Below are 56,906 nucleotides of genomic sequence, written 5' to 3' on the forward strand. Positions count from 1 at the left end.
GTACCGGGTGCGCGTGCGCGCCCCGCGCCCGTGGGCCGCCAACAGCACCTGGAGCTGGGCCGAGCGCGAGGCTCCGGCCGGTGCGCGGGCGGACGGCGGGCCGGACGGGGAGGCGGCGGCCGTTCCCGTCGTCGTACCCGTGCTGGCGCTGTCCGGGCGATGGGCGGCCGTGCTGCTCCGGCTGGTGTCCGGTGCCGAGTCCGAGTGGCTGGATCTCGCCGCCGTGCAGGCGCGGGAGTGGAAAAGCAGGCCCGACGCGGCGCGTGCCCTGCCGTGGGCGCAGGACGTGCCCGATCCGCACAGCCCGGTGCCGGCCGCCGAACGGGTCTCCGACTTCCGGGCCGCGGCCAGCCCCACTGCGTTCACGCTGGCCACCCGGCTGGCGGCCGCGCCGCTGAGCCTGCCCGTCATCCGGGCGCTGGTCGCCGCCACTCCGCAGGCGGGCCCGGTGCACGTCTCCGAGCTGCTGATGAGCGGTCTGGTACGGCCCGTACCGGCGCACGGCGACGGCCCGACGGACGTGGTGTTCGACTTCGCGCCCGACGTCCGCGAGGAACTGCTGGCGCTGGGCCGCCGCAGCGCGACCGCGCGGGTGCTGTACGACGTCCGGGGGTTATTGGCCGGGGACGAGTCGACCCGTTCCCCGCTGCCCGCTCCCGACGAACCGCTGGACACGCTGGCGATGCCCAGCGTCAACAGCCGCAACATCACCTTCTTCCGGGTGGAGCTGACCGCGCTGCGCGCCCTGTCGGGGCGTTACGACCAGCGTGCCGCGATGCTGGCCAAGGTGCTGAGCTGGCACGATCGGCGCTACGCGGTCAGCCTGGAGAAGTTCACCCTGGAAAAGACGCGCCGCACATCCACGGGATCCGCGCCGACCGCCCCGGCCTCCGGTGCGGACGCATCCGCCGCCGGACCGGAATCCCGGACCGTTTCCGAAGGAGCCTCATCGATGCCGACACCGCCTCAGGAAGCCGTGGAGGGCGAGCGCACCGCACAGCCGCGCGTCTGGGGGAACCTGCCGCCGCGCAACCCCAACTTCACCGGGCGCGACGAGTTGCTCGAGCTGCTCGACCAGCGGCTGCGGGAGGGCACCACCACGGTGCTGCCGGAGGCGATCCACGGGATGGGCGGCGTCGGCAAGACCCAGCTCGCGATCGAGTACGCCTACCGGCACCAGTCCGAGTACGACATCGTGTGGTGGATCCCCTCCGAGCGGCCCGGACAGATCGGCCAGGCCCTGGTGGAACTGGCCCAGCGGCTGGGCCTGGTGACCACCACCGAGGCCAACATCGCGGGCCCGGCCGTGCGGGAGGCGCTGCGCGAGGGCCGGCCGTACTCGCGCTGGCTGCTCATCTTCGACAACGCCGACAACCCCGAACAGGTGCGCCACTACTTCCCGCAGGGCGGCCACGGCACCATTCTCGTCACCTCCCGCAACCGGCGCTGGGGGCAGGTGGGCGGCGCCCTCGAAGTGGACGTGTTCACCCGTGAGGAGAGCAAGGAGCTGCTGCGCCGTTCGGGGCCGCCGCTGCGGGACGAGGAGGCCGACGCGCTGGCCGAGGCGCTCGGCGACCTGCCGCTGGCCCTGGAACAGGCCGCGGCCTGGCGGGCCGAGACCGGGATGCCGGCGTCGGAGTACCTGCGGCTGTTCGAGAACAAGCGCATGGAGCTGCTGGAGGTGGCCCCGCCGCCGGACTACCAGCTCCCTGTCGCCGCCGCCTGGAACGTGTCCCTGGACCACCTGGAGACCCGCAGCCCCGCGGCCCTGCGCCTGCTCCAGCTGTGCTCCTACTTCGCGCCCGACCCGATCTCCCGCTCGATCTTCTCCGGCCTCGGCAACAGCAGCATCTTCCCGGAGCTGGACGCCGCGCTGAACGACCCGATGCGGCTGGCCCGCGCCATAAGGGAGGTCAACCGGTACTCGCTGGCGCGGATCGACCACCGGACGAACTCCATCGAGATGCACCGCCTGGTGCAGCTGGTCCTCAACAACCGCATGTCGCCCGAGGAACAGGTCCGGATGCGGCACGGCGCGCACACGCTGCTGGCCGCCGCCGACCCCAAGGCGCCGATGGAAGCGGCGAGTTGGCCCCGGTACGCGGAGCTGTACAGCCATGTCATCGCCGCCGGCGCGATCAAGTCCGACCAGCCCTGGGTCCGTCAGCTGGTGCGCAACATCGCCGAGTACCTGTACTGGTGGGGCGACCATGAGGTGTCGCTGGACTTCTCCGAGCAGGCGTGGACGTCCTGGCTGGAGATCTTCGGCGAGGAGGACCAGCAGACCCTGCTGATGGGGCAGTGGCTCTGCTTCATGTACTGGGTGGTGGGCCGGTTCGACGACTCGGCCCGGCTGGTGAGCCACCTTCGGGAGGTGTACGAGCGCACCGCACCGGCGGACGGCGAGGACAACCGGGAGGACGCGCTCGACGCGCTCCAGCTGGAGGCGGCGGTACGGCGCGTGGAGGGCAGGTTCGCCACCGGCGCCGAGCTGGACCGGATCGCGTACGACCGGGCGCACCGGGCCTTCGGCGAGGACGACCCGACCACCCTGAACATCGCGCACAACCTCTGTGTGAGTCTGCGTCTGGTCGGTGACTTCCAGGGGGCGATGGAACTCGACCGGCGCACCCTGAGCCTGAAGATGCGCCTGTACGGCCGTGAGGACCGGCGGACCCTGCACTCCGAGAACCACGTCGCCATCGACACCCGCGAGACGGGGGACTACATCGGGGCGCGCGCCCTTCAGGAGTCCGTGCTCAGCGCCTGCGAGGACGTGTTCGGCCGCGGCAACCCGACCACGGTCGAGGCCAAGCGCCAGCTCAGCGAGGCGTACCGCAAGGCGGGCGACCACGCGCGGTCGCTGGAGCTGGCCACCGAGGCGCACGCCCAGTTCACCCGCCGCTACGGCGAGACGCACCCGCAGTCGCTGGCCTCCGCGCTGGCCCTGTCGATCGCGCTGCGGCAGAACGGCGACCTCCAGGCGGCCCGGACACGGGGCGTGAAGGCCTGCGAGGGGTACCGGCAGATCTACGACCCGCACCACCCGCACGTCCTGTCCGCGGACATCGACCTCGCCGTCACCCTGCGGCTGCTGGGCCGACCCGAGGAGGCGCGGCGGCTGGACGAGGCGGCGCTCGCCTCGCTCACCGACCGGCTCGGCGCGGGCCACCCGCTGGCCCTCGTCTGCGCCATCAACCTGGCCAGCGACCTGGCCGCCGTGGGTCGGCACGAGGACGCGCGGCGGCGCGGCGAGGACACGCTGGCGTTGTGCCGGGAGTCGTTCGGCGAGGACCACCCGACCACGCTGGCCTGCGCGGCCAACCTGTCCCTGGACCTGCTCGCGACCGGTGCCGACGCCGAGTGCAGGGTGCTGCGCGAGGACACCCTGGCCCGCATGGAACGGGTCCTGGACGCCCCGCGCCTCCAGTCGGACTCGGGGACGCGGCACCCGGCGACCGTGCAGTTCAGGGAGCGCGGGCGGGCCAACTGCGACATCGATCCGCTGCCGTTGTGACGCGGGGCGGGGGCCCGCCGGTCGGCCCGGTCCCCGCATTGCCGTCCACCGGGCCGTGCCGGGTCACGCCCCCAGCCAGGCCGCCAGGCGTACCGGGTCCGCGCGGCGGCCGGTCCTGGCCTCCAGCGCGTCTTGGACGGCGCGGGCGCGCTCGGGGTGGTGGCCGAGGAGAGCGGCGGCGGCCCGGTGACCGGGGTCGGCCGCGAGGGCGCGGCCGAGTCCGGGCCAGGCGGACGCCGGTGCCCCCTTGGCCGACAGCCGGCCGGTGAACGCGGCGCGGGCCGCGGCGTGTTCACCGTGGAGCAGCAGAAGTTCGGCCGGGTCGGCGCCGTCGACGCCGCCGGGGCGCCGCCAGGTTCCGCCGGGGTCGCCGAGGTGGTGCCGGGCCAGGACCGCCGTGCTGTCCAGGAAGCGGACCTCGGGGTCGGGAACCAGGAGGGGCTGGGCGGCCAGCGCCGGCGGCGGTTCCGGGGCGCCCCGCTGCCAGGCGCGGACGGCTTCCTCGACGGCCCCCGCCGGCGGGCGCAGGTGGTGGGCGCGCCAGCGGGCGCGGTGGTCGGCGGCGGCCTCCCCGGCCAGGCGCAGCGGTGCCTCGGGAACCTCGTCGGCCATCCAGGCGGCGCAGCGCTCGGTGAGGCGCTCGACCACGTACCGGCCGAGCGGGGTGAGCCGTTCGTGTCCGCCCACCGTGTTCAGCGCGGCCCACACCTGGGTGCGCCACAGCGCGAACTCGAAGTGCGCGAGGGGGGCGTAGGCCGGGTCGGCGGTGTGCCGGTGGGCGCGCCAGAAGCGGGTCACGCCGAAGAAGGCGTAGATGCCCTGGAGCAGTCCGCCGAGCGGGCGCGGGTCGTCGCGCCAGGGGGCGTAGAGCAGGGCTTCGGGCGGCTCGGGGTCCGCCGGTGCCTCGGTCAGCGGCTCCAGGTGCATCAGCCCGCCGAGCTTGGTGTGCTGGAACTCGTGCACGAGGGTCGCGGCGAGCTGGGGGACGTCGTCCGGGCGGGACGCGGTGACGCCGCCGAAGGCGTCCCCGGCCGTGCTGCTATGCGGCCGAAACCTTTCTCTCCGGGGGGTCGGCGCCACCGACAGCAGGCCCTGCCGCATGGCGTCGGCGCTCCCCGGATCGTCGCGCAGCAGCACGTCCCAGGCCGCGGCGAGCGAGGACTTCCAGTACGCCGCCTCCGCCGGGGGCAGCAGGCTGGGCTCGCTCGGGTGCGGGAAGGTGCGGTACGGGTCCAGTTCCTCCAGCACCAGGTGCTTCGCCCGTCCCCCGGTCCCCAGCGTCGTCCGGCGCACCGGTATCCAGTCCCGTGTGCGCCGGTCCGGGTCGGCGGGGACCTCCACGGCAGCTTCCGCGCCGGTGACGCGCACCCGGCCGGCGCGCCCCGTGACCTGTGCGGTGCCCCACGGTCCGGGGGTGGCGAGGACCGCGCAGCCCAGCGTGGGCAGCGGGACCAGGCCGCGGCGCACGGGCACGGTGATGTCGAAGTCCAGCCCGGCCCGTGCCGCGGCGGCGGCCGCGAGGGCGGCGAGATGGCCCATGACCACCCAGTGCGGCGCGTCCTCGTAGACCCGGCCCCTGATCCGGCGCACGGCGAGCGAGACCCACATGCCGGTGTTCGGGGACATCAGCAGGTCCTCGCACACCTCAGGGGCGTGTCGCTGGGCGCGTTCCAGCAGGTCCCAGCCCTGCGCGAAGGCGTCCGTGCCGTCCGGGCCGGTGTCGCCGGGGCGGGCCGCGTTGCGCAGCGCGCGCAGCAGCAGGAGCCGGCGGCTGCGTTCCGCGCGCAGCAGTTCCGCGATGACGGCGCCGTCGCCCTCGCCGGCCGCGAGCGCCCGCAGACCGGTTGCCGAGAGCCGGTGGTACGGCAGTTGTTCCCCCGTCGGCGTGGCGTCAGCGGCCACGTGTCCCCCACAGCACCCTGCTGATCACCTCGCCGGTCAGTCGAAGCGGGACGGGCTGTACGACAGCGTGATGGCCTGCGGCCCGTCGATGTGGTGCAGCAGCTGCTCCAGGGACTCGGTGAACGTCCCGCCGTCCATGGAGCGCAGTGCTTCGAGGGAGATGCCCGAGAGATCGACGAGACCGGACTCGACGGCAGGCATCGGATGCTCCACGGCTGCCAAGTCCCCTCCCGTACCTACCAGTTGTGCACTATCAGTGCCTTGACCAGCATGACCCAGCACCGCACCGCCCGCAACCCTGCGGCCTTTCGGCGCCGCGAGATCGAGTCAGCCGCGAAACCGGGCGAGCCGGGCCGCCGCGCCGTCCACCCGGTCCACTTCGGGCGAGGGGCCCTCCAGTAGCCGTACCGCTTCGAGGAGTTGATCGAGGGTGCCCGGATAGCGCAGACAGGTGCGCACGATGCCGTAGACATCCATGCGCAGCCGGGGGTCGCGGGGGCTGTTAGCCGCCACCCGGTCGCTGATGCTGTCCAGCACGAGCCCCATGCCGTTGCCGCCGCGCAGCGCCGGTACGGCGGTCAACGCGTCGACGAGTTCCGCGAGTTCGCGCAGCGGTAGGTCGGCGGGGAGTCCGGCGAGACCGACGGCCGGGCGGCGCCCCTCGACGCCGTCGGCAAGGCCGAGCGCGGGGCGCGGGGGGAGGCCGGCGTACCGCTGGAGGCGGTCCGACTCGGCGGCGGTGAGCGACTCGTACCACCGCTCCACCCGCCTTGCCGCGAGCCTGCCGATTCCGTCGGCCCGGTGGTGGGCGCTCACCACGCCGATCACCGCGCCGCCGCACCATACGGGCGCGCCGGACATGCCCTCCCAGGGGGAGCGGTGCGGCTCGGGGTCGGCGGGCGGGGCGGCGACGGCCAGTTCCAGGGTGCCCTCGCGGAGGTTGGACAGGACCGAGACGGTGCCGGTGACATGGCAGGAGTCCCGGTACCGGCTGGCCGCGCCCGCGCCTTCCCGGAGTTTGAACCGGGGGAAGCCCATGGCGCTGAAGGGCAGCACCACGTCCGCGTCGGGTACGGCGGCGTAGCGGGGCGGTGCGGCACCGGCGCGGTCCGCCGGTACGTCCTCGATCTCCAGCAACGCGACATCGGCGGCCCCGGCCGAGAGCACGACGCGGGCGGGGGCGCTCCACTCCCCGGGCCGGTCGGCGTCGAACCGTACCCGTACGGCTGCAGCGCCCGCGACGACATGGGCGGCCGTCAGCACATGCCCGTCCCCGACCCGGTAGCCGGACCCCCGCCGCCCCGGCGTCCCCGCCACCAGCACCTCGGCGACCCGCGCCGCGTCCAGCCCCTCTTCCCCCGGTCCCCTCACGTCCGTCCTCTACCCCTCGGGCACCGGGGGTACGCGAGGCCCGGCGTCCGGGGAACCGGCCGACGACGGGGTGGTGGACGGTGGGGGGCGCGCGGGACGGTGACGGAGTCGGCGGTGGCCTTCGGCCATGGGGCCGGGGGCCGGCACGTCGAAGGCGCGGCGCCCTGGGGCAGGCCGCCGCGAGGCCGAGCGGCTACGTCCGCTCGACGACGTCCAGCCGCCGGACGCGGGCGAGCGAGGCGAGGACCTGTGATGAGAGGTTCTCGTCCCGGCCACGCAACAGGCGCAGCGCCGGCGGTGCGGCGGCGGTACTCGCCGTAGCGGATGCCGAGAAGTCATCCCGGCGTATCTTGCCCGGTCGCGGTCCCACGACCGGGCGCGCGGGCTCTACGCTGCTCGCACGGCCGGCTGCCGGGGGGAAGCCGGACTCCGCCTCCCCTGCGGCACGCGGCTCGTGACCCGCACGACGAACTCGCCCGCCCACTCAAGGCGTTGAAGGCCCGTTCGGGGTGCCGCCTCGTGCCGGCCCCCTCTCCCCGCCGCCCGGCCCGTCGTCTTTCCCGCCGCCCGCCGAAGGAGCCCCGGCCGTGTCCGAAGACCCGCCGCTCGTCCTCGACCCCACCACCACGCCGAGCACCGGACGCTGCACGCCCGCGGGGCGGCCACCCCCGTGGACATCCTCGGGGTGACCGCGTGGTCCGTCTGCGAACCTGGCCTCCTCAAGCAGCTCCTGACCAGCCCGGCCGTCTCCAAGGACGGGCGAGCGCACTGGCCGGCCTTCGCCGCCGCCGTCCCCACCTGGCCGCTCGCTCTCTGGGTGGCGGTCGAGAACATGTTCACCGCCTACGGCAGCGACCACCGCCGGCTGCGCCGACTGGTCGCCCCGGCGTTCTCGGCCCGCCGCATCGCCGCCCTGACGCCCGTCGTCGAGGACCTCGTCACCGGCATCCTCGACGACCTGGAAGCCCTCCCTCCCGGCGAAGTGGTCGACCTGCGCGAGCGGTTGGCGTACCCCCTGCCGATCGCGGTCATCGGCCGCATGCTCGGCCTTTCCCCCGCCCGGTCGAGCGGGCTGCGTACGGTGGTGGACCGGGTGTTCGCCACCACCCTGTCCGCCGAGGAGGCCACGGCGAACACGGCCGTCCTCTACCGGCAGCTCGACGAACTGATCGCGGCGAAGCGTGCCGCGCCCGGCGACGACATGACCTCACTGCTGATCGCCGCGCGCGACGAAGAGGGCGACGGCGGCTCCCTCACGGCCGCCGAACTGCGGGGCACCCTGGTGCTGATGATCAGTGCCGGATACGAGACGACCGCCAACGTCATCGACCACGCCGTCACCTCCCTGCTGACCGACCCCGCGCAGCTGGAACACGTCCGGGCAGGGCGGTGCGGCTGGGACGACGTCGTGGAGGAGACCCTGCGCCACGAGTCGGCCGTCAAGCACTTGCCGCTGCGCTTCGCGGTCGAGGACATCCCGCTGCCCGACGGGAGGACGATCCGGGCCGGGGAGGCCATCCTCGCCTCCTACGCCGCCGCCAACCGCCACCCGGACTGGCACGGCGAGGACGCCGACCGCTTCGACGCCACCCGGACCAGCAAGGACCACCTGGCGTTCGGGCACGGCGTCCACTTCTGCCTCGGCGCCCCGCTCGCCCGCCTCGAAGTCGCCACCGCCCTGCGACAGTTGTTCGCGCGCTTCCCCGAGGTGCGGCTCGCGGTGCCCGCGGGGGAACTGCGGCCCCTGCCGACCTTGATCAGCAACGGGCACGTGGCCCTGCCCGTCCGCCTGCGCCCGGCCGGGGGGCCGGTCCCGGTCCGAGGGGGTCAGCGGGTGGTGTAGCCGCCGTTGAGGAAGATCGTCTGGCCGTTGGCCCACCATCCCTCGGTCAGCAGGTGACGGATCCACGGCACGATGTCGTCGATCTTGGTCAGCTCGCCGTTCATCGCGGACGACTTGTGATAGGCGACGGAATCGTCGTCCTCGGCGGGGTAGAAGAACGACGTGTCCATCGGGCCCGGAGCGACGTTGTTGACCGAGATGTTCCGGCCGAACAGCTCCTTCGACAGCGCGCGGGTGAAGTGCTCGACCGGCGCCTTGCTGCCCGCGTACACGGAGTACAGGCCGGTGTACGCGGCGAGCAGCGAGGTGACGATCGTGATGATCTTCCCGCCGTCCTCGATCCGGCGCGCCGCCTCGCGCATCACGAAGAACGCGGCCTTGGAGTTGACCGCGAACATACGGTCGTACTCTTCCTCGGTGATCTCGGTGAGCGGCTTCTTCAGCACCATGCCGGCGGTGTTGATGCTGTAGTCGAGCTTGCCGAACCGGTTCAGCACCTCGTCGAAGACCCGCTCCACCTCGGCGACCTCCGTCAGGTCGGCCTGGATGGCGAACGCCTCGCCCGGACCCTTGTTGATCTGCGCGACGACGTCCTCGGCCTTGGCACGGGAGGATTCGCTGTTGTAGTGCACCGCGACCAGGGCGCCTTCGGCACCGAGGGTCGTGCTGATCAGCCCGCCCAGATTGCGGGACGCGCCGCCGACGAAGGCGACCTTGCCGTTGAGAGTCGTGTCCGGGGTGCCGGCCATGACAGCCCTCCTGCGGTCTTCCGAACGGGCACGGCGTAGCTCCGGCGAACGCCTGGACCCACGTCATGACCATGAACTCACCTGGAGCAGGGACCCGCATCTCGAACGATCCGAGAGCGGCGCCCGCCTCTTGGACGCCGCCCGCTCCCAGATGCTGCGCGCCAGGGTCGGGATGCCGTGCGGGCCGACCGGGACATCGCCGCACACACGCCTGGCCATCAACCCCCCGGAGATCATTCACCGTCGGCGCTGTCAGCGCACGGGGCTACGCCCCGGCCGGATCACGGGACTGATCGCCTCAGCCCCCGCTCTTGCGCCTGAACGACCGCTGGCTCGCAGCCGGGCCGCGCGTCGCACGCACCTTCGGCCCATCGGGGCTGGCGGCAACGTCAGCGGCGTCCGCCTGCGCACCGCGCTTGCGCGCCAGCGCTTCGCGGAACTTGCGCTTGAGGTCGTAGTTGCCCTCGCTGTCCGGCGCCAGAGGATGCGTCTCGAGGTCAGCCGGCTCCGAGCCTTCCGTGGACACGGGCTCTGCGGTCATGGTCACTCCCTGGGTTCGGGGTGGGGCGGGTAAGCACACCTTGCCACGCCGGGCCCGGTCCGGGGCACCGGCAACATCATCCTGCTCCGTTTCGGCTGGTATACCTCTCCCTGCCGAGACCGCCCGCTTGGCGCCGGCGGAGCGCGCGGCCGGCGGGGCGATGCGTGCCAAGGCAGGTGTCCGCGGCGGCGTCTTGCGCCACCTCCCAAAGAGCCCTTCGCCCCAGGGGGCCGTGCCCGTGAACACCGGTCCGGACCGCACGAGGCGACGGGATACAGTGCGCGAGACGGCCACCCGGTCAGGAGGGGAAGCGTGACCGACACCAGTGACACCCGGCCCGCCGAGGGTGAAGCGCAAGCGCCGCGGCAGAGCCGACTGCATCGCCTGATGCGCTACCTCCCCCTGGTCGGCCCTGTCCTGCTGTGGGCCGTGCCCTGCTGGGTGCTCCTGTACACCGGCCAGCACTGGCCGCTGCCCGGCACGCTGGCCGGCACCGTCCTGTGCGCCCTCGGCCTCGTAGGTATGCCGCTCGCCATGGTGCGCGGCCACGGCCGGCGCCAGCGGGACCGGGCGGCGATCATCGGTGACACCCTGCTGGGCATCAGCTGGGTCCTGTTCACCTGGTCCGTCCTGCTCGGCGTCCTCTTGCGGCTCGCCCTGACCGTGGCCGGCGTCGGCGAGAGTCAGGACCGGGCCAGGTTCGTCACCTGGGCCGTCCTCGCCGTCAGCGCCGTACTGCTCGGCTGGGGGTACGCCGAGGCTCGCCGCGTGCCACGCGTCCGCCGGCTCGACGTGCGACTCCCACGGCTGGGTGCGGGGTTGGACGGCTTCCGGGTCGTCCTCATCACCGACACCCACTACGGCCCGCTCGATCGCGCTCGCTGGTCGGCGCGGGTGTGCGAGACGGTGAACACCCTGGAAGCCGACCTGGTCTGCCACACCGGCGACATCGCGGACGGCACGGCGGAACGCCGCCGCGCCCAGGCCACCCCGCTCGGAACCGTGCGGGCGACCCGAGCCCGTGTATACGTCACCGGCAACCACGAGTACTACAGCGAGGCCCAGGGCTGGGTCGACCTGATGGACGAACTGGGCTGGGAGCCGCTGCGCAACCGTCATCTGCTCCTCGAACGCGGCGGCGACACCCTCGTGGTCGCCGGCGTGGACGACGTCACCGCCGAGTCCTCCGGCCTGGCGGGCCACCGCGCCCACCTCGCGGGAGCCCTGAGCGGCGCCGACCCCGACCTGCCCGTCCTGCTCCTGGCACACCAGCCCAAGTTCATCGAGCGGGCGGCAGCCGACGGCGTCGACCTCCAGCTCTCGGGCCACACCCACGGCGGCCAGATCTGGCCCTTCCACCACCTGGTCCGCATCGACCAGCCCGCCGTCGCAGGCCTCAGCCGCCACGGCCGCCGCACGCTCCTCTACACCAGCCGCGGCACCGGCTTCTGGGGCCCGCCGTTCCGCGTCTTCGCCCCAAGCGAGATCACCCTGCTCGTGCTCCGCTCCCCACACCCGCCCACCTCGCCGTAGCGCTCGGCGGGCCCGGACGATCGCGCCTACCAGGGAACGCTGATCCCCTCCTGTTCGGTCCCGAGAAATGATCAGGGGCGGGTTTCGGATCGCTCCGAAACCCGCCCCTGATCTGCGACTCTCTCGAGTCGGGACGACAGGATTTGAACCTGCGACCCCTTGACCCCCAGTCAAGTGCGCTACCAAGCTGCGCCACGTCCCGTTGCCGTTTGACCTGCGGTTTCGCCGGTCGCAACGTGCAGAGAAACAATACCGCACTCGGCTCGGTGATCGCGCACGACGTCGGGGGTTGACCTCGAGTTTGGTCGAGGTTGCACGCTGTCGTACATGACGATCACAACGGACGACCACCGCACCCACGGGTACGCCGACCTCCCCCGGCTGATGAGCCTGATGACCGGGGACGAGAAGCACGGCCCGGCGGCCACCTCCACGCTCGATGTGCTGTGGGTGCTCTACGACCGGGTCCTGCGCGTCACGCCGGAGCGGGCGCACGATCCGGGCCGGGACCGGTTCCTGCTGAGCAAGGGGCACGGTCCGATGGCGTACTACGCGGTGCTGGCCGCCAAGGGGTTCCTGCCGGTCGACTGGCTGCCCGGCTTCGGCGGGTACGACTCCCCGCTCGGGCACCACCCGGACCGGGTGCTGGTGCCGGGGGCCGAGATCGGCAGCGGTTCGCTCGGGCACGGGCTGCCCATCGGCGTGGGCACCGCGCTCGGGCTGCGGGCCCAGGGCCTCGGCGATCCCGCGGTCTGGGTGCTGATCGGGGACGCCGAGCTGGACGAGGGCAGCAACCACGAGGCGATCGCCTTCGCGGGGCCCGCCGGTCTGGACCGGCTGCACACCGTCGTGGTGGACAACTCCTCCGCCAGCCACGCCCGGCCCGGCGGGATCGCCGCCCGGTTCGAGGCCGCGGGCTGGTCGGCGGTGACCGTCGACGGGCGGGACCACGCGGCCCTGTACGAGGCGTTCACCGCGCCGCATCCGGGGCGGCCGCACGTCGTCGTGGCCCGCGTCGAGCCGAAGAACGCCTGAGCACGCCCCAACTTCCCGAAAGACTTCCCTCACGCTCCGAAAGGGCGACATCTCCATGGACACCATGCGCGACCGTTTCGCTCCCGTCGTCTCCCGGCTCCTGGACGAGGACCCGCGCGTCGCGGTCGTCCTCGCCGAGATCGGCAAAGACGCCTTCACCGAGGCCATCGCCCGGCATCCCGACCGGGTGGTCAACGTCGGCATCCGCGAACAGCTGCTGGTGGGGGCGGCGGCCGGGATGGCGCTGACCGGGCTGCGGCCCGTCGTCCACACCTTCGCCAGTTTCCTGGTGGAGCGGCCGTTCGAGCAGGTCAAGCTGGACTTCGGGCATCAGGGCACGGGGGCGGTGCTGGTGAGCGCCGCCGCCTCCTTCGACTGGCCGGCCGGCGGGTTCACCCATATGGCGCCGGGTGATGTGGCCCTGCTGGACACCCTGGACGGCTGGACCGTGCATGTGCCGGGCCACCCCGACGAGGCCGAGACCCTGCTGCGGCACGCGGTCGCCGCCGGTGACGAACGGGTGTACGTACGGCTGTCCGTACAGTCCAACCGGCGGGCGCACCCGGTGGACGGCGAGCGGTTCGTGACCCTGCGGGAGGGGCGGGCCGGTGTGGTGGTCGCGGTGGGCCCGCTGCTGGACGCGGTGCTCGACGCGACGGAGGGCATGGATGTGACCGTGCTGTACGCGACGACCGTACGGCCGTTCGACTCGGCAGGGCTGCACCGGGCGGCCGGTGCGGCGGGGACGGACGTGGTGGTGGTCGAGCCGTATCTCGCGGGCACGTCGACCGCCTCGGTGAACGACGCCCTCGCGGACCTCCCGCACCGGGTCCTCGGCCTCGGGGTCGGCCGCACGGAGCTGCGCCGGTACGGCACGGTCGAGGAGCACACCGCCGCGCACGGCCTGGACGCGCGGAGTCTGCGGGAGCGGATCGGGGGGTTCCTGGGGGCGCGCGCCGGGGTGTGAGAGGGGGACGGCCGGGGGCGCTGCCCGTCCCACCCATCCCCGCCCCGCCCATCCCAACTCCCTCCCTTGCGACCGGCCGGGATCAGGCCACTGCCCTCGCCGGGCCGCGGGGAATTTCACCGGGTCGGCGGGGCGCCCAACTCCGGGTGGGACTCCTGGAGTCGGGGCGGGGCTGCCTGGCGCCAGGAGTCGGCGAGGATGTCCCGGAGTTCGGCCTCGTCCTCCAGGGCCGCGAGCCGCGCCCTGATCCAGGCGAACTGCGCCTCGTGGCCGGCGATCCAGAACTTCTCCGGCTCGGCCAGCACCAGTTCGTCCCGCTCCTCCTTCGGACAGCGCACGGCGACGGACGTCTCGCCCTCGGGCAGCGTCGCGAACATCGTCCCGGCCACCCGGAAGGTGGGCATGTTCCAGGCGGTCTTCTCCGCGGTGTCGGGGAAGGACAGCGCGATACGTCGTACAGCTTCGGCATCCGGCATGCCACGCACCGTAGCGCCGGCCACTGACAATGCCCGGTGGTCAGCCCTGCGCCGCCCCGCCCAGCGCCGTCAGCACCGGTCTGATCAGCGGATGCCCCTCCGCGCCCCGGCGCACCGCGGCGAAGACACGGCGGGTGGGGGCCACCCCGTCGACCGGTCGTACGACCACATCGCTGAGGTCCATGCCGCGCAGCGCGGAGCGGGGCACGAGCGCGACGCCCGCGTCGGCGGAGGCGAGGGCGACCACGGCGCGGAAGTCGTCGGAGGAGTGTTCGAGGCGGGGCTGGAAGCCGGCGCTCTCGCAGGCCAGTACGACGACGTCGTGGCAGGGGTTGCCGGGGTACGGCCCGATCCAGGGGTCCTTGGCCAGCTCGGCGAGCGGGACCTCCGCCGAGTCGGCGAGGCGGTGGCCGACGGGGACCACGGCGTCGAACGGCTCGGCGTAGAGCGGGACATGGGTGAGCCGGGGGTCGTCCGCGGACGGCGCGCCCCGGTACTCGACGGCCACCGCCACGTCCACCTGCCGGTCGAGGACCATCGGCAGGCTGGCGTCGCCCTCCGCGTCCCGCACCCGGATGCGGATGCCGGGCGCGGTGCCGGCGAGGCGGGCCACCGCGGGGGCCACGACCTGGGCGATGCCGGTCGCGAAGGCCGCCACGGTGACCGTGCCGGCCTCGCCGGAGCCGTATGCCGCGAGTTCCGCCTCGGCGCGCTCCAGCTGGGCGAGGACCACGTTGGTGTGCCCGAGCAGGATCTCGCCGGCGGGGGTGAGCCGTACGCCCTTGGCGCCCCGCTCGACCAGCCGGTGGCCGGTCTCCTGCTCCAGGGCGGTCAGCTGCTGGGAGACGGCGGAGGGGGTGAGATAGAGGGCGGCGGCCGCCGCGGTGACCGTGCGGTGGTCGGCCACCGCACGGAGGATGTGGAGCCGCCGTGCCTCGATCATGCCCCCGATTATCCCAGGTGGAATCCCCTGGTCAGGCCCCCAGCTCCGCGCGCGCCGCGATGAAGGCGTCCACCGCGCGGTCGACGTCCGCGGTGGAGTGCGCGGCGGAGAGCTGGACGCGGATGCGGGCCTGGCCCTGCGGGACGACCGGGTAGGAGAAGCCGATCACGTACACGCCGCGCTCCAGGAGCAGCTCGGCCATCCGGCCCGCCCGCGCCGCGTCGCCGATCATCACCGGGGCGATGGCGTGGTCGCCGGGGAGGACGTCGAAGCCCTCCGCGGTCATCCGGGTGCGGAACAGCTTGGTGTTCTCGGCCAGCCGCACCCGCAGGTCGTCGGCGGACTCCAGCAGGTCGAGGACCTTGAGGGAGGCGGCGGCGATCACCGGGGCGAGGGTGTTGGAGAACAGGTACGGGCGCGAGCGCTGGCGCAGCAGGGCGACGATCTCGGCGCGGGCGGCGACATAGCCGCCGGACGCGCCGCCGAGGGCCTTGCCGAGGGTGCCGGTGATGATGTCCACGCGGTCCATCACGCCGTGCAGCTCGGGGGTGCCGCGGCCGGAGGGGCCGACGAAGCCGACGGCGTGCGAGTCGTCGACCATGACCATCGCGTCGTAGCGGTCGGCGAGGTCGCAGATCTCGCGCAGCGGGGCGACGTAACCGTCCATGGAGAACACGCCGTCGGTGACGATCAGCCGCCGCCGGGCGCCGGACGCCTCCTTGAGCTTCGCCTCCAGGTCGGCGAGGTCGCGGTTGGCGTAGCGGTAGCGGCGGGCCTTGGAGAGCCGGATGCCGTCGATGATGGAGGCGTGGTTGAGGGCGTCGGAGATGACGGCGTCCTCCTCGCCGAGCAGGGTCTCGAAGACACCGCCGTTGGCGTCGAAGCAGGAGGAGTAGAGGATCGTGTCCTCCTGGCCGAGGAAGGAGGAGAGCCGTGCCTCCAGTTCCTTGTGCACTTCCTGGGTGCCGCAGATGAAGCGGACGGAGGCCATGCCGTAGCCCCAGCGGTCCAGGGCCTCGTGGGCGGCGGCGATGACCTCGGGGTGGTCGGCGAGGCCGAGGTAGTTGTTGGCGCAGAAGTTGAGGACCTCGCCGGGGCGGCCGCCGGCGGTGACGCTGACGGTGGCGGACTGCGGGGTGCCGATGACCCGTTCGGGCTTGTGCAGGCCGGCGGCGCGGATCTCGTCGAGGGTGGCGCGCAGGTCGTCGCGGACGGTGTCGAACATGCCAGAAGCTCCTAAGCAATGCGGGTGGCTTGCGCCAGGCGGGTGACTTACGCGGTCCAGTCGAGGATGACCTTGCCGCCCTTGCCGCTCGCGGCGTCCGCGAAGGCCGCCTCGAAGTCGCGGTAGCCGTACCGGCCGGTGATCACGGGGGCGAGGTCGAGGCCGCCCTCCAGCAGCACCGACATCGCGTACCAGGTCTCGAACATCTCCCGGCCGTAGATGCCCTTGATGGTGATCATCGAGGTGACGATCCGGGCCCAGTCGACGGGGAACTCCTCGGCGGGCAGGCCGAGCATGGCGATCCGGCCGCCGTGGGTCATGTTGGCGATCATGTCGCGCATGGCCTCGGCCCGGCCGGACATCTCCAGGCCGATGTCGAAGCCCTCCCGCAGCCCGAGCTGCCGCTGTCCGTCGGCGATGGTGGTCTCGGCGACGTTCAGCGCGAGGGTCGCGCCGATCTTGCGGGCCAGCTCCAGGCGCTCCTCGCTGACATCGGTGACGACGACATTGCGGGCGCCCGCGTGCCGGGCGACGGCGGCGGCCATCAGGCCGATCGGGCCGGCACCGGTGATCAGGACGTCCTCGCCGACCAGCGGGAAGGACAGCGCGGTGTGCACGGCGTTGCCGAACGGGTCGAAGATCGCGGCGACGTCCAGGTCGACCGGGACGCGGTGCACCCAGACGTTGCTCGCGGGCAGGGACACGTACTCGGCGAACGCGCCGTCGCGGCCGACGCCGAGGCCGACGGTGGCCCGGCACAGATGGCGGCGCCCGGCCAGGCAGTTGCGGCACTTGCCGCACACCAGGTGGCCCTCGCCGCTGACCCGGTCGCCGATCTGGACGTCGGTGACGTCCCGGCCGATCGAGACGACCTCGCCGACGAACTCGTGCCCGAGCACCAGCGGGGTGCTGATCGCCTGCTGCGCCCAGCCGTCCCAGGCCCGGATGTGCAGGTCGGTGCCGCAGATACCGGTCCGCAGGACCTTGATCAGTACGTCGCCGGCCCCCATCGCGGGTTCCGGGACGTCCGTCAGCCAGAGTCCGGGCTCCGCCTTGTCCTTGACCAGCGCCTTCACGCGTGCGGCTCCTGTGAGTGAGGTCCCGTGCGCGGGCATGCCGAAGGGTCGCGCCGCACAGGGTCAGAGAAGTGGAATCACCGTGCAATCTGCCGTATCGACGCGCCGTAATCCATCGAGCTTTTCTTAACCGCCGCCACAGCTTTCCTTCACGCCTCCCCTGTCACCCCCTTGTCACCCCTTGGTGCTCTCTTGTCATATGAGCCGGTGGTCAGATGGGCAGCCCGTCGCGTGCGCTGCGTTCGATCCGGGCGACGAGATCGGCGGCGAGCGCCTTGATGGTCTCCAGCCCCTCCCTGCCCCAGGCGCGCGGCCCGGTGTCGGCGGCGCACACGGTGCCGAGCGCCATTCCGGTGCCGTCGAGGAGCGGGGCGCCGAGGTAGGAGCGGATGCCGTACTCGTCCACGACCGGGTTGCCCGCGAACCGGGGGTAGTCGCGGACGTCCTCCAGGACCAGGGCCTTGCGGCGGACCACCACATGGGGGCAGAACCCGTGGTCGCGGGGGAGCGTGCGGCCCCACCACGCCGGGCTGCCGTCCTCCCGCAGGACGGGGGCGACGGCCGGGACGCGCAGCCCGGCGAAGAACTGCCGTTCCTCGCCGATGAAGTTGACCATGGCGTAGGGCGCGCCGGTGAGGTGGGCGAGATGGTCCGCGAAGGCGTCGAGCGCGGGGTCGGTCCGTTCCCCGAGGCCGAGCGCCCGCAGCCGCCGGACGCGGGCGGGAGCCTCCTTGTCCTCGGGGGTGAGCAGCAGACCGCGGACCGGCCGGGGCGGCTCGTAACTCATGGCCGGGCTCCGTCGCTGTGCGGGTGCCTCATCTGGGGAACTCCGTGGGCGGTGGTCGGGTTCACCGGTGCGCGGCGCCTTGGCTCGGCGCGGGCTCCGGGGTGTGGGCGAGCAGGTGGCGGACGAGGACCAGCAGGGTCGCCACGCCGGAGCTGGAGATCCGGGCGTCGCAGCGCACCACCGGCACCTCGGGGTCGAGGTCGATGGCGGCGCGCACCTCCTCGGTGTCGTAGCGGTGGCCGCCGTCGAACTCGTTGACGGCGACGATGAACCCGAGTCCGCGTTCCTCGAAGAAGTCCACGGCGGCGAAGCAGTCCTGGAGCCGGCGGGTGTCGGCGAGGATCACCGCGCCGAGCGCGCCCTCGGACAGCTCGTCCCACATGAACCAGAACCGCTCCTGGCCGGGGGTGCCGAACAGGTAGAGCACATGGTCCGGATCGAGGGAGATCCGGCCGAAGTCCATGGCGACCGTGGTCTCCATCTTGTTCTCGATGCCTTCGAGGCTGTCGGTCGCGGCGCTGACCGTGGTGAGCAGCTCCTCCGTGCTCAGCGGGGCGATCTCGCTGACCGCGCCCACGAAGGTGGTCTTGCCGACCCCGAACCCGCCCGCCACGAGGATCTTGAGCGCGGTGGGGAACGGGTCAGAGCTGTCGTCGTAGTCCATCGAGCACTGCCTCCAGCAGGGACCGGTCGGTGGGAGTGTGGCGGAACGCGGGGGGTTTGGTGGTCAGCAGCCCGCAGTCGACCAGGTCCGCGAGCAGGATCTTGGTGACCGCGGCGGGCAGTTTCAGGTGGGCCGCGACCTCGGCGACCGAGACGGGCGCCCGGCACAGGTCGAGCGCCTGGGCGTGCTCGGGGCCGAGGTAGCCGAGCGGGGTGACGCCGGTGGCCATCACCTGCGAGATCAGGTCGAGTGCGACACTGGGTTCGGTGCGGCCGTTGCTGACCGTGAACGGGCGTACCAGCCGTCCGGCCGCGTCGTCCAGCCAGGGCCCGTCGCCGGCCGCGGCCACGCTCAATGCCTCGGCGCCGTGGATTCGACGGCCTGTTGCCGGGGGGCGGTGACCAGATAGGGGCGCACGCTCTTGACCAGCATCGCCATCTCATAGCCGAGCACGGCGGCGTCGGCCTCGCGGCCCGCCAGCACGGCGAGACAGGTGCCGGAGCCGGCGGTGGTGACGAACAGCAGGGTGGCGGCGAGTTCCACCACGACCTGCCGTACGTCGCCGCCGTCCCCGAACCGGACGCCCGCGCTGCGGCCGAGGGAGTACAGGCCGGAGGCGAGGGCGGCCATGTGGTCGGCGCTGTCCGGGTCGAGGCCGTGCACGGACTTCACCAGTCCGTCGCAGGACAGGAGCACCGCGCTGCTGGTGTGCGGTACGCGCTGCACAAGGCCGCTGAGCAGCCAGTCGAGATCGGATGCGTGAGCGGTCGGCGCATCGCTCGCCATGGTGGATCGACTCCTTGGGGTACGAAGGTCTGGGGGGCGCTGGGGAGTTGGGGGTTGCGGGTGGCGGCTGGTGATCGGGGGTCGTGGCTCGGGGACTGGGGGGTGTTACACGACGGTGGTACGGGGGTCGACGGTGGTACGGGGGTCAGCCGGTCGGTGCGCCGCCCTCCGCCGGGCCGGCGGGCAGGGATGCCGCGTCGGCGTGGCCGTGCTCCAAGTGGTCCTGTATCAGCGTGGCTTGGGAGTGCCCCTGCTCCCGGTGCGGGACCCGCGGGCGCGTCGGCTCGGCGGGGGTGAGCGCGGAGGATGGTACGGGCCCGGTGTGTCCGGCGTTCCCGTGCTCGGCGTCCGTGGCGGGGTGGGCCGCCTCGGCGAGGCCGATGCCACGCTGGAAGGCCGCCATCAGTCCGGGGTCGTGCCCCCCGAGGGTGTCGCCCTCCTGGCGGGGCGCGGGGCCGCCGCGGAGCTGGGGGACGAGGTTCTCCTGGGCCCTGCGGCGCGGCAGTTGAGGCTTGGCCATGGTGCCGCGCACGGTGTCGACGCGCGGGGTGGGCATGACGCCCTGGTGCTCCTCGACCACCGCCCGGTGCCGGGCCCGGATGCCGGGTGCCGCCTCGGCGGGGGTGGGACGCTCGCGGTGGGCGCCGCGGACGGGGAGCGGGGGCGGGTCGTCGTGGGCGTGAACTTCCTTATTCGAAACGGGCGTTGGGCTCGCGGGCGCGACTGGGGGCGCGGGCGCGGGCCGTACCGGCTGGGGCTGGGTGGGCGGCAGGGTGACGGCCGGTGCCGGAAGCTCCGCCTGCGGGGCCCCCAACAGGGCCTCGGGTACGACGAGTACGGCCTGGACCCCGCCGTAGATGTTGCCCTGGAGCCGTACGCCGATGCCGTGCCGGCGGGCGAGCTGGGAGACGACGTAGAGGCCGATGCGGCCGTCGGCCAGCAGGCTGGCGACGTTGACCTGGTCGGGGTCGGCGAGCAGGGCGTTCATCCGGTTCTGTTCGCCGACGGGCATGCCGAGCCCGCGGTCCTCGACCTCGACGGCGAGCCCGGAGGTGACGAGGCCCGCGCGCAGCAGCACTTGGGTGCCGGGAGCGGAGAATACCGTTGCGTTTTCGATGAGTTCGGCGAGCAAGTGGATGACGTCGGCGACGGCGTGGCCGCGCAGTTCGCCGTCGATCGGGGGGACCAGCTTGACGCGGGAGTACTGCTCGACCTCGGCGATGGCGGAGCGCAGCACCTCGGTCATGCTCACCGGGTTGCTCCACTGGCGCCGGGAGACGGCGCCGCCCAGCACGGCGAGGTTCTCGGCGTGCCGCCGGATGCGGGTGGCCAGGTGGTCCACGTGGAAGAGGCCCTTGAGCAGGTCGGGGTCCTCGATCTCGTGTTCCAGGTCGTCCAGGATGGAGATCTCGCGGTGCACGAGGGACTGGAGCCGGCGCGCGAGGTTGACGAAGACTTCGAGCTTCTGCTCGTTGCCCGCGTGGCTGGAGAGCTGTGCGGCCCGCAGGACGGCGGTGACGGCGCCGTCCTGCGCGCGGGTCAGGTCGGCGGCGAGCAGTTCGAAGTCGTCGGCGTCGGCGGGCGGCCGGCGGCGGGACACGCGCTGCACCGGGGCCTCCCCCCGGCGCAGGGTGTCCACGAGTTCGCGCAGCTCGGCCTCGCCGCGGGCGGCGGTGCGGCGCAGGTCGTCGACGCGCTCGGCGACGGTGCGGGCGGCGCGGTCGGCGGCCACGGCGGCGATCAGGATGCCGGCGACGGCCACGGCGACCGCGCCGCCGAGCACGGCCCACAGGACGGGGCCGGTGCGGGCGCCGGTGGAGCGGATGGTGAACAGGACGGCGGCGGTACAGCCGAGGGCGACCGCGAGCGGGGGCAGCACGGCGAGCCGCATCAGCTGGGGCCGTATGTGCGTCTCGGGCAGTGCGGGAGCGGGTCGGGCGACCGGCCGCCCGTGCCGCCCGCCCTCCCGGCGGTCGGCACGGGTGCCCGGTGCGCGAAGGTGAGACATCTGCGTGTCCTCGTACTGGTCCGTCGGGCCTGGGGTCGGACACTCACGGTAGTCGCCTCCGCCTCATGTGCGAGGGGCAGTTGCCAAACTCCCCCGCCCAGCGTCCCGCTCTGGTATGAGGCCCCGTACGAAAGACCGATAACCGGGCCGGGCTCCCCCGATCGGCCCGAAAAGGAACGATAAGATCCGATCAAAAGTGGTCAGAAAGAGCGACCATGCCAGGAAGGCCGACCGCTCGTCCCGGGCCCCGACTCACCCCCCGCCAGCACCCCTGCGCTCCGTCCGAGCCACCCGGAAGCCCACCCCAGAGCACCGCCGAATATCACTGAGCGTGTTCCCCTTGGCCTTCAATACGCGCGCGTCGGGTGCCCTGGCGAAGGGTGAGGGCACGATGTGCGTTCCGACCGCTGGGAGAGGCACCCGGAGGCCGGCGAGTCGGTGTGCCGGTCGTCCGTGTCGGCGAGGCGGCCCGCCGGATCGTGGCGCGTCCTGCCGCCGGACGAGCGCGCCGCGCGGTCGCCGCGCCGGAGCGAGCTGCCCGCCGAGCCGCGCGAGCGGATCGTCGCAGGGATACCGGGAGATCTCGTACTACACCCTCGGGGAGAGCGCGGTCTCGTACGACGGCGAACCGCGGGCGCGCGGACGGCGACCGCCCCACCAACCGGGAGCGGGTCTTCACCGATCCCGGCCCGGACGAACTGCCCCGCCTGGCTCAACCCACCGGCCAGTGGGACCCGTTGGCCGCCGAGGACACCTATCTCGAAGGTCTGCGGGCCCTGGCGGCGGGCCTTGCCGGGAGCGGCTGAGGTTTCTCAGCCGCGCTTGGGCGGCTCCGCGACCAGTGCGCCGACCGAGCGCCAGGTCCGGCGCACCTCGCCGGACACGCCGCGCCACCAGGCCTCCGCCGGGAGCTTGCCTGCGGGCTCGAAGGGCTCGCCGGGGCGGGGCAGGGCGACCGCCTGCCCGGCCTCCTCGGCGGCTTCCTTGGTCCACTCCCCCGGCTCGGCCCACGGGTGCGGGGCGAGGTTGAAGGTGCCCCAGTGGATCGGGAGCAGCACGCCGTGCGGGGCGCCGCCCTGGAGGTCCAGGTGGGCGCGCAGACCCTCGTCGGGCCGCATGTGGATGTCCGGCCAGAACTCGCTGTACGCCCCGATCTGGATCATCGTGGCGTCGAACGGGCCGTGGGCGGCGCCGATGTCCGTGAAGCCGTCGAAGTAGCCGGTGTCGCCGCTGTGGTAGATCCGGTGCTCCTCCCCCGCGACGGCCCAGGAGGCCCACAGGGTGTGCTGGGTGTTGCGCAGGCCGCGGCCGCAGAAGTGGCGGGCCGGGGTGGCGGTGAGGGTGATCCCGCCGATACGGGTCGACTCGTGCCAGTCCAGTTCGCGCAGCCGGTCCGGGGAGACACCCCAGTGTTCGAGGTGAGCGCCGACGCCGAGCGGTACGGCGAAGACGGTGTCGGTGCCGGCCAGCGCCTTGATGGTGGGCAGGTCGAGGTGATCGTAATGGTCGTGGGAGATCACCACCACGTCGACGTCCCCGAGCGCGGCGAGCGGCAGCGGCACCGGGTGCAGCCGCTTGGGTCCGGCGAAGGGGAACGGGGAGCAGCGCTCACCCCACACCGGGTCGAACAGCACCCGGTGGCCGTCGATCTCCGCGAGCACGCTGGAGTGGCCCATCCAGGTCAGCCGCAGCCCCGTGGCGGGCGGCCGGGCGAGGTCGGCGAAGGTCGTGGGGTGCACCGGGACGGTGCCCCTGGGGGCGCGCAGCGGCCGGGTCTCCTTGTCGAAGAAGACCTTCGCGAAGTCCACCGCGGAGCCGGAGGGCCGGGTGCGCGCGGCGCCGCCGGGGTTCTGGAAGACACCGTCCTTGAAGTGCGGGGAGCGGCGGATGCGTGCCAGGCGCTCACCGCCCGGGTCCACTCCGAAGGCCGCCGGGCGCGGCACACGGGGCCCTGAGGTCGAGGAACGCGGACCGGTCACGGTACCTCCCGGTTGAGTGGTGGACCCCCCATTATGGTCGGCCCATCCGACAACTCGGGCACGGGTCCTCGACCGGGCCCGTGCCGACGGTAGGACGCCGCGTGCCGCGGCCCACGCCGTGGTGGCCGACCCGCTGCCGGTGCTCGCCGAGCGCCTCTGGGCGTACCGGCCCGGCGCACTAGGGTGACCGGATGGCAAGAGTGCGGTTGAGCGTGGCCGAGCGGCAGGAGGAGCTGCTGCGGGCCGCCGTCGAACAGATCGAGGCGCGGGGCGTCGCGGCGGTCAGGATCGCCGATGTGGCGGCCGCGCTGGGGGTGAGCAACGCGCTGGTGCTGTACCACTTCTCGACCAAGGAGAAGCTGGTCGCCGCCGCGTTCGCGTACGCCGCCGAGGACGATCTCGCGCAACTGCGCAAGCTGCTCGGGCGCCGGACCACCGCGCTGCGCCGGCTGCGGGCCGCGGTGCGCTGGTACGCGCCGACCGGGCAGGCCGAGGGCTGGCGGCTGTGGATCGAGGGCTGGGCCGTCGCGCTGCGCGAGCCCGCGCTGCGGGAGGTCACCCGCGAGCTGGACCGGTGGTGGAAGGCGGCCCTCGCCGAGGTCATCGCCGAGGGCGTCGCCGCCGGCGAGTTCACCTGCCCCGACCCCCCGGCCACGGCCCTGCGCCTGACCGCCCTCCTCGACGGCCTCGCCGTCCAGCTGACCTCCTACCCCGGCTCGATCCCCCGCGCACGGGCCCGCGCATGGGCGGACGAGGCGCTGGCGCGGGAACTGGGGGTGGAGCGGGAGAAGTTGGCGGGGCGTGACGGAGAGCGCTGAGCGGGACGGAGGGCATGGGTTCGGCGGGGGTGGGGGGAGACGGGGCTGGGTTGCCGCCTCGTCACCCCCGTCCCAGCCGCGCCAGCGCCGCGGTCACCAGGGCCGTGATGCCTGTCTGCAAGGTCAAGCGGACGCTCGGCAGGTAGCGGGGTGAGTGGTTCGGTGGCAGGTGGCGGAGTTTGGTGGTGGGGTCGGGGCCGGGGGCGGTGGACCATTGGGTGGGGCCGGTGGCGCCGAGCATCCAGTAGCAGCCGCGGATTCCGGTGTGGCCGTGCAGATGCGCGCCCGAGCCGGTCAGGAGCGGGAAGTCCTCGGTGGCCAGGGCGGGGGGCCAGGCCGTGACGCGGGCGGTGCCGAACGCGGACCGGTGGGCGGTGCGGACGTGGGCGGTGACCTCCGGATCGCTCGTCGTGACGCCGGAACGGGAGACGGTGGTGACGGTGACGCGGGGCGGCAGCGCGGCCGTCGCGGCCTCGGCGCGGGCCAGCCGTGCGACCTCGGCGGTGGCGCGGTCGAGGGCCGGTCCGGAGAAGCCGCGCAGGGAGACGAGCAGGTCGGCGCGGTCGGAGATGACGTTGCCGGGGTGCCCGACGTCGCCGGCGCGCAGCGCGGTGGCGGTGACGGTGGGGCGATCGCTCTCACCGGCCGCGATCTCCGGCAGCCGCGTCACCAGCCCGGCGGCGGCCCGCAGCGGGTCGGCGGCGAGGTGCGCGGTGGCGGCGTGGCCGCCGTCGCCCTCGAACGCCACCGACAGGGTGCGGCTGCCGGCCAGTACCGGGCCCTCGGCGTGTGCCACCATCCCGGCGGGGAAGGGCGCGGTGTGCTGGGCGAGTACCTCGTCGGGCGGGGTGACGCGCTCGTAGAGGCCGTCCTCCAGCATGGCGCGGGCGCCGGAGAGGGTCTCTTCCGCGGGCTGGCCGAGCAGGAGCAGGGTGCCCCGCCACAGGTTCCGGCGGGCCGCGAGCCAGCGGCCGGCGGCCGCCACGCAGGCGAGGTGGGCGTCGTGGCCGCAGGCGTGCGTCACGGGGACCGGGCGGCCGTCGGGTCCGGCGGCGGTGACGGTGCTGGCGTAGGGCGCGCCGGTGGCCTCCGCGACGGGCAGGGCGTCGAGTTCGGCGCGCAGCAGTACGGCGGGGCCGTCGCCGTTGCGCAGTTCGGCCGCGACGCCGTGGCCGCCGATGCCGTGCAGCACCCGGTAGCCGTCGGCGGCGGCCCATGCGGCGAACCGGGCGGCGGTGCGCCCTTCGGCGCCGGAGAGTTCGGGGTTGCGGTGCAGGTCGAGGTAGAACTCGGCAGCCGGTGCCAACAGACCCGAAACGCCGGGGAGTTCGCGGGTGGTCCGGGTGTGCTCGGTGCTCATGTCAGTGGCTCCTCGGGCGGGTGTCAGCGAGGTGACAGCGAACGGCAAGGGGGGTGCACGCGGACGCGCGTAGAACTGTGGGGTGCCGGCAGGCCGCGACTCCCCCGCTGCGGCAGGGGTGTTGTGGGCCGAACCGCCCGACCGGCCGTACCGCTCGTCCCCGCAACGGAAGGAGTCGTCATGTCCGACAACGCCCTCGCCTCCCTCGCCCAGGAGATCCTGGACCTCGAGTCGGAGACCTTCGAGATCACCGACTACTCGGACGCCAGCGAGGTCATGCTCGGTTCGTCCACGAGCTGCTCCTCCACGAGCACCTGCTCCAGCACCACCAGCACCACCTCCTGCACCGCCTGACGTCCGGCGTCGGTGGAAGGGTCCCCGGCCCCGCCGGGGACCCTTCGCGTTCCGGGGGCTCGCTCGGGTTCCGGGGACACGTCAGGGGAAGGGGTGCGGCACCAGCCGCAGCTCCGTGTCCCGCAGCGGGGCGTCCACCAGTCCCGCGCGGTACGGCGCGGTCCGCAGCCTCGGCAGGTGCGGTGCCCGCTGGCGCAGCCAGCCGAAGTCGATCGGCAGCAGTCCGGGGGCGAGCGTGGCGACCGTGCGCAGCCCCATCCGCCGCTGCTCCGGCGTCGTCTGGTCGACGGCGACGACATCGCAGTCCGCGCCGGCCAGCAGATCGCGCAGCAGGGTGATGTCGTCCAGCAGATCGGCGGTGCGGGGCCGATGCCGCTCCCAGTTGGTGAACAGCTCGGCGAACGTGGCCACTCGGGGCGGGGCCAGGTAGCTGCGGGCGTGCTCGCGCATGGCGGGCAGCCCGAACAGGGCGGCGTGGTCGGGTAGTCGTACGACCTTGTCGAAGTCCTCGGCCATGGCGGCGAGTTCGGCGGGCCGTTCGGCGACCTGGCGGGGCAGGTGCGGGATGTAGGTGAGGATCTCGGAGAGCGCCGACTCCACGGCCGTCTCCGCGTCGAAGGAGGCGCCGGCCGCGAACGCCAGGGTGCCGGGTCCGTCGTCGCGGCGTACGGCGAGGCCGGTGACGACCGGTACCGGCAGGTCTACCCGGTTGTCGAAGACATGGACGTCGTAGCCCTGGAGTTCGGCGCGGGCCGCCATCGCCCGCACCCGTCTACCGCCGACCGAGTCCAGGTCGATCTCGGGCAGCGGCAGGTTGCCGTACCAGCCGAGCAGGAAGGCGTCCCGTTCCAGGAGTTCGAGCAGGCCGAAGAAGACCGCTTCCTCCAGGCTGGCACCGGTGGCGCAGCCGTTGGAGCACTCGAAGACGAAGTTGTCCTCGCGGGTGCCCGCGCTGTAGTAGACGAGCCGGGCGGGCACCAGCACGGGCCGCTCCTCGCGCAGCGACCAGCCGGTGACCCAGGGCATCGGCCGGGCCGGGTCGAAGGGTTCGACCATCGGGTCCTCGGTGTAGGTGCGCGGCGCGTACAGTCCGCAGGCGCGGGGGTCCAGGGCGCGGTCGCCGACGTCGTCGTAGGCGGCGGTGACGACGGGGGCGCGGTGGCGGCGGTGGGTGCCCGCGTACCGCTCCAGCCCTTCCAGGAAGGCCAATTCACGGCTACGGGCGAAGGAGTTCGCCTGGCCGCTCCAGGTGACGTCGGTGAGGCCGGCGTAGCCCCGCATGAAGACGCTGCCCGCGACCGGCGCGGTGGTGGGCGAGGTCACGTCGATCCAGGTGCCGCCGCCCAGCACCCCGCACACCGGGTTGGCGAGCCCTTTGACCGGCAACGGAAAGTCGCCGGGGTGGCCCGAACGGTACGTGTCCGGACCGGACTTGGGCCGGGAGGTCATGGGCCCGGCGGCGTGCTCGGCCTCCGCGTCGGCCACGGCCCCGGCGGTCGCGGGGCGGCAGTGCGGGCACATGGGGTCGGGCAGCAGCGGGAAGGTGCGGACCTGGAGGGTCACCAGGTCGAGTTCGGTGACGCGGGGCAACTCGACGTCCGGGCCGGGGGGTTCGTGCCGGGCCGTGCCGGTGGCGATGAGCCGGTGCAGGTACCAGACGGCGTCCACCAGGTGGTCGGGCAGGGCGGGCCAGCGGCCGGCGGCCGTGGTCTCGGTGCCGGTCTCCAGCGCGTCGCGCTCGGTGCGGGTGCGCAGCCGCTGGCGGCGCATCGCGAGGCAGGTTCCGCAGGCCCGGCCCGCCTCGGTCATGCCGCCCCAGGGGCCCAACAGGACTGCTTGTGCGGTGAGATGGATGGCCGCCGTGTGCGGGGGCACCGGCCCGGTCGGGACCGGCCGGTCGCCGAGGACGTTGGTGTCGCCGATGCGGGAGACGGCCGGGGCGGGCAGTCCCGCCGCGGCGGCGCGGGCCGCCAGGAGGTCCTGGAGGGTCGCGCGTGCGGCTTCCAGGGGCGCCGTCGCCGGGGCGGGAGCGGGGGCGGTGACGGTGCTCATGTCCGGTTGCTCCAGCGGAAGATCCGGGTGGCGATCAGGCCGAATACCAGGGCGAAGACGACGAGTCCGACGCAGTCCAGGCCGATGTCCCCGAGGTCGCCGCGGCCGCCCATGGCGTCGGTGAGACCGTCGTTGAGGTAGTGCAGCGGCAGCACCTTGGCGACCGTGCGCAGCCAGCCGGGCATCAGGTCGTCGGGGAAGAACGAGCCGGACAGGAAGGCCATCGGCACCATCACCAGGTTGGCGATGGCCGCCACCGACTCCGGGGTGTTCGCGAGGCTGCCGACGACCAGGCCCATGGCGAGGAACGCGGTGACGCCGAGCACCAGCAGCGGAATGCCCGCCCACCAGGAGCCGTTCAGCTTCAGTCCGAAGGACGGCAGCAGCGCCACGGCGGTGAACAGCACCGTCTGCGTGGCGGCGACGCCGAGCGCCAGGGTCCAGCGGGAGGCGATCAGCGAGCGCAGCGGGGTCGGGGTGCGCCAGATGAGGCGCAGCAGGTCGTCGCGGCGCCACTGCATCAGGGCGAACCCGACGGAGAACACGCACGCGTTGCCGACGCCCCAGGAAAGGACGCCGGGGGCCGTGTAGTTGATGGAGGCCATCCCGCCGTTGACGCGCTGGCCCCGGAAGATGAGGCCGAACAGGACGAGGAAGGCGAGCGGGAAGGCGAAGGTGAAGAAGAGGGTCGTACGGTCGCGCACGCTCGCGGCGTAACCGGCCCTGGTCAGTGCGGCGTAGGCGGTCAACTGCGGTGCTCCGTTCCATGGCCGGTGAGGCTGAGGTAGGCGTCTTCGAGGGTGGCGGTGCGCACGGTGACCGACTCGATGTCGACCAGGTCACCGAGGGCGGTGAGGACGTGGTTGACGGCCGAGGTCTCCAGGACGAGTTCGTCTCCTTCGACGCCGGCCCGGTCCACGCCGGGCAGCGCGAGCGCCGCCTCGGGCGTCAACTCGCTCGCCGGGAGCAGGAGTCGGGCGGGCGCGGCGAGCGCGCGGATCAGGCCCCGCGGTGTGTCGAGGGCGACGATCCGGCCGCCGGCCACGATCGCCACCCGGTCGCACAGCGCCTCGGCCTCGTCCAGGTGGTGGGTGGTGCACACGATGGTGCGGCCCTCGGAGCGCAACGAGCGCAGCAGCGCCCACAGTTCGCGGCGCGCCTCGGGGTCGAGGGCGGCGGTGGGCTCGTCCAGGAAGATCAGCTCCGGCTCGTGCAGCAGCGCGGCGGCGATGGCGAGGCGCTGCCGCTGTCCGCCGGAGAGGTGGTCGACGCGCGCGTTCTCCTTCTCGGTGAGCCCGACCCGCTCCAGGGCGGTGCGCACCGTGTCCGGGGGCATGCCGTAGAGCGCGGCGACGGTGCGCAGGTGTTCGCCCGCGGTGAGCCGGGCGAAGAACGCGGAGGCCTGGGTCTGGACGCCGATCCGGGCGAGCAGCACGGTGTCCCGTGGCCAGGGGCTCTGCCCGAGCAGGCTGACGGTGCCGCCGTCCGCCTCGCGCATGCCCTCGACGATCTCCACCAGGGTGGTCTTGCCCGCACCGTTGGGCCCGAGGATGCCGAAGAACTCACCGCGCCGGACGGTGAGGGAGACGCCGTCGAGCGCGGTGACGTCTCCGTACCGCTTGATCACGCCGTCGAGGACGACGACCGGCTCGGTGGTGGCGGCGGGTCCGGGCGCGGTCCCGGCCTGTGCGTGGGGTTCGTTCATTTCGCCTTTCCTTGCGGGACCCAACGGGGTACGGGCAGCGGCTACTTGGCCGGGGTCCGTGTGCGGGGAGGTGGGTGCGGCGGACCGCGCGGGGCCCTGCGTCCGGCCTTCGACAGGGTCCTGTGTGCGGCCCCTGGCAGCGCTCTGGGAGCGGTCCCCGGCAGGGTTCTGGGCGCGGCCCCCGGCAGGGTGCTGCGTGCTGCCCTGGGCCGGGTGCTGGGCGCGGTCCTCGGTACGGCCTTCCGTACGGCGCCCGCGCAGCCGCCGCCCCGCCGCGCCGAGCGCCCACACCAGCAGGACGGCGGCGAGCAGTGCGGTCGGCGCTGACCAGGCGAGGGCCGCCATGCGCTCCGGCAGCAGATGGCGCAGGACCGCTCCGGCGAGCGCGAGCAGCGCGGCGGTCTGTACGGCCGTGAGCAGGGCGAATCCGCCGTACAGCAGGCGCAGCCGGGGCGGGTAGGCGCCGAGGCCGGGGCCGCGGCGCAGCAGGGCGCGGGCGGCGAGGGCGGTGAAGGCGCGGCTGCCCTCGGCGAGACCGGAGACCCCGAGGGCGTGTCCGAGGGCGCGGTAGCCGTCGAGCGGCGCGAGCGGCAGCAGGTTGGCGAGGCCGGTGACGACGCCGAGCAGCAGCAGCGCGCCGAGGGCGGGCCGGGCCTGGGCGCCGGCCGGGAGCAGCAGCCAGACGACGTAGAACGGCACCAGGAACAGGAGGTTGGCGAGCACGCCGGCGCAGGCGGTGGCGACCTTGCGAGCCCGGCTGCCGAGGAACTGGACGTCGTCCACCTGGCAGTAGAGGTAGGTGGCGCCGAGGATCCAGCGCAGCCCGATCTCGCTGACCCGGCCGCCCCAGGTGCGCGCGAACAGGCCGTGGGCCAGCTCGTGCAGGGCGAGGCTGCACCACAGGACGCAGCCGACGGCGATCAGCAGCACGGGCTGTTCGGCGGTGTGCACGGTCTGCCGCCACAGGGTCCCGGCGTCGGCGGCTACGGCGGCGAGCACGCCGGCGGCCAGCGCGCTGAGCACGGCCAGCAGGGCGGCCCTGCGGTCCAGGGCGGTGAGCCGGTGCAGGCGGTCCATGAGGGCGGGCGCGTCGGCGACCATCCGGGTGTGTCCCGCGAGGAGGCCGCTCGGCCGCGCGGCGGGGGTCGGCACCGGCGCGGGCGGGGTGGGCGCGGGGCCGCCGTCGAGCAGGCCGCGGGTGCCCAGCAGCCGGAGCATCTGCCCCCATTGGGCCTCGCCGAGCCGGGTGCCGAACTCGGCCGCGTAGGCGTGCCCGATCTCCGCCAGGGACCGGGTGCCGTCGAGGCGGGCGATGATGAAGTGCTCCTTGGGGCCGACCTCCAGACGCCGTCCGGTGCGCGGGTCCTTCAGCAGGTGGATGCGGTTCGGGCCGCGCAGCAGGCTGGGGCCGAGGACGATGTCGGGGTGCAGCCGCGGACGGGCGGCCAGGAAGGTGTCGGTGGTCATCTGGTGTCCTCGGGGGCGCCGTCGCGCAGGGCGCGGGCGAGGACGTAGGAGAGGAACGCCTCGTCGCGGACGGTGATGCCCAGCCGGTTGTTGGTCATGTGCGCGTAGGGCGACAGGAGCATGGACAGGGCGTGGGCCGGCTCGGTGGCGTGGATGTCGCGGGTGCCGTCGAAGGAGCGGAAGACCAGCTCACCCCGTTTCGCCAAGTGGGCTGCGCGGTCGCGCAGTTCGGCGCAGTGGACGGCCCAGCCGCGCAGGAAGGCCGGCAGCCGCTCCAGCTCTGCGCGGGCCACCGCCTCGCGGATGTGCCGGAAGCGTTCGGGCAGCCGGTCGCCCATGGCGTCGTACGCCCGCTCATAGCCCTTGTCGGTGGTGTAGTTGGTGGTGCTGAACGCGTTGTTCCAGAAGCCGTGGTAGCGGTCGAGGAAGGTCAGCAGGGCCTCGTCGTCGGCGAGGAAGGTGCCGGAGACGACCATCATCAGCTGGGCGGACAGGCCGAGGAGCACCGTGCGCAGATGGAGGTTCATGGTGCGGGTGGCCTCGACGACGAGGCCGCTGGAGTGCTGGAAGTGCCACTCGGCGAGCGCGATGCCGGCCGGGCCGCCGTACTTGCCGTACTCCGGCTCGTAAGACCGTTCCTCGTAGGTGTTGTTGGGGCGCAGCCTCATCCGTCCGTCGGGGCCGACGAATCGCGCGCGTTCCTCCTCGCTGTACTCCAGCGTGAACAGGGTCTCGTACAGCTCGGCGAAGAAGCCGGCCTTGACCTCGTACAGGGCGGGGCGTTCGCGCAGGAACGCGTCGAGGGCGGCGTGAGTGCGTTCCCGGACGGTTTCGGTGTCGGCGGCGCTGCCCGGCTTCAGGCGCAGCCGCAGATGGGGGCCCTCCAGCCAGTAGTTGATGAAGAACCAGCCGTCGAGCAGCCCTTCCTGGGTGAGCTGGTCCACCAGGGGTTTGACGCACTGGAGGAGCAGTGGGCGGGGGCTGGCGGCGTAGAAGACGTGCACCGCGAGCCAGTCGCCGGGCGCGCCCTCGGTGGTGGTGTCCACGGCGGAGGCGGTGTCCGCGGCGGGGGTGGGTGCGGTCATCGGGCTTCGTCCTTCCTCGGTGGGCCGGCCGGAGCGGGCAGCATCTCTACGGCGAGTTCGGCGACATGCCGGCCGCGGGGCGAGGTGACGTGCAGCTCGTCCTCGCCGGGCAGCATCTCCTCGAAGACGGTCCGGGCGCGCCTGCCGGCCAGGAGACCTTCGAGTCCGGTGAGCGAGAGCGGGCTGGCGAAGTCGACGTACTGGGGTTTGGCGGAGCCGGACCAGCCGGCCGCGTCACCGTCGCGTTCCTCGTGGGCGGTGGCGAACACCTGCTCGGGCAGGCCGTGTTCGGTGCGCCAGCGGTGCCAGCCGAGGTACCAGTCGGCGTCCGTGACGCCCGGCGTACGCAGCGGGAGGCGTCCGGCGGCGACCGTCCAGGAGCGGCGCTGGAGGACGAGGCCGTGGTGGCGGACGCGGGGGCGCCGGGTGACTCCGGCGCGCTCGGGTCCCGCGGGCACGCCGCGCCACACGTCGGGCTTGGGGCGGGCGGTCGGGGAGAACAGCAACAGGGTGCGCGGGATCTCGGGCAGCACCATGGGCACCAGGTAGCCGAGGTAGAGGGGGACGACCTCGCGGCCCAGGCGGCGGGAGCGCAGCAGCAGCCGGTCGGTGGCCTCGTCGTGCTCGGCGTACAGGTCGTCCAGGTGCAGACGGGCCTCCTCGGGCGCCGTGCTGGTCTCGCCGGGGCAGACGATCTCGTGGTCGGTCAGTCGGCCGTGCAGATTCAGGTTGGTGGTCGCGGAGCCCGCGGTGACCTCGGCGAATACGGCGCCCGGCGGCAGGAGTTCACGCAGCTCGGCGCGGATGGCGGCGGTCAGTCCGAGGCCTTCGGGGCCGTCGAAGCAGTGGGTGAAGCGGGTGAAGGGGAAGCAGAGACCGCCGAAGGAGTCGTTGAGGACGACCAGGGGGTCGCCGTCGCGGCGGGCCAGTTGGAGGAAGTGGCTGTACGGCTGGAACGCCGGGGCGGCGGCGCCGAGGGCGCCGGCGACTTCGTCGGCGAGGGCGTCGTCCAGTACGAACTCCTCTGCGTCCGACGGAAGTTCGGCCCAGCGTTCGCGCATGCGGGCGGTGAAGGTGGCCCGCGCCCGGTCCAGAGCGGTGATCTCGGGCAGCCCGAGCCAGTTCTCCTCCGGGGCGTGGCCGCCGTCCGGCAGGAAGTCGTCCTTGGCGGAGGTGAACTGGAGGTACTGGCGGAAGATGTCCTCGTGGAAGTCGTGCACCAGGCGCAGCAGATCCTCGCAGCGCCCGCCGCGGCCGAAGCGGGCGAGGAAGAAGCCCTTGAGGGTGAGGCGCTGGGGCAGCGCCACGTCGAAGGCGGGCAGCAGCCGCCCGAGCGAACGCAGCGGGCCCTCGGCGAGCCGTGTCCACTCGGCGAGGCCGGCGCTGGTGGTGCCGGCGGAGACGTCCTCGTAGACGAGGGTCTGCGGGAGGGACGGATGCTCGGCGCCCAATTCGGTTTGGAGCGAGAGGAGTTCGCTTCTGAGCGTGCGGAGCAGGGTGCGGCGGGTGGGGACGTCGGCCTCCGGGAAGCGGGCCAGGGTGCGGGCGGGTCCGTCCAGGCGGGCGGCGAGTTCCCCGGCCCACGGCCGGTCGAGGGCGCGCAGTGAGTCCTGGAAGGCGCGCACCGGATCGCCGCTGTGCACGCCGGTGGCGAGGCTGGGGAGCTGGAGCATGCCGAGGTCGCGCAGGGTGGTGAGATAGTGCTCGGCCTCGTCCTCGCCGGCCCCGGTGGTGGCCAGCCAAAGCGCCAACTCGCCGTACCGGAGCGGCCCTTCCTGGTCGCGCAGCAGGGCCAGCATGCCGTCGAGGGTGCCCTGGCGGCGCAGGAAGAACAGCCGGTCCTGGGCGGCGTCGAAGCTGACGGCCGCGCTGTCGTCGCCCGCCGTGACGGCCCGCTGGACGTAGCGGACGCGGTCCTCGTCCAGCTTCCAGCCGGTGGCCAGGGCGACCGGGAGGTCGGCACGGCGTCCGGGCTCGGCGGCGACGAGTTCGGCGAGGCGGGCGAGGGCGACCACGTTCAGCCGGGGGTGGCCCGTCCAGTCGTCGCCGACCCGCGTGACCGCCGTACCGTCCACCTCGTCCCCGAACCGGCCGACGGCGACGCCCGTGAGCGTGCTGAAGGGGCTGGTCTTGCAGGCGGTGCGGTAGACGTACGACAGCAGGGAGCGCTCCATCTTGCGGGCGCGCTTGCCAGGTACCGGGGCCGGGTCGGCGGCGAACGCGTCCAGCCGCTCCTCCAGCGTGGGCGAGGCCAGCAGCAGGCCCCGGCGCAGCCGGTCGTCCAGGGCCAGCTCGCGCAGCGCGGCACGGGTGCGGCCGAACCCGGCGGCGAGCACGGACTCGCCCTCGGCCCGCAGCTCCTCCCAGCGGACGCGGGCCGCCAGCCACTCGGCGAGATCGGCTCCGGTGCCCCCGCCGAGCCCCTCGGCGAGGGCACGGGCGGCCGGAAGGTCGCCGGGCAGACGGTTGTTGAACACCTGGCGGCGCAGGGCGAGCAGCCGGCGGCGCAGCGCCGCGTCGTCGGTGGCGCCGACCGCGGCGGAGAGCGAATCGCTGAGCCGGGCGCCGAGCGCGGCGAGCCGGTCCTGCTCGGCGGCGGTCCTGGCGGCCCAGTCGGCGGCCTCGGGGGCGCGCAGGGCGAGGACGGTGTCCACGGGGAGGCCGGCGACGCGCAGCATGAAACGGTGGTGCAGGGTCCTGGCGGGGCCGTCCCCCCAGGGCTCGGCCGACGCACCGGCGGCCGGGGCGCCGGAAGCCGGGGGCGGGGCGGCCGCGGTCGGAGCGCCGGAAACCGAGGGCGGGGCGTCCGCGGCCGGAGCGCCGGAAACCGGGACCGACGCACCCTCGGCCGGGGCGCCGGAAACCGGGGCCGACGCACCCACGGCCGGGGCGCCGGAAGCCGGGGGCGGGGCGGCCGCGGCCGGGATGGCGGAAGGTGAGACCGAGGTGTCCGGCCCCGGACCGTTCTCCGCGGGGACGTCCGCGGTCGGGGTGGTGGCGGTCGGGCTCACGCCCTCCCCCTTTCCTGTGGGATGTGCGGCCGCCCCGGTGGCGGGGCGGGGTCCTCGGGTCACGGGGCCACGATGTCGTAGCGGTATCCGGCCGGGCGGGGGGCCTCGTTGCCGATCATCATCACGAGCAGCGGGATCTCACCGCGTGCGGCGAGCCCGAGCTCCTCCGCGAAGGAGACGCAGTCGAAGCCGAGCGCGACACCGCAGCCCATGCCCGCCGCGGCGGAGGCGGTGTACACGGCCTGCGCGGTGGCACCGATGACGGCGTTGACGAGCCGGAGGCCCCGGTCGCCGACCGCGTCCAGCACGGCGTGGGTACGGGCCGCGGGCACCAGGACGGCGGCGGCCTGCTCCAGGTTGTAGTTGGCGAGGAAGTAGTTCTCCTGGAGGAAGCCGCCGAAGTCGCCGGCCTTCAGCAGCACCAACTCGTCGGTCCGCCAGTCGTGTTCGTAGATGCCGGGCGCGATGTCCCGGACGTGGTTGACGAAGACGTACTGCCGGGTGAGGGGTGCGGCCCCGGGCGTCTCCGCATCGGTGTCCAGGGTGCCGGCGGCGACCGCCGCGGCCAGCGCTGCGGACAGCCGGGCCGGATCCAGCGGGGTCGCGGCGCTGAACCGGCCGAAGCTGCTGCGGCGTTCGCGCAGCGCCCGGCGTACGGTCGCGTCCAGCGCGAGCGGTGCGGGCAGCGCGACGCGCTCACCGGGTCCGGGCGGTGTGACCCGCGCGGAGTCCAGGGTGCCGGGCGCCGGACGGTCGGCGGCGCCCTCCAGCGTGGCCGCGTGGACCGCGTGCACGGTCGGGAAGGTCAGCACGCGCCGGGACCGCTCGTCGGGAACGCGGCGGACCCGCGCGCCGGGAGTCTCCGGAGCGGCATTCCGCTCGTCCGTCTTCGCCCACCGCAGCGGCACCACCGCGAACACCCCGTCCTGCTCGGGGTCCAGTCCGAGCACCCGGCCGAGGCGGGGCTCGTCGAACCAGAGCGCGGCACCGATGTGCAGCCCGTGCGCACGGGCCCACATCCGCCAGGTCTGGAGCAGGGCGCCGATGTCCATCATGACGACGTGGTAGGAGAAGCTGTTGTACTTGAAGGCGTTCTGCCAGAACGTCACGCCCAGCACCAGGAACTGGTCGGTCCCGGCGGCCTCTTCGAGATCGCCGAGGGCGGCCCGGACCTCGCCGGTGACATCACCGGACAGGATCCGTGCGAGGGCGTCGCGCGGGGTGTCGTAGTAGTAGACGCCGGGGGCGAGGGGGCCGCTCGCGCCGCTGATCCAGTGGATGCCGACGGGGTAGAGGCCACCGCCGGAGGAGGTGCCGCGCGACCAGTTGGCGTGGGTGTGGTACGGCAGTGAGCCGAGGTCGCTGTTGGCCTGGACGGCGAGCCGGCGGCCGGTCAGCCCGTAGGAGTCGCGGAGCATCGCGCCGAGCAGCGGCAGGGTGAACGCCCCGGTGCCGCGCGGCCCGGACAGGCCCCGGTCGAGCGTGGCATCGTCCGCGCAGCCGCCGCCGTCGGGCAGCGGCAGGACGGGGGCGCCGGGGAAGAACTTGCCCTTGCGGGGGCGGTCGGCCCAGTCGGGCACGAAGTCGGCGGGTTCCATGGGGATCCGGCCCCGCCGCATCACCGCGGTCGCGTACTCATGGGCGTATCCCATGGTCACTTCCCTTTCTGCTGTCTGTGGTCGAGGCCGGCCGAGCCGTGCACGGGACACGGGGCGTCTGGGCGAGGGTGCGTCGGGTCAGGGGAAGGGGTGCGGCGCCGGGTTGAGGTCGGCGGGCGTCAACGCGTCGTCCCGCAGGACGGCTTCGCGCAGGGCGGTGCGCATCCGGGGCATCAGCGGGGCGCGTTGCCGGCTGGTGCCGAAGTCGATCGGGAGCAGGCCGGGCACCAAGACCTTGACGGTGTGCAGGCCCAACTCCCGTTGTTCCGGAGAGGTCTGCTCGACCACGACGACATCGAAGCCGTGCGCGGCGACGGCGGCGACGCAAGCCGCCACGTCGGTGCGCAGGTCGGCGGCGGCCGTCAGGGCGCCCTCCCCCGCGGCGAGGGAGGCGAGCGACACCCGTTCGGCGTCGTCGCGGTCGCGCAGCAGGAAGTCGGTGTACCGGCCCATCTCGGGCAGCCCGTACAGCAGCGGGTGGTCGTGCAGCACCCGGACCTCGTCGAAGTCCCGTGCCATGCGCCGCAGTCGGGGTGCCTCGCGGGCGGTGCGGCGGCGCAGGTTGACCGCGTCGGTGGCGATCTCACAGAGCCCGCCGGCGAGTGCCGCCTCGGGGTCGAGGGAGGCGCCCGCGCCGAAGCAGAGCAGTCCGGGGCCGCCGTCGACGCGTTCGGCGACGGCGGTCACCACCGGGACCGGGAAGGTGATCCGGGTGTCGAAGAACCGGGCGCGGTAGCCGTACATCGCCAGCCGGTCGACCATGGCGCGGGTCGCGGCCCGTGTGCTGCTCGCCGGGTCGATCTCGGGCAGCCGGAGCCGGCCGAACCAGGCCAGCAGGAAGGCGTCGCGTTCGACGGTCTCCATCAGCCCGTGGTAGACGGCCTCGGCCAGACTGCCGCCGGAGGCACAGCCGTTGGAGCTCTCCTGGACGAAGCGCCGCCGGATGCCGCCGGGCGCGTGGTAGTAGGCGACCACCTCGGGCACGAGGACCGGCCGGTCGTCGCGCAGCGACCAGCCCCACACCCAGTCCACCGGGCGGTCCGGCGCGAACCGCGGCACCTCGGGGGCGGCGGCGTGGAAGGCATCGGAGTACAGGCCGGTGACGCGCGGGTCGACGGCGAGGTCCCCGAGGTCGTCGAGGGCCGCGGCGACCACGGTCCGCTTGGCGCGGGCCCGCATCCCGGCGAACCGCTCCAGGCCTTCCAGCACCCCCACGCGGACGCTCGTGCCATAGGAGCCGGTGTGGCCGCCCCAGTAGCATTCCCGCAGGTAGTCGCCCGAACGGGTGGTGAAGGCGCCGATCACCGAGGAGGTCGACGCGGAGGCCAGGTCGGGCGCGAAGGAGGGGCCGAGCGCGCCGGTGACGGGGTTGACGAACGCCTCCGGCACCAGGTCGTACGCGGCGAGCGGGCGCGAGCGGAAGTCGGCCGGGTCGTGTTTGGTGCCGGGGTCCAGGGTGATCCGGGCGCCCTCGGCGGTGTCGCCCAGGCGGGTTCCGCAGGACGGACACTCGCCGTCGGGCACCAGCGCGAGCCGGGAGACGCGCAGGGTCTCCAGGTCCAGCAGCCACACCCAGGGGTGCCGGCCGCCCCGGTCCCCGCGGGCCGCCGCCGCGACCAGGGCGGCGAGGGCGTCCACCGTGAAGCCGGCCAGCCAGGGCGGGGTCCCGGTGGCCCGCGGCGCGTCACCGCGTTCCAGCGCGTCGCGCAGGTATCCGGCCCGTACCGCCTGCCAGCGGCGCGCGAGGCACCGGGGACAGCCGGGCGCGCCCTCGGCGGGTACGGGACCGACCACGGCATGGTGTCCGTACAGGCCAATCGGCATCGCATCATGCATGAACTCCCCTGTTTCGTGGGCGAGTTCGTCGCGGACGCCGAGCGGGGTCACCGCCGCGCGCGGGGTGCCCGGCCGGCCGGCGAGGGCCGTGGTGAGCGCGGCACACACCGCGTCCCACGGCCCGGCGGCCGGGGGTGGTGCGGGGTGCGGCGCGGTCACGGTGTCAGTGGGCACGGCGCGTCCCGCGGGCCAGCACGACACGCGACGCGAACACGGAGCCCGCGGCGAGGTCGGGGGCGGTGACCCGCACCGCGAAGGCGTCCCGCCCGGCCTCGGCGAGACCGTCGAGGACGGCGGCCCAGGTGGTCGCCGTGCCGGGGGCCGGTACGACGCCGCCGGGGACGAGGGTCGCCGCGTCCAGGTCCACCCACAGCGGGTCGCCGCCGTCGGACTCACCCGCCGCGCGGCGCAGTTGCTCGGCGCCGAGCAGATCGCGCAGCGCCTCCAGGACGGCCTCCCGGTGGCGCAGCCCGCTGCCGGTGGCCCAGCGCACCTCGCCGCCGTCCGGGTCGGTGAACCGGGCGAGCACCACCGGCAGCAACGGGCAGCCGAGATCGAGGACTTCGGCCGTGACGCCGAGGTTGTCCGCCGACCGCAGCAGAAACAGAAGTTCCGGGTCGCCGGTGAGGGTCTCGGGGTCCACGGTGCGCACGGGGTTCGTGCGGCGGACGGCGGCGTCCAGCGCGTCCCGCGCCAGCGCGGTGCGCAGGGCGCGGACGAGCGCGGCACGGGGACTGCCCGCGGCGCCGGTGCCGGCGGAGGTCCGCTCGAACAGGCCCTCACCGTTCCAGCCGCCGATGGTGCGCACAGCGCCCGCGGGCACCAGGACGGTCCGCCCGTCGAGCAGCGAGGTGGCCTCGCTGAAGTGGGCGAGGCGTTCGGCGGGCATCTCCAGGCCGCTGGAGACGGAGAGTTCGGCGGGGGCGAGGCGGGTCCACTTCCCGGCGGCGGCCTCCAGCGCGGCGGCCGTCAGCACCGGGGGCGGGACGACGTGTTCGACGTACACCTCGGCGGCGCGGAAGACCGCGCTCAGCCGGGCCCCGGCGACATGGTGGACGTCGGTGGCGGACACCGTGCGCGTCCGTCCGGGCGCGAGGCCCAGCCGTACGGTGCCGATCTTGAGCGGGGTCTGCTCCCACTCGTCGTCGGCGTACGCGGTGAAGACGCCCGTCGCCTCGCCCACCAGGACCTCGCGCTGCTCCAGCGCAGCGAGCGCGGCACGGGCGGCGTCCTCGTCGGCGGCGCCGTCGGCGGGCGCGGCGGCGGACCGGTCTTCGGGGTGGGCGGCGCGCAGGGCGTCGGGGCTCTCCGCGGGCTCGCCGGCGGGGACGGCGGAGCAGTGGGGACATCGCGGGTGCGGCAGCAGCGGCTGCGCGAGCACGTCGAGGGAGTCGAGGTCCTGGACGACGATCCGCCCGCGGGTCTCGGCGGGCAGTGCCCCGGTGACCAGGCGGAACACCTCGAAGGCGAGCAGGTTGCCGAGCATCCCGGCGAGGGGGCCGCCGATGAGGGGTGCGGGCGCGCCGAGCGGTGCGGCGGGTCCGACGGACGCCCACAGGTCGGCGCTGCCGGCCGCGTCGGTGCCCGCGCCGAGCCGCAGCGCGGCGCAGCACCAGCAGCCGGTGCTCCCGGCGGTCATCTCGGGGCCGATGACGGCACGGCCGCCGAAGGTCCACGCGCCGAGCAGCCGGCGCCCGGCCGGCACGCCCTCGGTGAGCAGCCGCAGCAGTTGCCGGGGCCCGGCGGCGGGGCTTACCAGGACGGTGTCCCAGCCCTCCAGTTCGGCCCAGCCGTACGTGCCGTCGGCGGCCTCCCCGAGGCGGACGAGCCGGGGGGCGCAGCCCGCCCCGGCGAGCGCTGCGGCCTCGGCGTCGATGTCCGCGCTGCCCTCGACCCCGTGCCGCTCCGCACACAACTCGCCGTAGAGCGAGGCGGGTTCGGTGATGGCGACGGCGCCGCAGCCGTTGCGCAGCAGGCCGAGCGCAGCCCAGCGGGCGAGGGCGTCGTCACCGAGGACGGCGACCGGGGTGGCGCGGAAGCGGGCGAACCGCCCGGTCGCGTCGTCGGCGTAGTGGTCGAGGTAGTCGAGCTGGTGCGCGAAACGCTCACCGACCTGTGGCGGGAGGGCGTCGGCCGGGGGTTTGGGGCCGGCGTCCCGCGCGAAGCCACGCGCGTAGAGGGCGCGCACGAGTTGGACCACCATGTCGCGCTGCCTGTCCCCCAGCCCCGCGCACAGTTCCTCGACCCGCCGCTCGCCGTCGAAGTGCGGCACGATCAGCGTGGCGAAGCGGTACGCGTTGCGGGTGCGGAGGTTGAACCCGCCGTGCGCGTTGTGGAAAAGCACTCCGTCCGGGGTCCGGGTGTAGAGGACGTCCCGGCGGATGCGGGGCCGCGACTGCGCGATCTCCTCGTAGGAGGCGGGTGCGTGGGGCATGGGCGGGGAGACCTTTCGAGGCTACGGGGAGGTTCGGCTCGATGCTCACGGAGAGGTCCGGCCGGCGGCCGAGTCGGGGAGGTCCACCGGATCGTGCAGAACGGCGGGGGCGCCGGGGAGGCTGGCCCCGGCCGCCTGGACGAAGAGGCGCAGCAGGTCGTGGACGCGGTAGCGGCCGGAGGGGTCCTCCTGGAGCAGCCCGGCGTCCACGAGCGAGCTGAGCACCAGGGCGCCGGGGGCACCGGGGGCGTCGGGCGAGCCCCGCCCGAGCGCCGACGACGGCTCGCCGGACCCATCGGAGAGGGCGGGCTCGCCCAACCCGCCGGAGCCACTGGCCCTGCCAGGCCGGCCCAACCCGTCGAACCCACCAAGGCCGCCCGACCCGCCGAACCCGCCGTACCCGTCCGCCTCGCCGGACCCGCCGAACCCGCCGGACCCGACCGGCAGCGGCAGGGGCAGGGGCCGCGCACCGGACGGCAGCGACGCGGCCGGCGCGCCTTGGGCGAGCGACCCGCTCCGCCCCTCGGGCAACTCGCCACGTAGGACGGCTAGTTGGAGTGCGCGCAGCACCGGACCCGGCTCCACGCCGAGTTCCTCGGTGAGGTGGGCGTGGATCCTGCGGTACTCGGCGAGCGCCTCGGCGCGCCGGCCGGAGCGGTACAGCGCCTCGACGAGCAGGGCGGACAGCCCCTCGTGTCCGGGATGCGCGCGCACGGCCTCGCGGGCCTCGGGGATCAGCTCGCGGTGCCGGCCGAGGCGCAACTCGCCGTCGAAGACCCGCTCCACCGCGAGGAGGCGCTCCTCGGCCAGGCGGGGCACGAGGTCGCGGTGGATCTCGTCGGAGTGCACGTTGGTCAGCAGGGGTTCGCCCCACAGCGCGAGCGCCGCGCGGGCGAGCCGCAGCGCGGACTCCGGGTCGTCGGCGGCGTACGAGCGGGCGAGCAGCTCGCGGAAGTGCAGCAGATCGAGGGTGCCGGCGTCGGCGTGCAGCCGGTAGCCGCCGGGCACGGCCTCGATGGCGTGATCGGCGACGCCGTACTTGGCGAAGAGCCGGCGCAGCCGCAGCACGCAGGTGTGCAGCGCCGATCTGCCGCCCGCCGGCGGCCGGTTGCCCCAGACCACACGCTGGAGCAGCTCGGAGCCGACGACCGCGCCGGGGTGGAGCAGCAGGGCGGCGAGCAGCGAGGCGGGGCGGGAGGGCTGGAGTACGACGGTGTCCTGGCCGTCGGTGATGGCGAGCAGGCCGAGCACGAGGAACCGGGGTCTGCCGGTGCCGGGTGCCGGGGAAGCGCTGTCGGGCGCTGAGGTGCCTGTCTTCACCGTGGCCTTTCAGCATCGGGGTCGCGTGCACAACGGCCTTGCGCAATGGAGGCGTTGGGCATGCCAGAGAGTCGGTGGCGTGCCCACATCCACTTCTGAGACGGGAACTTAGATTCGAAGATGCGGTGGCGTCCAGAGCCCGGAGGAAAACGTCCGGTGACGCCGGGGCGTCCCAAAGGCCGCCGGGCGGTGGGGCGTTGGCGATCCGATCGCAAGGGCATACGCTGCGACCAGGTGGGCCGGGCCGGTTGCCGGGGCACCACGCACCCAGGGGAGGATCCATGCCGTGGTGGCCGCTGATCCCGGTCGTCTCGATGATCACCGGGCCGCTCGCGCTGTACGTCATGACCCGGCGCAAGCGCGCCGGGCAGGGGGCGGACGAGCGGTACGAGGAGCTCTCCCGGAAGTACACCGCCCTTCTGGAGGAGACCACTTCGGGCGAGCTCCCGAACGGCCGCGACCGCCGTCCCGAGTAGCCGGCGGCGGCGTCACCGATTTCCAGGCGGGAACGGGCTAACGCGAACCGGCATTCCGAAATCGGGTTGTGTAATTCCCGGGCCGGGGCGCGCCGGGGCACGCGCGCGGCGCGCGGACGTGTACGGCGACACGCGCACCGCCCCGCGCCGCACCGGGTGAGGTGCGGGGCGGGGCGGGGCGGGGCGGTGTGCGTTCCGGACCGGTCAGGCCACGGAGGCGATGCGGGTCCGGATGTCCTCGGGGGACAGGGTGCCCTTCGCGGTGACGTGGTCACCGGAGGACTCCCCGCGCAGCCGGCGGCCGATCCACGGGACGAGGTGCTCGCGGGCCCAGTGGACGTCGTCGCGGCGGACCTCCAGGGTGCCGCGGGGTGGCAGCGGCGGCCACGACTGCTCCGGGTCGGCCGGGATCTCCAGGCCGAGCGCCTGCCCGGCGCGCAGCGCGACACGCGTGTGCCCCTCGGGCGAGAGGTGCAGCCGGTCGCTGTCCCAGGCCCGGCGGTCCTGCACGGACCGCAGCGACCACAGGTCGAGCACGGGGCAGCCGTACCGGTCGGCGATGGCCCGCACATGCCCGTTGTACGTGGCGATCTTGCCGCGCAGGTGCTTGAGCAGGGGGACGCCGCGGGTGTCGAACCCGGTGGTCACCATGACGGTGCCGGCCGCCCCGGCGAGCCGGGCCACGGCCGCCTCGAACCGCTCGGCCACCTCGTCCGGGTCGGTGCCGGGACGGATGATGTCGTTGCCGCCCGCGCAGAAGGAGACCAGATCCGGGGCGAGTTCCACGGCCTGCGGGACCTGGTCTGCCACGATCTGGTCCAGCAGCTTCCCGCGCACCGCGAGGTTGGTGTACTGGAAGTCGCCCTCGGGCCGCCGGTCGGCGAGCAGGACCGCCAACCGGTCGGCCCAGCCCACGAATGCCCCGTCGGGGCCGGGATCGCCGACGCCCTCGGTGAAGCTGTCCCCCACCGCCACGTACGACCCGATCACTGATCTGCTGTCATTCTTCGAATCGTCTGCCACGTCGGGCCATGATTCACCTCGGGGTGTGACCTACGCGACCGTAGGAAGGGGTTGACGAACGGTGAGATGAGCCACTTGGAGAGTTTCCCAATTCCAGGAATACGGCCGCCACCAGCGCTGTTGGGGCCCGGACACGCTTCTCGGGCGAGGGCGCCGACCGCACGTGTACCCCGGCGCGCGGGCGACCCGCGGGCGGAGGCGACCGGCGGTCGGGGCGCCCCCTGCTCCGCGGCGACGGGCGGCCCCGGGCAGCCCGTGTACCCGGGTCCTTCCCTCCCCGCCGACCAGGCCTGTGGACAACTCATTGCCCCACGAAACCAATGCCGTATGGTCGACGCAGCGCCCGCCGCGAGCCGTGACGGCGGGGACCGACCGGGAGGAGCCCCCGTGACGCAGCAGGTCCCGTCGACCGAGCCGGAGCTGGCCGGTGTGCGCAATTTCCGTGACGTCGGCGGACTGCCGACCGTGGACGGCCGCCGGCTGCGCCATGGCGTGCTGTTCCGCAGCGGGCACCTGGCGCACGCGACCGCGCAGGACGCGGCCTTCCTCTCGTCCCTGGGCCTGCACACCATCTTCGACTTCCGCAACGCGGCCGACCAGAAGCTGGAAGGCCCGGACATCGCGCTGCCCGGCGTGCGCAATGTGAACCTGCCGCTGAGCGATCCGGCGGACGGCGCCGAGTTCTGGAAGATGGTCCGCGACGGCAATCTCGACGAGCTGCGCGCGATCCTGGACGACGGCAAGGGCGCGGCCCGGATGGTCGCCTCGTACCGGTCCATCGTGCGCGACCGCACCGCCGAGCACTCACGGGTGCTGCACGCGATCGCCGGGGACAGCGTTCCGGCGCTGCTGCACTGCGCGGCCGGCAAGGACCGCGCGGGCATCTCGATAGCCGTCACCCTGCTCGCCGTGGGGGTGGAGCGGGACGCGATCGTCGCCGACTACCTGGAGTCCAACGCCAAGCACCGCCGCTACAAGGTGCGGCGCAGCGGCAGCGCCCAGAGCGCGTACACGCCCGAGGTGATGGAGCTGCTCAGCCCGCTGTTCGACGCGCGCGCCGAGTATCTGACGGCCGCCTTCGAGACCATCGAGGAGACCTGGGGCGGCGTGGACGGCTATCTGGAGCAGGGCCTGCGGCTCACTCCCGGGACCCGTGAGCGGCTGCGCGCGCGGCTGGTGGACTGACTCGTCCGTGCGGCCCGCGCCCGCCTCGCGCGCGGCGCGGACTCAGCCCTTGCCGCCGATCCTGAACAGCAGGAAGAGGAACGCGGCCAGGACGTGCCCGACGGCGATGTAGATGATCAGCCGGATCCACAGGGAACGGGGGAACTTGGTCTCCAGGTCGCTCATGACGGCTCTCCGTTCAGGTGCCCCAGGCACAGCGCGGCCGTGGGGCTCTGTAGCAGGGTGTGAACGAACAGAAGCTCCACGCCGTCCGGGTCCTCGGCGGCGAGGCGGTGCGGGGTGAGCGAGTCGAAGTGGGCGCTGTCGCCGGGGGCGAGCAGATGCGTGGCGTCGCCGAGACGCAGCCGCAGCCGCCCCTTGAGGACATAGAGCCACTCCTCGCCGGGGTGGACGCGCACGATGTCACCCTGCGCGCCGTACGGTGCGTGCACCCGCAGGGCCTGCATGCCACGGCCGGGGGCCCCGGCCTGGAAGTAGGTCCAGCCGGCGGCCCGTGTCGGGTCCATGTCGGCGGCCCGGACGATCGCGTTCTGGTCGGCGACCCGTTCGCCGAGGAGTTCGGAGACCGTCGTACCGTAGATACGCGCGAGTGCGAGCAGCATCGGCAGCGAGGGCCCGCGCCGGCCGGTCTCCAGCCGGGACAGATGGGCCGGTGAGAGTCCGGCGTTGCGGGCCGCCGCCTCCAGGGTGAGACCGGCCCGTCGGCGCAGTGCGCGCAGCTGCGGCGCGACGGCGGGCAGATCGTCACCCTGGCCCGCCGCCGGCGATGCGGCATCTGAGGCGTTCATGCCTCTATTCAGCGCCTCTTTTGCCCGTCGGGCAAATTTCTTGCCTCTCAGGCAAAAGCCGTGCGCTGCTACAATCACTCCCAGCTTTTGAACACGTTCAAAGCATGGGGGTTCACATGTCCGACCACCGCACACCCGGCCGCGCCGACGACTCGCCCGCCACCCTTCTCGGCCCCACCGCGCTCGTCCTCGGTGCCGTGGCCGCTCTGGGGATCTGCCCGCTGCTCATGCTGTTCCCGCTGACCGTGCTCGCGGGCGCGCTCGCCGTCACCTTCGGCCTCGCGGGCATCCACTACGCCCGACGGGGACTGGGCAGGATGTGGCCGGCCGCCACCGGGACCGTGCTCGGCGCGGCCGGCTTCCTCTGTCCGTGGGTCCTCCTGGTGGCGCTCGCCTGACCGGTCAACGGTTGGCGACCGCCTGTTTGATCAGCGTCCTGCCGAAGTCCCACATCAGGCCGCCGCCGCTGTGCGCGTCGTCCATGACCGCGGTGAAGCCCTCGATGAACCGGTCCACGTCGGCCTCGCCGAAGACCAGCGGCGGGATCAGCTTGATCACTTCGAGGTGGTCGCCGGAGACCTGGGTGAGGATCCGGTGCCGCTGGAGCAGCGGTACGACGACCATCTGGGCGAACAGCCCCTTGCGGGCGGCCTGGAGCATGGCCCAGCGGCTGCGCAGCTTCAGCGAGGACGGCTTGCCGAACTCGATGCCGATCATCAGGCCCCGGCCCCGGACATCGGCCAGCAGCTCGTATTTCCCGACGAGTTCGGTGAGCCGGGACTTCAGCAGGTCGCCGGTGGTGCGCACGCCCGCGACGATCTGCTCGTTCTCCATGACCGACAGCACGGCGAGCCCGCACGCCATCGCCTGCGCGTTGGCTCCGAAGCTCGCCGAGTGGACCAGCACGCGGTCCATGGACGAGTAGACCTTCCGGAAGATCCAGTCCTTGCCGAGGGTCGCGCCGACCGGGACGTAGCCGCCGGACAGGGCCTTGGCGACACACACCAGGTCGGGTTCCACACCGTCCTCGTGCTGGTAGGCGTAGAAATCGCCGGTGCGGCCGAGGCCGGTCTGCACCTCGTCGGCGATCAGCAGGGCCTTGTGCTTGTGCAACAGCTCCTGCGCGGCCCGCAGATAGCCGGGCGGCGCCTCGTGCACGCCCTTGCCCTGGATCGGCTCCACGATCAGCGCGGCGACATCGCCCCTCTTCAACTCCCTTGTCAAGGCGTCGAGATCGCCGAGGGGGACGGCGGTGTCGGGCAGCAGCGGGGCGAAGCCGTCGCGGAAGCCGCTCTCCCCGTTGACGGACAGCGAGCCGGTGGTCAGCCCGTGGAAGGCGTGCTCGCAGTACAGGACGCGCGGTCGGCCGGTGGCGTAGCGGGCGAACTTCAGGGCCGTCTCGACCGCCTCGGTGCCGCTGTTGCCGAAGAACACCCGGTCCAGGTGCGGGCTGTGGACGAGCAGCCGCTCGGCGAGCAGTCCGGGCAGCGGCTGGCAGTCGAACCGGGTGAGGTCGGCGAGGTCCAGGTCCAGGACGTCGTGCAGCGCCTTGCGGACGACCGGGTGGTGCCGGCCGAGGCCCATCACCCCGAACCCGGCGAGCATGTCCAGGTAGTCGTTGCCTTCGGCGTCGAAGAAGTGGGCGCCCTCGGCGCGCTCGTAGACCTTGTCGAAGCCGATGGTGTGCAGCATGCGCGGGAGTTGCGGGTTGAGGTACTTCGCGTGCAGCTCGTAGCGCTCGGCTCCGCGCTCGGCGAGCAGGGCGCCGAGGTCGAACTCGGTGGTCATTCCTTCTCCTTGTCAGCGCCCCGGAAGGGCACGGAACCATGTCGGTGTGCGGCTACCGCCGCTCGGGCGCGACCAGCCCCGGCGGCGCCGCGGGCGCGGGGCGGCCGGACCTGGCACCGTCCGGCGCGTCCTCGTCGTCCCGCGCCGCCAGGCTCCCGCCGATCCGCCCGGCGATCTCCACGGGCGTGAGGCCGATGTCGGCCAGCACCTCGCTGCGCTTGGCGTGCGGCAGGAACTGGTCCGGGATGCCGAACAGCCGTACCGGCACGTCCACCCCGGCGTCCGCGAGGGCCTGCGCCACGGCCGAACCCACCCCGGAAGCGCGGCTGTTGTCCTCGACCACGGCCACCAGCCGGTGCTCGGCGGCCAGCCGCGGCAGGTCCGGGTCGACGGGCTTGACCCAGCGCGGGTCGACCACCGTGCACCCGGTGCCGCCCGACTCCAGCAGCTCGGCGGTCTTCAGGCAGACCGGCGCCATCACCCCGACGGCGACCAGCAGCACCTTCGGCCGCTCCGCGCGGTGCAGCACGTCCATGCCGCCCACCCGGTCCAGCGCCGGGATGTCCGGACCGACGTTCTCCTTCGGGAAGCGCAGCACGGTCGGCGCGTCGTCCACGGCGACCGCCTCGCGCAACTGGCTGCGCAACTGCGCCGCGTCGCGCGGGGCGGCGATCCGCAGGCCCGGCACCACCTGAAGGAGCGACATGTCCCACATGCCGTTGTGAGAGGGGCCGTCGGGCCCGGTGACACCGGCCCGGTCGAGGACGAAGGTGACCCCGCAGCGGTGCAGGGCGACATCCATCAGCACCTGGTCGAAGGCGCGGTTGAGGAAGGTGGCGTACAGGGCGACGACCGGATGCAGTCCGGCGGTGGCGAGCCCGGCGGCCGAGGCGACCGCGTGCTGTTCGGCGATGCCCACGTCCCACACCCGGTCCGGGAAGCGTTCGGCGAAGGCACCGAGGCCCACTGGGTGCAGCATCGCGGCGGTGATCGCGACGACGTCCTCGCGTTCCCCGCCGATCCGGGCGATCTCCTCGCCGAACACCGAGGTCCAGGACCGCCCGCCGATGGCGGCGAGCGGGGCGCAGGTCGCCGGGTCCATCACGCCGATGGCGTGGAAGCGGTCCAACTCGTCGGCGAGCGCGGGCTCGTAGCCGCGGCCCTTCTCGGTCAGGCAGTGCACCAGGACCGGGCCGTGGAAACGCTTGGCGCGGCGCAGCGCGGACTCGACGGCCCCGATGTCGTGCCCGTCGACCGGGCCGACGTACTTCAGGCCCAGGTCCTCGAAGAGGCCCTGGGGGGCGAAGGCGTCCTTGAAGCCCTTCTTCGCGCCGTGCAGGGACTCGTAGAGGGGCGCACCGACGACGGGGGTGCGCTGGAGGATCTCCTTCCCCCAGGCGAGCACCTTCTCGTAGCCGTCGGTGGTGCGCAGGGTGGCCAGATGGTCGGCGAGCCCGCCGATCGTGGGGGCGTAGGAACGCGCGTTGTCGTTGACGACGATGATCAGCGGCCGGTCCGGGGCGTCCGCGATGTTGTTCAGCGCCTCCCAGGCCATGCCGCCGGTCAGCGCGCCGTCCCCGACCACGGCGACCACATGGCCCCGCTCCCCCTTCACCTCGCGCGCCTTGGCGAGGCCGTCGGCCCAGCCGAGCGCGGCGGAGGCGTGGCTGTTCTCGATGACGTCGTGCTCGGACTCCTCGCGCGCCGGGTAGCCGGACAGACCGCCCTTGCCGCGCAGCTTGGAGAAGTCCTGACGCCCCGTCAAGAGCTTGTGTACGTAGGTCTGGTGGCCGGTGTCCCAGAGGATCCGGTCGACGGGTGACTCGAAGACCCGGTGCAGGGCGATGGTCAGCTCCACCACGCCCAGGTTGGGCCCGAGATGACCGCCGGTCCGCGACACCGCTTGCACCAGGAACTCGCGTATCTCCTCGGCCAGCACCCCGAGTTCCGCCCCGGACAGCCCCTTCAGGTCCCGCGGTTGCCGGATCGTCTCCAGAATCGTCACGTTCGTGGCCCCCTCTCGCTTCGTGCAGTTACGTGGACTCACTTCATCCGTTCGGCGAGCCGCTGGGCCTCCTCGATCAGGGTGTCGACGATCCTGGACTCGGGGACGGTCCGCACGACCTCCCCCTTCACGAAGATCTGCCCCTTTCCGTTGCCTGAGGCAACTCCCAGATCGGCCTCACGGGCCTCTCCGGGACCGTTGACCACACAGCCCATCACCGCCACCCGCAGCGGCACTTCGAGGCCGTCGAGCCCCGCGGTGACCTCGTCGGCGAGCCGGTAGACGTCCACCTGGGCGCGGCCGCAGGAGGGGCAGGAGACGATCTCCAGACGCCGTTCGCGCAGTCCCAGCGACTGGAGGATCTGGAGGCCGACCTTGACCTCCTCGGCCGGTGGCGCGGACAGCGACACCCGGATGGTGTCGCCGATGCCCCTCGACAGCAACGCACCGAACGCGACGGCCGACTTGATGGTGCCCTGGAACGGGGGGCCGGCCTCCGTGACGCCCAGGTGCAGCGGGTAGTCGCACTGTTCGGCCAGCTGCCGGTACGCCTCGATCATCACGACCGGGTCGTTGTGCTTGACCGAGATCTTGAGGTCCCTGAAGCCGTGCTCCTCGAAGAGGGACGCCTCCCACAGCGCCGACTCGACCAGCGCCTCCGGGGTGGCCCTGCCGTACTTCTGGAGCAACCGCCGGTCCAGCGAACCGGCGTTGACCCCGATCCGGACCGGCGTGCCGTGGTCCTTCGCGGCGCGCGCGATCTGCGCGATCTGGTCGTCGAACTTCTTGATGTTGCCCGGATTCACCCGGACCGCCGCGCAGCCGGCCTCGATGGCCGCGAAGACGTACTTGGGCTGGAAATGGATGTCCGCGATCACCGGGATCTGCGACTTGCGCGCGATGACGGCGAGGGCGTCCGCGTCGTCCTGCGTGGGGCAGGCGACGCGGACGATCTGGCAGCCGGACGCGGTGAGTTCGGCGATCTGCTGGAGGGTGGCGCCGACGTCCGACGTACGGGTCGTCGTCATCGACTGCACCGAGACCGGGGCCCCGCCCCCGACCGGTACCGGCCCGACATGGATCTGCCGCGACGTGCGCCGCGGGGCCACCCGCCGGGCCGGAACCCCGGGGACGCCCAGGGGTACGGCGGTCACCGCCCTACTCCCGGTTCCCCGAGACCGTCTCGCGCAGGGCCCGCAGCGACTCCGTCAGGGAGCCCATGGTGGCGAGTACCGCGGTGGGCTCGTAGCCGCAGTGCGCCATGCAGTTGGCACAGCGCGGGTCCTTGCCGCGGCCGTACTTGTCCCAGTCGGTGTCCTCCACCAGCTCCCGGTAGGTCGGCACGTACCCGTCGCTCATCAGGTAGCAGGGGCGCTGCCAGCCGAAGAGGGAGTAGTTCGGGATCGCCCAGGCGGTGCAGGGGAAGTCGACCTTGCCCTCCAGGAAGTCCAGGAAGAGCGGGGAGTGGTTGAGCCGCCACTTCCTTCGGTTGCCGCCCGCGAACGCCTTCTTGAACAGCTCGCGGGTCTGCTCCACGCCGAGGAAGTGCTCCTGGTCGGGAGCTTTCTCGTAGGCGTAGGCGGGCGAGATCATCATCTCGTCCACCTTCAGGTCGTCGTTGAGGAAGTTGAGCACCTCGACGACGGTCTGCGGGGTGTCGGTGTTGAAGAAGGTGGAGTTGGTGGTCACCCGGAAGCCGCGCCGCTTGGCCTCCTTGATGGCCGCCACCGCCTCGTCGAACACGCCTTCCTTGGCAACCGACTCGTCGTGCCGCTCACGCAGCCCGTCGATGTGCACCGCGAAGGCGAAGTAGGGCGAGGGCGTGAACTTGTCCATCTTCTTGCGCAGCAGCATCGCGTTGGTGCACAGGAAGACGTACTTCCTCTTGGCCACCAACTGCCGGACGATCTCGTCGATCTGAGGATGCATCAGGGGCTCGCCGCCCGCGATGGAGACCATCGGCGCGCCCGATTCCAGCACCGCTCCCACCGCCTGGGCGACCGGCATGCGCTGCTTGAGCACCCCGGCCGGGTGCTGGATCTTGCCGCAGCCCTCACATTTGAGGTTGCACGCGAAGAGCGGTTCCAGCTCCACGATCAGCGGGAACTTGTCCCGCTTGCGGAGCTTCTGTTCGGCCAGGTATGTAGCGACCTTGATGGACTGGCGCAACGGCATGGCCATCTGGGCTCACCTCCGGGGGAGCGGCAAAGAACGGTGCCATTCGAAATATGCGGGAAGTACGGAACGAAGAACGCGGAAGGCTGATATTCCACCGCGCACCGTGCCGATCCGGACGAGTTCGTGTTCGGGAGTGTCCACGACCACCCGGACGGCGGCGACCGGGCGTTCGCCCGCGGTCACGGCGCTGAGCAGGGTGGCCGCGGACTCCATGTCGACGGCGATCGCGCCGGTCGCGCGCAGGGCGGACCGTTCGGGGCCGCGGACGACATGATCGGAGCCGGTGAGCGGGCCGGTGTGGACCGTGCGGCCGGGCAGCAGCCGCGCGAGTTCCTTCACCAGCAGTTCGGTGCCCGCGCACGGGACGGTCCCGTGCGGGTCGCGGGTCTCCTCGGCGACCACCAGGTCACCGGGGTGCATACCGGGGGCGAGGCCCGCGCAGAAACCGGTGGCCACTACGGCGGCCCCGGCGAGCGCGGGCCGGGCCAGGTGCCGGGTGAGGGAGCGCCGCGCCGCCCGCGGCCCCATCCCGGTACGGACGAACGTGACCGGCCCGCCGGCCCCGCCACGGTCGCCCGAGCGCAGGGCGAGGTGCTCGATGCCGAGCGCGCAGGCGATCAGCAGCGGGGCCGGAGCGGGCTGGACGTTCACATCAGCTCCCCTTGGCCTCGGACAGGGGTGACCCGGCGGGCCCGGCCGCCGCGGCCCGCGGCCGGGGGGCCTTGGCGAGCAGCTGCCGCTCGAAGGGGTCGCCGTGCAGGTACCGGCCGAGCGCGGTGAGCGGGAACACCTGCCGGTACAGGTGGTAGTTGATGGAGAAGTCCCAGGGGAAGCCGGTGCCGGTGAAGTACGGCTCGTCCCAGGTGCCGTCCTCCCGCTGGGTGGCCGCTAGCCACTGGACGCCCCGCTCGACGGCCTTGGAGTCCTTCTCCCCCGCCGCGAGCAGCGCCATCAGCGCCCACGCGGTCTGCGAGGGCGTGGAGGCGCCCCGGCCGGCCCACTGCCTGGCGTGCTTGTAGGAGCGCAGGTCCTCGCCCCAGCCGCCGTCGTCGTTCTGGACCGACTCCAGCCAGGCCACCGCCCGCCGGATCGCCGGGTGCGAGACGGGCAGTCCGGCCGCGGTCAGCGCGGGGACCACCGACCCGGTGCCGTAGATGTAGTTGACGCCCCAGCGGCCGAACCACGCCCCGCTGGGCTCCTGTTCGGCGAGCAGCCAGGCGATGGCGCGCCGGGTGCGCGGGTCGTGGGCGAGGCCCTCGGCGGCGAGCATCTCCACCACGTGCGCGGTGACGTCGGCGGACGGCGGGTCGATGACCTCGCCGAAGTCGCAGAACGGCAGCCGGTTGGGGAACGGGCTGGTGTTGTCGACGTCGAAGGCGCCCCACGCGCCGTTCTTCGACTGCATGCCGAGGTTCCAGCGCACCGCGCGCCCGATCGCCCGGTCCGTCCGCTCGGGGTCGTGGTGCCGGATCCGGCGCAGCGCGAGGGAGACCTCGGCGGTGTCGTCGATGTCCGGGTAGTTGTCGTTGTGGAACTCGAACGCCCAGCCGCCCGGGGGCAGTTGCGGACGCTTGACGGCCCAGTCGCCGGGCCGGACGATCTCCTCGCCGAGCAACCAGTCGGCCGCCTTGACCAGTTGCGGGTGGTCGGCGGGCAGTCCGGCGTCGACCAGCGCGATGGCGGCGAGACAGGTGTCCCACACCGGGGACTGGCAGGCCTCGATCATCCGGGCGCCGTCCTCGCGCCACACCGCGAACCGGTCCAGCGAGGCCAGCCCCTCGCGCAGCACCGGGTGTTCGAGGTCGTAGCCGAGCAGGTGCAGGGCGATGACCGAGTACACGGCCGGGGGCTGGATGCCGCCCCAGCAGCCGTCGTTCTCCTGCCGCTCGATGATCCAGCGGGCGGCGGCGTTCATCGCGGCCTTGCGCACCCGGCGCGGGACCACCTTGCGCAGCCGCTGGAGCCCCTTGTCCAGCCGCTGGAAGGCGCCGTCCCAGGTGTTCGCCGGGGCGAGGGGCTTGGGCGGGTTGGGGTTGGCCGGGTCGGTGTGCAGCTCGTCCAGCGCGAAGGGTGCGGGGCGCACCGGGCGCTTGGCCGAGACGATGGTGAGAGGCACGATCGTCTGCCGGGCCCAGCACCCGAAGTCGTAGATGTTCAGCGGCATCCAGCCGGGGAACCAGATCAGCTCCGGCGGCATCTCCGGCAGGTCCTCCCACTTCCACCAGCCGAACAGGGCCAGCCAGATGCGGGTGAAGACACGGGCGGCGGCGATGCCGCCCCGCTCGCGGATCCAGGCGGAGGCGCGCGCCATGTGCGGGGCGTCGGGCGCGTCGCCGGCCAGGCGCAGGGCGACGTACGCCTCGATGGTGGTGGACAGTTCGCCGGGCCCGCCCCAGAAGGTGGCCCAGGTGCCGTCCTCGCGCTGCGCGCCGCGGATGAACTTCGCGGCGGCCTGCGTGGTCTTGTCGTCCTGGATGCCCAGGAACTGGCGGAGCAGCAGGTCCTCGGCGTCCATGGTGACGTTGGTCTCCAGGTCGCCCTTCCACCAGCCCTCGGCGTCCTGCTTCGCGAGCAGGAAGTCGGTGGCGCGGCGGGCGGCTCGTGCGGCGGCTTCCGGTACCCCGGCCGCCTCGGGGGTGGTGAGGGTGGTGTCGCTGGCCGCGGCAGCGCGGGACGGCAAGGTGGCCCCGGTGCTTCCGTCGGTCGTCGCTGTCATGGCTTCCCCTTCGTGCAGTCGTGCGAGTCGTGCTGCTGCGGGTCCGCCGTCGGCCGGTGTGCTTCCTGTCGCGACACCGGCCGGCGACTACGCGAGGCTTGTTCGGCCGATAGTGATCATCTCTTCCGTACGACGACGAAGTCGGCGAGGGCCGTGAAGGCGGCCCGCACCCGGTCCGGCATGGCGACCGCGTCGAGGGCGCCGATCGCGATGGCGTGCTGGCGGCGCGCCTCCTCGGCGGTCCATTCGCGGCCGCCGGCCTCCTCGATGAGGGCGGCGCGGGCCGCGAACTCCTCCTCGGAGAAGTTCTCGAAGTCGCTGCTCTTGGCGTCGGCGGCGAGGATCTCGCCGAGCCGCTCGGAGGCGGGGCCGCCGGCCGCGAGCGCCGCGACCACGGGCAGCGACTTCTTGCGCTGGCGCAGGTCGCTCCAGGTCTGCTTGCCGGTGGCCTCCGGGTCGCCCCAGATGCCGAGCAGGTCGTCCACGGCCTGGAAGGCGAGGCCGAGGTGGTAGCCGTAGCGCTCCAGCGCGTCGGCGGTGGCGTCGTCCGCGCCGCCGAGGACCGCGCCGATGGAGGAGGCGCAGGCGAGCAGCGCGCCGGTCTTGTTGCCCTCCATCTCCAGGCACTCCTCGACGCTGACCCGGTCGCGGTGCTCGTAGGAGATGTCCTGGGCCTGACCGTCGATCAGGGCGCGGGTCGCGGAGGTCAGCCGGCGGGTGGCGCGGCCGGCCTCGACCGAGCCGAGTTCCAGCAGCACCTCGTTGGCCAGCGCGAACAGGGCGTCGCCGACCAGGATGGCCTGGGCGGGGCCGTGCACCTTCCACACGGTGTCGCGGTGGCGGCGCTGCTCGTCGCCGTCCATGAGGTCGTCGTGCAGCAGCGAGAAGTTGTGGACCAGTTCGACGGCGACGGCGCCCGGCACGCCGGTCTCGGGCGTACTGCCGGTGACCTCGGCGGAGAGCACGGCGAGCGCGGGCCGCACGGCCTTGCCGCCGTCGCCGTCGGCCGGGTTGCCGGCGGCGTCGATCCAGCCGAAGTGGTAGGCGGCGACGGTGTCCATGGGAGGAGCGAGGCGGTCGACGGCCGCACGCAGGACCGGTGTGGCCAGGGTCCGGCCGCGCTCCAGCAGCGCGGTGACGTCCACCGCGGTCTCCGTCGAGGCCGGGGGCACAGTGGGCACAGTCTCTCCTCTTGTTGCGGTACCGAAGGTGCGGGGGCCTGCCGCCGGCTGCCGATGGGGCATCAGGCCGCCTCCTCGAAGGCGAAGAGACGGCTCGGACGGGGCCGGCCCAGGGCGCGCAGCGCGGCGTCGGCCGCGCTCACTCCGCTGCGGACCGCACTCTCCATGGTCGCGGGCCACCCGGTGGCGGTCCACGCTCCGGCCAGGTACAGGCCGGCTGCCTTGGTGCGGGCGCCCGGGCGCAGCCGCCCGACGCCGGGGGCGGGCGCGAACGTCGCCGTGCGTTCGCGGGTCACGAAGAAGTCCTCGATCACGGCGCCGCGCGTGCCCGGAACGAGCTTCTCCAGCTCCGGGACGTAGCGCTCGCGCAGCCGCGCGACCGGGAGGTCGATGTCGTCCTGCGCGGCCGACTGGGACAGCGCGAGGTACTGGCCCGAGCGCAGCCCGGAGGCGTGGGTGCGGTCGAAGACCCACTGCACGGGGGTGCCGAGGGCGGCGAAGAAGGGCCGCGCGAGGACCTTGCGGTCGTACACCACATGGACGTTGAGGATGGGGGCGGTGCCGATCTCCAGCAGCCGCTCGGGGGCGTCGAGGGCGCCGGGCGGCAGCAGGTCGTACGCCTCGCACTGGGGTACGGCGAGGACGACCGCGTCGGTTTCGATGCGCTCGCCGGGAACCTCGACGCGCCAGCCGCCGTTCTCCATGGCAGAGACGGAGGTGACGCGTGAACGGACCTCGGTACGCACGCCCGCGGAGTCGAGCGCCCTGCGGGCCAGCCGGTCGTGCAGTTCGCCCAGCGGGACATGGGCCCAGCCGATGTCGGCCGCGCCCGGTTCGGACAGCAGACCGGTCTTGAACACCATCGCGGCGAGCCCCAGCGAGGCGTCGCCCGCGACCGCGTTGAGGGTGGCGACCCCGACCAGGTCCCACAGGGCCTCGACGGCACGCGCGGACTGGCCGTGGGCGGCCAGCCAGCTGCCGAAGTCCTGGGTGTCCAGGGTCGGATCGGCGAGGTCGAGACCCTTGAGCGCGAGCGCGGCCCGCCCGGCCAGGGCGCGCTCGGC

General features: G+C 73.4%; 46 protein-coding genes and 1 tRNA gene (2 of these 47 only partly in view). 10 read left to right on the forward strand and 37 right to left on the reverse strand.

Annotated elements, in window-relative coordinates:
* On the forward strand, positions 1-3,517 hold the 3' portion of the coding sequence (gene fxsT, locus ACE4Q9_RS04560) for an FxSxx-COOH system tetratricopeptide repeat protein (protein WP_397982921.1). The gene continues 452 nt to the left of window position 1, outside the view; the window shows 3,517 of its 3,969 coding nt (coding positions 453-3,969); its start codon lies off the left edge, out of view; its stop codon occupies positions 3,515-3,517.
* A gap of 63 nt (positions 3,518-3,580) precedes the next feature.
* Here fxsT and ACE4Q9_RS04565 read toward each other — a convergent pair whose 3' ends face one another.
* From ACE4Q9_RS04565 to ACE4Q9_RS04575, 3 genes are all read right to left on the reverse strand, one after another.
* Entirely contained in the window at positions 3,581-5,419 is a 1,839-nt protein-coding gene (locus ACE4Q9_RS04565) for an HEXXH motif domain-containing protein (protein WP_397982922.1), read from the reverse strand.
* Between the two features lie 36 nt (positions 5,420-5,455).
* Positions 5,456-5,620: a hypothetical protein gene (locus ACE4Q9_RS04570; protein ID WP_397982923.1), complete on the reverse strand. Its 165-nt coding sequence runs from the start codon at positions 5,618-5,620 to the stop codon at positions 5,456-5,458.
* Between the two features lie 126 nt (positions 5,621-5,746).
* A complete protein-coding gene (locus ACE4Q9_RS04575) occupies positions 5,747-6,790 on the reverse strand; it encodes a trypsin-like peptidase domain-containing protein (protein WP_397982924.1) in 1,044 nt (347 codons plus the stop codon).
* Between the two features lie 643 nt (positions 6,791-7,433).
* Here ACE4Q9_RS04575 and ACE4Q9_RS04580 point away from each other — a divergent pair.
* Positions 7,434-8,633 (forward strand): cytochrome P450, encoded by a 1,200-nt coding sequence (locus ACE4Q9_RS04580; protein WP_397987118.1) that lies wholly within the window; start codon positions 7,434-7,436, stop codon positions 8,631-8,633.
* Here ACE4Q9_RS04580 and ACE4Q9_RS04585 read toward each other — a convergent pair.
* Together ACE4Q9_RS04585 and ACE4Q9_RS04590 are read right to left on the reverse strand one after the other, a co-directional pair.
* Positions 8,618-9,382 (reverse strand): SDR family oxidoreductase, encoded by a 765-nt coding sequence (locus ACE4Q9_RS04585; protein WP_397982925.1) that lies wholly within the window; start codon positions 9,380-9,382, stop codon positions 8,618-8,620. The two genes, ACE4Q9_RS04580 and ACE4Q9_RS04585, sit on opposite strands and share 16 nt — an antisense overlap.
* A 298-nt stretch (positions 9,383-9,680) precedes the next feature.
* Complete coding sequence (locus tag ACE4Q9_RS04590; RefSeq protein ID WP_397982926.1) at positions 9,681-9,923, reverse strand: DUF5302 domain-containing protein; 243 nt, start codon at positions 9,921-9,923, stop codon at positions 9,681-9,683.
* 312 nt (positions 9,924-10,235) lie between these two features.
* Between ACE4Q9_RS04590 and ACE4Q9_RS04595 the strand changes: the two genes are divergently transcribed.
* Positions 10,236-11,456 (forward strand): metallophosphoesterase, encoded by a 1,221-nt coding sequence (locus ACE4Q9_RS04595; RefSeq protein ID WP_397982927.1) that lies wholly within the window; start codon positions 10,236-10,238, stop codon positions 11,454-11,456.
* A gap of 128 nt (positions 11,457-11,584) precedes the next feature.
* On the opposite strand, the gene ACE4Q9_RS04600 is transcribed toward ACE4Q9_RS04595, so the two are convergent.
* A tRNA-Pro gene (locus ACE4Q9_RS04600) sits at positions 11,585-11,658 on the reverse strand.
* Between the two features lie 125 nt (positions 11,659-11,783).
* Here ACE4Q9_RS04600 and ACE4Q9_RS04605 point away from each other — a divergent pair.
* Positions 11,784-12,491 carry a transketolase gene (locus tag ACE4Q9_RS04605; RefSeq protein ID WP_397982928.1) on the forward strand — a complete coding sequence of 236 codons (708 nt, stop codon included), beginning with the start codon at positions 11,784-11,786 and terminating at the stop codon, positions 12,489-12,491.
* A gap of 55 nt (positions 12,492-12,546) precedes the next feature.
* Positions 12,547-13,458: a transketolase family protein gene (locus ACE4Q9_RS04610; protein WP_397982929.1), complete on the forward strand. Its 912-nt coding sequence runs from the start codon at positions 12,547-12,549 to the stop codon at positions 13,456-13,458.
* A 116-nt stretch (positions 13,459-13,574) separates the two neighbouring features.
* Here ACE4Q9_RS04610 and ACE4Q9_RS04615 read toward each other — a convergent pair whose 3' ends face one another.
* The 10 genes from ACE4Q9_RS04615 to ACE4Q9_RS04660 form a co-directional block, all read right to left on the reverse strand.
* Complete coding sequence (locus tag ACE4Q9_RS04615) at positions 13,575-13,934, reverse strand: MmcQ/YjbR family DNA-binding protein (protein ID WP_397982930.1); 360 nt, start codon at positions 13,932-13,934, stop codon at positions 13,575-13,577.
* Positions 13,935-13,974: 40 nt separating this feature from the next.
* The gene (locus tag ACE4Q9_RS04620) at positions 13,975-14,877 is read right to left on the reverse strand and encodes a LysR family transcriptional regulator (RefSeq protein WP_397982931.1); all 903 of its coding nucleotides are present in this window, start codon (positions 14,875-14,877) and stop codon (positions 13,975-13,977) included.
* Positions 14,878-14,908: 31 nt separating this feature from the next.
* The gene (locus ACE4Q9_RS04625) at positions 14,909-16,102 is read right to left on the reverse strand and encodes a glycine C-acetyltransferase (RefSeq protein ID WP_397982932.1); all 1,194 of its coding nucleotides are present in this window, start codon (positions 16,100-16,102) and stop codon (positions 14,909-14,911) included.
* Between the two features lie 47 nt (positions 16,103-16,149).
* Positions 16,150-17,178 (reverse strand): L-threonine 3-dehydrogenase, encoded by a 1,029-nt coding sequence (gene tdh / locus ACE4Q9_RS04630; protein WP_397982933.1) that lies wholly within the window; start codon positions 17,176-17,178, stop codon positions 16,150-16,152.
* A gap of 211 nt (positions 17,179-17,389) precedes the next feature.
* Positions 17,390-17,965, reverse strand: a complete 576-nt coding sequence (locus ACE4Q9_RS04635; protein ID WP_397982934.1) for a GAF domain-containing protein — start codon at positions 17,963-17,965, stop codon at positions 17,390-17,392.
* A 61-nt stretch (positions 17,966-18,026) separates the two neighbouring features.
* Positions 18,027-18,629: a GTP-binding protein gene (locus ACE4Q9_RS04640; protein WP_397982935.1), complete on the reverse strand. Its 603-nt coding sequence runs from the start codon at positions 18,627-18,629 to the stop codon at positions 18,027-18,029.
* On the reverse strand, positions 18,607-18,978 hold the full coding sequence (locus ACE4Q9_RS04645; protein ID WP_397982936.1) for a DUF742 domain-containing protein: 372 nt from the start codon (positions 18,976-18,978) through the stop codon (positions 18,607-18,609). Before ACE4Q9_RS04645 ends, ACE4Q9_RS04640 begins: the two co-directional genes overlap by 23 nt.
* A gap of 2 nt (positions 18,979-18,980) precedes the next feature.
* A complete protein-coding gene (locus tag ACE4Q9_RS04650) occupies positions 18,981-19,415 on the reverse strand; it encodes a roadblock/LC7 domain-containing protein (RefSeq protein WP_397982937.1) in 435 nt (144 codons plus the stop codon).
* 145 nt (positions 19,416-19,560) lie between these two features.
* Entirely contained in the window at positions 19,561-21,423 is a 1,863-nt protein-coding gene (locus ACE4Q9_RS04655) for a sensor histidine kinase (protein WP_397982938.1), read from the reverse strand.
* Positions 21,424-22,235: 812 nt separating this feature from the next.
* A complete protein-coding gene (locus tag ACE4Q9_RS04660; protein ID WP_397982939.1) occupies positions 22,236-23,402 on the reverse strand; it encodes an MBL fold metallo-hydrolase in 1,167 nt (388 codons plus the stop codon).
* Between the two features lie 191 nt (positions 23,403-23,593).
* Here ACE4Q9_RS04660 and ACE4Q9_RS04665 point away from each other — a divergent pair, with 191 nt between their 5' ends.
* Entirely contained in the window at positions 23,594-24,220 is a 627-nt protein-coding gene (locus ACE4Q9_RS04665) for a TetR/AcrR family transcriptional regulator (RefSeq protein ID WP_397982940.1), read from the forward strand.
* Positions 24,221-24,281: 61 nt separating this feature from the next.
* Here ACE4Q9_RS04665 and ACE4Q9_RS04670 read toward each other — a convergent pair whose 3' ends face one another.
* Positions 24,282-25,580: an amidohydrolase gene (locus ACE4Q9_RS04670; RefSeq protein ID WP_397982941.1), complete on the reverse strand. Its 1,299-nt coding sequence runs from the start codon at positions 25,578-25,580 to the stop codon at positions 24,282-24,284.
* Positions 25,581-25,760: 180 nt separating this feature from the next.
* On the opposite strand from ACE4Q9_RS04670, the gene ACE4Q9_RS04675 reads away from it, so the two are divergent.
* Positions 25,761-25,934 carry a thiazolylpeptide-type bacteriocin gene (locus ACE4Q9_RS04675; protein ID WP_037657426.1) on the forward strand — a complete coding sequence of 58 codons (174 nt, stop codon included), beginning with the start codon at positions 25,761-25,763 and terminating at the stop codon, positions 25,932-25,934.
* Between the two features lie 81 nt (positions 25,935-26,015).
* Here ACE4Q9_RS04675 and ACE4Q9_RS04680 read toward each other — a convergent pair whose 3' ends face one another.
* From ACE4Q9_RS04680 to ACE4Q9_RS04720, 9 genes are all read right to left on the reverse strand, one after another.
* Positions 26,016-27,986, reverse strand: a complete 1,971-nt coding sequence (locus ACE4Q9_RS04680; protein ID WP_397982942.1) for a TOMM precursor leader peptide-binding protein — start codon at positions 27,984-27,986, stop codon at positions 26,016-26,018.
* Positions 27,983-28,735: an ABC transporter permease gene (locus ACE4Q9_RS04685; RefSeq protein ID WP_397982943.1), complete on the reverse strand. Its 753-nt coding sequence runs from the start codon at positions 28,733-28,735 to the stop codon at positions 27,983-27,985. Before ACE4Q9_RS04685 ends, ACE4Q9_RS04680 begins: the two co-directional genes overlap by 4 nt.
* Complete coding sequence (locus tag ACE4Q9_RS04690; protein ID WP_397987119.1) at positions 28,732-29,691, reverse strand: ABC transporter ATP-binding protein; 960 nt, start codon at positions 29,689-29,691, stop codon at positions 28,732-28,734. Before ACE4Q9_RS04690 ends, ACE4Q9_RS04685 begins: the two co-directional genes overlap by 4 nt.
* Before the next feature lie 1,463 nt (positions 29,692-31,154).
* Positions 31,155-32,243, reverse strand: a complete 1,089-nt coding sequence (locus ACE4Q9_RS04695; RefSeq protein ID WP_397982944.1) for a thiopeptide-type bacteriocin biosynthesis protein — start codon at positions 32,241-32,243, stop codon at positions 31,155-31,157.
* Complete coding sequence (locus ACE4Q9_RS04700; RefSeq protein WP_397982945.1) at positions 32,240-35,254, reverse strand: lantibiotic dehydratase; 3,015 nt, start codon at positions 35,252-35,254, stop codon at positions 32,240-32,242. The genes ACE4Q9_RS04695 and ACE4Q9_RS04700 overlap by 4 nt, the downstream gene beginning before the upstream one ends.
* Positions 35,255-35,313: 59 nt before the next feature.
* Positions 35,314-36,906, reverse strand: a complete 1,593-nt coding sequence (locus ACE4Q9_RS04705) for a SagB family peptide dehydrogenase (RefSeq protein WP_397982946.1) — start codon at positions 36,904-36,906, stop codon at positions 35,314-35,316.
* Between the two features lie 84 nt (positions 36,907-36,990).
* The gene (locus ACE4Q9_RS04710) at positions 36,991-38,922 is read right to left on the reverse strand and encodes a TOMM precursor leader peptide-binding protein (RefSeq protein ID WP_397982947.1); all 1,932 of its coding nucleotides are present in this window, start codon (positions 38,920-38,922) and stop codon (positions 36,991-36,993) included.
* Complete coding sequence (locus ACE4Q9_RS04715; protein ID WP_397982948.1) at positions 38,912-41,182, reverse strand: TOMM precursor leader peptide-binding protein; 2,271 nt, start codon at positions 41,180-41,182, stop codon at positions 38,912-38,914. Before ACE4Q9_RS04715 ends, ACE4Q9_RS04710 begins: the two co-directional genes overlap by 11 nt.
* 45 nt (positions 41,183-41,227) lie before the next feature.
* On the reverse strand, positions 41,228-42,502 hold the full coding sequence (locus tag ACE4Q9_RS04720) for a BTAD domain-containing putative transcriptional regulator (protein WP_397982949.1): 1,275 nt from the start codon (positions 42,500-42,502) through the stop codon (positions 41,228-41,230).
* Between the two features lie 281 nt (positions 42,503-42,783).
* On the opposite strand from ACE4Q9_RS04720, the gene ACE4Q9_RS04725 reads away from it, so the two are divergent.
* Complete coding sequence (locus ACE4Q9_RS04725; RefSeq protein ID WP_397982950.1) at positions 42,784-42,978, forward strand: hypothetical protein; 195 nt, start codon at positions 42,784-42,786, stop codon at positions 42,976-42,978.
* A gap of 204 nt (positions 42,979-43,182) precedes the next feature.
* Here the strand turns inward: ACE4Q9_RS04725 and ACE4Q9_RS04730 are convergent, their stop codons facing one another.
* A complete protein-coding gene (locus tag ACE4Q9_RS04730) occupies positions 43,183-43,968 on the reverse strand; it encodes an SGNH/GDSL hydrolase family protein (RefSeq protein ID WP_397987120.1) in 786 nt (261 codons plus the stop codon).
* Between the two features lie 420 nt (positions 43,969-44,388).
* Between ACE4Q9_RS04730 and ACE4Q9_RS04735 the strand changes: the two genes are divergently transcribed.
* Entirely contained in the window at positions 44,389-45,186 is a 798-nt protein-coding gene (locus ACE4Q9_RS04735) for a tyrosine-protein phosphatase (RefSeq protein ID WP_397982951.1), read from the forward strand.
* A 42-nt stretch (positions 45,187-45,228) separates the two neighbouring features.
* Here the strand turns inward: ACE4Q9_RS04735 and ACE4Q9_RS04740 are convergent, their stop codons facing one another.
* Together ACE4Q9_RS04740 and ACE4Q9_RS04745 are read right to left on the reverse strand one after the other, a co-directional pair.
* Positions 45,229-45,351, reverse strand: a complete 123-nt coding sequence (locus ACE4Q9_RS04740; protein WP_397982952.1) for a DUF6126 family protein — start codon at positions 45,349-45,351, stop codon at positions 45,229-45,231.
* On the reverse strand, positions 45,348-45,974 hold the full coding sequence (locus tag ACE4Q9_RS04745; protein WP_397982953.1) for a helix-turn-helix domain-containing protein: 627 nt from the start codon (positions 45,972-45,974) through the stop codon (positions 45,348-45,350). Before ACE4Q9_RS04745 ends, ACE4Q9_RS04740 begins: the two co-directional genes overlap by 4 nt.
* Positions 45,975-46,078: 104 nt before the next feature.
* Here ACE4Q9_RS04745 and ACE4Q9_RS04750 point away from each other — a divergent pair, with 104 nt between their 5' ends.
* Positions 46,079-46,372 (forward strand): hypothetical protein, encoded by a 294-nt coding sequence (locus tag ACE4Q9_RS04750; RefSeq protein ID WP_397982954.1) that lies wholly within the window; start codon positions 46,079-46,081, stop codon positions 46,370-46,372.
* Between the two features lie 4 nt (positions 46,373-46,376).
* Here ACE4Q9_RS04750 and ACE4Q9_RS04755 read toward each other — a convergent pair whose 3' ends face one another.
* The 8 genes from ACE4Q9_RS04755 to hpnE form a co-directional block, all read right to left on the reverse strand.
* Entirely contained in the window at positions 46,377-47,762 is a 1,386-nt protein-coding gene (locus tag ACE4Q9_RS04755) for an aspartate aminotransferase family protein (protein WP_397982955.1), read from the reverse strand.
* A 52-nt stretch (positions 47,763-47,814) separates the two neighbouring features.
* Positions 47,815-49,767 carry a 1-deoxy-D-xylulose-5-phosphate synthase gene (gene dxs / locus ACE4Q9_RS04760; protein ID WP_397982956.1) on the reverse strand — a complete coding sequence of 651 codons (1,953 nt, stop codon included), beginning with the start codon at positions 49,765-49,767 and terminating at the stop codon, positions 47,815-47,817.
* A gap of 38 nt (positions 49,768-49,805) precedes the next feature.
* On the reverse strand, positions 49,806-50,921 hold the full coding sequence (gene ispG, locus ACE4Q9_RS04765; RefSeq protein ID WP_397982957.1) for a flavodoxin-dependent (E)-4-hydroxy-3-methylbut-2-enyl-diphosphate synthase: 1,116 nt from the start codon (positions 50,919-50,921) through the stop codon (positions 49,806-49,808).
* A gap of 4 nt (positions 50,922-50,925) precedes the next feature.
* Entirely contained in the window at positions 50,926-51,948 is a 1,023-nt protein-coding gene (gene hpnH, locus ACE4Q9_RS04770; RefSeq protein WP_397982958.1) for an adenosyl-hopene transferase HpnH, read from the reverse strand.
* A 6-nt stretch (positions 51,949-51,954) separates the two neighbouring features.
* Complete coding sequence (locus ACE4Q9_RS04775; RefSeq protein ID WP_397982959.1) at positions 51,955-52,596, reverse strand: 1-hydroxy-2-methyl-2-butenyl 4-diphosphate reductase; 642 nt, start codon at positions 52,594-52,596, stop codon at positions 51,955-51,957.
* Position 52,597: 1 nt separating this feature from the next.
* A complete protein-coding gene (gene shc, locus ACE4Q9_RS04780; protein ID WP_397982960.1) occupies positions 52,598-54,661 on the reverse strand; it encodes a squalene--hopene cyclase in 2,064 nt (687 codons plus the stop codon).
* A gap of 116 nt (positions 54,662-54,777) precedes the next feature.
* Entirely contained in the window at positions 54,778-55,905 is a 1,128-nt protein-coding gene (locus ACE4Q9_RS04785) for a polyprenyl synthetase family protein (protein WP_397982961.1), read from the reverse strand.
* On the reverse strand, positions 55,905-56,906 hold the 3' portion of the coding sequence (gene hpnE / locus ACE4Q9_RS04790; protein ID WP_397982962.1) for a hydroxysqualene dehydroxylase HpnE. The gene runs 423 nt beyond the window's last position; 1,002 of the gene's 1,425 nt are visible here — the last part of the coding sequence; its start codon lies beyond the right edge, outside the window; its stop codon occupies positions 55,905-55,907. The genes ACE4Q9_RS04785 and hpnE overlap by 1 nt, the downstream gene beginning before the upstream one ends.

Source organism: Streptomyces sp. AM6-12 (assembly GCF_044327085.1).
Classification (GTDB): Bacteria; Actinomycetota; Actinomycetes; order Streptomycetales; family Streptomycetaceae; genus Streptomyces.

Bases quoted from the DNA above. Each gene is read 5' to 3' on its own strand.
- ACE4Q9_RS04570 (WP_397982923.1), bottom strand. From the start codon at position 5,620: ATGCCTGCCGTCGAGTCCGGTCTCGTCGATCTCTCGGGCATCTCCCTC.
- ACE4Q9_RS04585 (WP_397982925.1), bottom strand. From the start codon at position 9,382: ATGGCCGGCACCCCGGACACGACTCTCAACGGCAAGGTCGCCTTCGTC.
- ACE4Q9_RS04590 (WP_397982926.1), bottom strand. From the start codon at position 9,923: ATGACCGCAGAGCCCGTGTCCACGGAAGGCTCGGAGCCGGCTGACCTC.
- ACE4Q9_RS04605 (WP_397982928.1), top strand. From the start codon at position 11,784: ATGACGATCACAACGGACGACCACCGCACCCACGGGTACGCCGACCTC.
- ACE4Q9_RS04610 (WP_397982929.1), top strand. From the start codon at position 12,547: ATGGACACCATGCGCGACCGTTTCGCTCCCGTCGTCTCCCGGCTCCTG.
- ACE4Q9_RS04615 (WP_397982930.1), bottom strand. From the start codon at position 13,934: ATGCCGGATGCCGAAGCTGTACGACGTATCGCGCTGTCCTTCCCCGAC.
- ACE4Q9_RS04620 (WP_397982931.1), bottom strand. From the start codon at position 14,877: ATGATCGAGGCACGGCGGCTCCACATCCTCCGTGCGGTGGCCGACCAC.
- ACE4Q9_RS04625 (WP_397982932.1), bottom strand. From the start codon at position 16,102: ATGTTCGACACCGTCCGCGACGACCTGCGCGCCACCCTCGACGAGATC.
- ACE4Q9_RS04635 (WP_397982934.1), bottom strand. From the start codon at position 17,965: ATGAGTTACGAGCCGCCCCGGCCGGTCCGCGGTCTGCTGCTCACCCCC.
- ACE4Q9_RS04640 (WP_397982935.1), bottom strand. From the start codon at position 18,629: ATGGACTACGACGACAGCTCTGACCCGTTCCCCACCGCGCTCAAGATC.
- ACE4Q9_RS04650 (WP_397982937.1), bottom strand. From the start codon at position 19,415: ATGGCGAGCGATGCGCCGACCGCTCACGCATCCGATCTCGACTGGCTG.
- ACE4Q9_RS04655 (WP_397982938.1), bottom strand. From the start codon at position 21,423: ATGTCTCACCTTCGCGCACCGGGCACCCGTGCCGACCGCCGGGAGGGC.
- ACE4Q9_RS04665 (WP_397982940.1), top strand. From the start codon at position 23,594: ATGGCAAGAGTGCGGTTGAGCGTGGCCGAGCGGCAGGAGGAGCTGCTG.
- ACE4Q9_RS04670 (WP_397982941.1), bottom strand. From the start codon at position 25,580: ATGAGCACCGAGCACACCCGGACCACCCGCGAACTCCCCGGCGTTTCG.
- ACE4Q9_RS04675 (WP_037657426.1), top strand. From the start codon at position 25,761: ATGTCCGACAACGCCCTCGCCTCCCTCGCCCAGGAGATCCTGGACCTC.
- ACE4Q9_RS04680 (WP_397982942.1), bottom strand. From the start codon at position 27,986: ATGAGCACCGTCACCGCCCCCGCTCCCGCCCCGGCGACGGCGCCCCTG.
- ACE4Q9_RS04690 (WP_397987119.1), bottom strand. From the start codon at position 29,691: ATGAACGAACCCCACGCACAGGCCGGGACCGCGCCCGGACCCGCCGCC.
- ACE4Q9_RS04695 (WP_397982944.1), bottom strand. From the start codon at position 32,243: ATGACCGCACCCACCCCCGCCGCGGACACCGCCTCCGCCGTGGACACC.
- ACE4Q9_RS04705 (WP_397982946.1), bottom strand. From the start codon at position 36,906: ATGGGATACGCCCATGAGTACGCGACCGCGGTGATGCGGCGGGGCCGG.
- ACE4Q9_RS04715 (WP_397982948.1), bottom strand. From the start codon at position 41,182: ATGCCCCACGCACCCGCCTCCTACGAGGAGATCGCGCAGTCGCGGCCC.
- ACE4Q9_RS04725 (WP_397982950.1), top strand. From the start codon at position 42,784: ATGCCGTGGTGGCCGCTGATCCCGGTCGTCTCGATGATCACCGGGCCG.
- ACE4Q9_RS04740 (WP_397982952.1), bottom strand. From the start codon at position 45,351: ATGAGCGACCTGGAGACCAAGTTCCCCCGTTCCCTGTGGATCCGGCTG.
- ACE4Q9_RS04745 (WP_397982953.1), bottom strand. From the start codon at position 45,974: ATGAACGCCTCAGATGCCGCATCGCCGGCGGCGGGCCAGGGTGACGAT.
- ACE4Q9_RS04750 (WP_397982954.1), top strand. From the start codon at position 46,079: ATGGGGGTTCACATGTCCGACCACCGCACACCCGGCCGCGCCGACGAC.
- ACE4Q9_RS04755 (WP_397982955.1), bottom strand. From the start codon at position 47,762: ATGACCACCGAGTTCGACCTCGGCGCCCTGCTCGCCGAGCGCGGAGCC.
- hpnH (WP_397982958.1), bottom strand. From the start codon at position 51,948: ATGGCCATGCCGTTGCGCCAGTCCATCAAGGTCGCTACATACCTGGCC.
- shc (WP_397982960.1), bottom strand. From the start codon at position 54,661: ATGACAGCGACGACCGACGGAAGCACCGGGGCCACCTTGCCGTCCCGC.
- ACE4Q9_RS04785 (WP_397982961.1), bottom strand. From the start codon at position 55,905: ATGCCCCATCGGCAGCCGGCGGCAGGCCCCCGCACCTTCGGTACCGCA.